The 54,292-nt window shown below is 64.8% G+C and carries 62 protein-coding genes, 1 tRNA gene and 4 pseudogenes (1 of these 67 cut by a window edge); 39 read left to right on the forward strand and 28 right to left on the reverse strand.

The genetic code is table 11. From position 1 onward, the window contains the following. Positions 1 to 764: 764 nt before the first annotated feature. The 4 genes from hisH to GJ631_RS03145 all read right to left on the reverse strand — a co-directional run bounded on the left by hisH (position 765) and on the right by GJ631_RS03145 (position 2,924). A complete protein-coding gene (gene hisH / locus GJ631_RS03130; protein ID WP_156707754.1) occupies positions 765 to 1,412 on the reverse strand; it encodes an imidazole glycerol phosphate synthase subunit HisH in 648 nt (215 codons plus the stop codon). 137 nt (positions 1,413 to 1,549) lie between these two features. After that, positions 1,550 to 2,134: a uracil-DNA glycosylase family protein gene (locus tag GJ631_RS03135; protein ID WP_156707755.1), complete on the reverse strand. Its 585-nt coding sequence runs from the start codon at positions 2,132 to 2,134 to the stop codon at positions 1,550 to 1,552. Positions 2,135 to 2,158: 24 nt separating this feature from the next. Further along, positions 2,159 to 2,749 carry a DUF99 family protein gene (locus tag GJ631_RS03140; protein ID WP_370518542.1) on the reverse strand — a complete coding sequence of 197 codons (591 nt, stop codon included), beginning with the start codon at positions 2,747 to 2,749 and terminating at the stop codon, positions 2,159 to 2,161. 1 nt (position 2,750) lies between these two features. Further along, entirely contained in the window at positions 2,751 to 2,924 is a 174-nt protein-coding gene (locus GJ631_RS03145; protein ID WP_156707756.1) for a DUF5786 family protein, read from the reverse strand. Between the two features lie 104 nt (positions 2,925 to 3,028). Between GJ631_RS03145 and GJ631_RS03150 the strand changes: the two genes are divergently transcribed. Then, a complete protein-coding gene (locus GJ631_RS03150) occupies positions 3,029 to 3,640 on the forward strand; it encodes an MBL fold metallo-hydrolase (RefSeq protein ID WP_156707757.1) in 612 nt (203 codons plus the stop codon). A 67-nt stretch (positions 3,641 to 3,707) separates the two neighbouring features. Here the strand turns inward: GJ631_RS03150 and GJ631_RS03155 are convergent, their stop codons facing one another. Then, positions 3,708 to 3,857 (reverse strand): 50S ribosomal protein L40e, encoded by a 150-nt coding sequence (locus GJ631_RS03155; RefSeq protein ID WP_156707758.1) that lies wholly within the window; start codon positions 3,855 to 3,857, stop codon positions 3,708 to 3,710. A 103-nt stretch (positions 3,858 to 3,960) separates the two neighbouring features. Here GJ631_RS03155 and GJ631_RS03160 point away from each other — a divergent pair, with 103 nt between their 5' ends. Then, entirely contained in the window at positions 3,961 to 4,998 is a 1,038-nt protein-coding gene (locus GJ631_RS03160) for a hypothetical protein (RefSeq protein WP_156707759.1), read from the forward strand. Position 4,999: 1 nt separating this feature from the next. On the opposite strand, the gene GJ631_RS03165 is transcribed toward GJ631_RS03160, so the two are convergent. Together GJ631_RS03165 and GJ631_RS19400 are read right to left on the reverse strand one after the other, a co-directional pair. Continuing rightward, positions 5,000 to 5,503, reverse strand: coding sequence for a DUF367 family protein (locus GJ631_RS03165; protein WP_370518543.1), 504 nt, complete (start codon positions 5,501 to 5,503; stop codon positions 5,000 to 5,002). Positions 5,504 to 5,542: 39 nt separating this feature from the next. Beyond that, positions 5,543 to 6,767 (reverse strand): annotated as a pseudogene (locus GJ631_RS19400) (site-2 protease family protein). 75 nt (positions 6,768 to 6,842) lie between these two features. Between GJ631_RS19400 and GJ631_RS03175 the strand changes: the two are divergent. Beyond that, entirely contained in the window at positions 6,843 to 7,223 is a 381-nt protein-coding gene (locus GJ631_RS03175; RefSeq protein WP_156707760.1) for a cupin domain-containing protein, read from the forward strand. Between the two features lie 447 nt (positions 7,224 to 7,670). Here GJ631_RS03175 and GJ631_RS03180 read toward each other — a convergent pair whose 3' ends face one another. Continuing rightward, positions 7,671 to 7,967 carry a GYD domain-containing protein gene (locus GJ631_RS03180; RefSeq protein WP_197424794.1) on the reverse strand — a complete coding sequence of 99 codons (297 nt, stop codon included), beginning with the start codon at positions 7,965 to 7,967 and terminating at the stop codon, positions 7,671 to 7,673. A 154-nt stretch (positions 7,968 to 8,121) separates the two neighbouring features. On the opposite strand from GJ631_RS03180, the pseudogene GJ631_RS03185 reads away from it, so the two are divergent. Next, positions 8,122 to 10,150, forward strand: a pseudogene (locus GJ631_RS03185) (DEAD/DEAH box helicase). On the opposite strand, the gene GJ631_RS03190 reads toward GJ631_RS03185, so the two are convergent. The 3 genes from GJ631_RS03190 to GJ631_RS03200 form a co-directional block, all read right to left on the reverse strand. Next, positions 10,151 to 10,384, reverse strand: coding sequence for a hypothetical protein (locus GJ631_RS03190; protein ID WP_156707762.1), 234 nt, complete (start codon positions 10,382 to 10,384; stop codon positions 10,151 to 10,153). Beyond that, positions 10,381 to 10,617 (reverse strand): hypothetical protein, encoded by a 237-nt coding sequence (locus GJ631_RS03195; protein WP_197424796.1) that lies wholly within the window; start codon positions 10,615 to 10,617, stop codon positions 10,381 to 10,383. The genes GJ631_RS03190 and GJ631_RS03195 overlap by 4 nt, the downstream gene beginning before the upstream one ends. Before the next feature lie 85 nt (positions 10,618 to 10,702). Beyond that, positions 10,703 to 10,978 carry a pro-sigmaK processing inhibitor BofA family protein gene (locus GJ631_RS03200; RefSeq protein ID WP_156707763.1) on the reverse strand — a complete coding sequence of 92 codons (276 nt, stop codon included), beginning with the start codon at positions 10,976 to 10,978 and terminating at the stop codon, positions 10,703 to 10,705. Between the two features lie 85 nt (positions 10,979 to 11,063). Between GJ631_RS03200 and GJ631_RS03205 the strand changes: the two genes are divergently transcribed. Beyond that, a tRNA-Pro gene (locus tag GJ631_RS03205) sits at positions 11,064 to 11,136 on the forward strand. 29 nt (positions 11,137 to 11,165) lie between these two features. Here the strand turns inward: GJ631_RS03205 and GJ631_RS03210 are convergent. Together GJ631_RS03210 and GJ631_RS03215 are read right to left on the reverse strand one after the other, a co-directional pair. Continuing rightward, the gene (locus GJ631_RS03210; protein WP_156707764.1) at positions 11,166 to 11,732 is read right to left on the reverse strand and encodes a class I SAM-dependent methyltransferase; all 567 of its coding nucleotides are present in this window, start codon (positions 11,730 to 11,732) and stop codon (positions 11,166 to 11,168) included. Next, positions 11,732 to 12,172 (reverse strand): DUF302 domain-containing protein, encoded by a 441-nt coding sequence (locus GJ631_RS03215; protein ID WP_156707765.1) that lies wholly within the window; start codon positions 12,170 to 12,172, stop codon positions 11,732 to 11,734. Before GJ631_RS03215 ends, GJ631_RS03210 begins: the two co-directional genes overlap by 1 nt. 145 nt (positions 12,173 to 12,317) lie before the next feature. Here GJ631_RS03215 and GJ631_RS03220 point away from each other — a divergent pair, with 145 nt between their 5' ends. The 7 genes and pseudogenes from GJ631_RS03220 (at position 12,318) to GJ631_RS03250 (ending at position 18,420) form a co-directional block, all read left to right on the forward strand. Continuing rightward, a complete protein-coding gene (locus GJ631_RS03220; RefSeq protein ID WP_156707766.1) occupies positions 12,318 to 13,055 on the forward strand; it encodes a thioredoxin domain-containing protein in 738 nt (245 codons plus the stop codon). Beyond that, positions 13,052 to 13,588, forward strand: coding sequence for a hypothetical protein (locus GJ631_RS03225; RefSeq protein ID WP_197424798.1), 537 nt, complete (start codon positions 13,052 to 13,054; stop codon positions 13,586 to 13,588). The genes GJ631_RS03220 and GJ631_RS03225 overlap by 4 nt, the downstream gene beginning before the upstream one ends. A gap of 93 nt (positions 13,589 to 13,681) precedes the next feature. Further along, positions 13,682 to 14,077 (forward strand): helix-turn-helix domain-containing protein, encoded by a 396-nt coding sequence (locus GJ631_RS03230; RefSeq protein WP_156707873.1) that lies wholly within the window; start codon positions 13,682 to 13,684, stop codon positions 14,075 to 14,077. A 151-nt stretch (positions 14,078 to 14,228) separates the two neighbouring features. After that, positions 14,229 to 14,588, forward strand: coding sequence for a thioredoxin (trxA, locus tag GJ631_RS03235; protein WP_156707767.1), 360 nt, complete (start codon positions 14,229 to 14,231; stop codon positions 14,586 to 14,588). Next, positions 14,589 to 15,608 carry an NAD(P)/FAD-dependent oxidoreductase gene (locus GJ631_RS03240; protein WP_156707768.1) on the forward strand — a complete coding sequence of 340 codons (1,020 nt, stop codon included), beginning with the start codon at positions 14,589 to 14,591 and terminating at the stop codon, positions 15,606 to 15,608. A 99-nt stretch (positions 15,609 to 15,707) separates the two neighbouring features. Next, positions 15,708 to 15,803 (forward strand): annotated as a pseudogene (locus GJ631_RS19405) (twin-arginine translocation signal domain-containing protein); the annotation flags it as partial. Between the two features lie 124 nt (positions 15,804 to 15,927). Next, the gene (locus GJ631_RS03250) at positions 15,928 to 18,420 is read left to right on the forward strand and encodes a M14 family zinc carboxypeptidase (RefSeq protein WP_156707769.1); all 2,493 of its coding nucleotides are present in this window, start codon (positions 15,928 to 15,930) and stop codon (positions 18,418 to 18,420) included. On the opposite strand, the gene GJ631_RS03255 is transcribed toward GJ631_RS03250, so the two are convergent. Both GJ631_RS03255 and GJ631_RS03260 read right to left on the reverse strand, forming a co-directional pair. Beyond that, the gene (locus GJ631_RS03255) at positions 18,421 to 19,155 is read right to left on the reverse strand and encodes a hypothetical protein (protein WP_156707770.1); all 735 of its coding nucleotides are present in this window, start codon (positions 19,153 to 19,155) and stop codon (positions 18,421 to 18,423) included. Between the two features lie 56 nt (positions 19,156 to 19,211). After that, positions 19,212 to 19,676 (reverse strand): hypothetical protein, encoded by a 465-nt coding sequence (locus tag GJ631_RS03260; RefSeq protein ID WP_156707771.1) that lies wholly within the window; start codon positions 19,674 to 19,676, stop codon positions 19,212 to 19,214. A gap of 139 nt (positions 19,677 to 19,815) precedes the next feature. On the opposite strand from GJ631_RS03260, the gene GJ631_RS03265 reads away from it, so the two are divergent. From GJ631_RS03265 to GJ631_RS03285, 5 genes are read left to right on the forward strand one after another with little or no spacing between them, the layout of a single operon-like run. Further along, positions 19,816 to 21,912, forward strand: coding sequence for a minichromosome maintenance protein MCM (locus GJ631_RS03265; RefSeq protein WP_156707772.1), 2,097 nt, complete (start codon positions 19,816 to 19,818; stop codon positions 21,910 to 21,912). Then, positions 21,913 to 22,167 (forward strand): hypothetical protein, encoded by a 255-nt coding sequence (locus GJ631_RS03270; RefSeq protein ID WP_156707773.1) that lies wholly within the window; start codon positions 21,913 to 21,915, stop codon positions 22,165 to 22,167. A gap of 39 nt (positions 22,168 to 22,206) precedes the next feature. Continuing rightward, positions 22,207 to 22,545, forward strand: a complete 339-nt coding sequence (locus GJ631_RS03275; protein ID WP_370518544.1) for a hypothetical protein — start codon at positions 22,207 to 22,209, stop codon at positions 22,543 to 22,545. Positions 22,546 to 22,551: 6 nt separating this feature from the next. After that, complete coding sequence (locus tag GJ631_RS03280) at positions 22,552 to 23,217, forward strand: hypothetical protein (RefSeq protein WP_156707774.1); 666 nt, start codon at positions 22,552 to 22,554, stop codon at positions 23,215 to 23,217. A 30-nt stretch (positions 23,218 to 23,247) separates the two neighbouring features. After that, the gene (locus GJ631_RS03285) at positions 23,248 to 23,796 is read left to right on the forward strand and encodes a hypothetical protein (protein WP_156707775.1); all 549 of its coding nucleotides are present in this window, start codon (positions 23,248 to 23,250) and stop codon (positions 23,794 to 23,796) included. A gap of 25 nt (positions 23,797 to 23,821) precedes the next feature. Here GJ631_RS03285 and GJ631_RS03290 read toward each other — a convergent pair whose 3' ends face one another. Further along, a complete protein-coding gene (locus GJ631_RS03290) occupies positions 23,822 to 24,685 on the reverse strand; it encodes a transcription initiation factor IIB family protein (RefSeq protein WP_156707776.1) in 864 nt (287 codons plus the stop codon). A 172-nt stretch (positions 24,686 to 24,857) separates the two neighbouring features. Here GJ631_RS03290 and GJ631_RS03295 point away from each other — a divergent pair, with 172 nt between their 5' ends. Continuing rightward, entirely contained in the window at positions 24,858 to 25,355 is a 498-nt protein-coding gene (locus GJ631_RS03295; protein ID WP_156707777.1) for a hypothetical protein, read from the forward strand. On the opposite strand, the gene GJ631_RS03300 is transcribed toward GJ631_RS03295, so the two are convergent. Next, the gene (locus GJ631_RS03300; protein ID WP_197424802.1) at positions 25,352 to 26,059 is read right to left on the reverse strand and encodes an AAA family ATPase; all 708 of its coding nucleotides are present in this window, start codon (positions 26,057 to 26,059) and stop codon (positions 25,352 to 25,354) included. The two genes, GJ631_RS03295 and GJ631_RS03300, sit on opposite strands and share 4 nt — an antisense overlap. Before the next feature lie 64 nt (positions 26,060 to 26,123). After that, positions 26,124 to 26,972, reverse strand: coding sequence for a universal stress protein (locus GJ631_RS03305; RefSeq protein WP_156707778.1), 849 nt, complete (start codon positions 26,970 to 26,972; stop codon positions 26,124 to 26,126). 129 nt (positions 26,973 to 27,101) lie between these two features. On the opposite strand from GJ631_RS03305, the gene GJ631_RS03310 reads away from it, so the two are divergent. The 8 genes from GJ631_RS03310 to GJ631_RS03340 all read left to right on the forward strand — a co-directional run bounded on the left by GJ631_RS03310 (position 27,102) and on the right by GJ631_RS03340 (position 32,481). Further along, complete coding sequence (locus tag GJ631_RS03310; RefSeq protein WP_231753876.1) at positions 27,102 to 27,683, forward strand: universal stress protein; 582 nt, start codon at positions 27,102 to 27,104, stop codon at positions 27,681 to 27,683. Continuing rightward, the gene (locus GJ631_RS18900) at positions 27,616 to 27,990 is read left to right on the forward strand and encodes a universal stress protein (protein ID WP_370518545.1); all 375 of its coding nucleotides are present in this window, start codon (positions 27,616 to 27,618) and stop codon (positions 27,988 to 27,990) included. Before GJ631_RS03310 ends, GJ631_RS18900 begins: the two co-directional genes overlap by 68 nt. A 63-nt stretch (positions 27,991 to 28,053) precedes the next feature. Next, on the forward strand, positions 28,054 to 29,532 hold the full coding sequence (locus GJ631_RS03315; protein WP_156707779.1) for an AMP phosphorylase: 1,479 nt from the start codon (positions 28,054 to 28,056) through the stop codon (positions 29,530 to 29,532). 159 nt (positions 29,533 to 29,691) lie between these two features. Beyond that, positions 29,692 to 30,222 (forward strand): hypothetical protein, encoded by a 531-nt coding sequence (locus GJ631_RS03320; RefSeq protein WP_156707780.1) that lies wholly within the window; start codon positions 29,692 to 29,694, stop codon positions 30,220 to 30,222. A 48-nt stretch (positions 30,223 to 30,270) separates the two neighbouring features. Beyond that, positions 30,271 to 30,810 (forward strand): hypothetical protein, encoded by a 540-nt coding sequence (locus GJ631_RS03325; protein ID WP_156707781.1) that lies wholly within the window; start codon positions 30,271 to 30,273, stop codon positions 30,808 to 30,810. Continuing rightward, entirely contained in the window at positions 30,810 to 31,199 is a 390-nt protein-coding gene (locus GJ631_RS03330; RefSeq protein ID WP_156707782.1) for a hypothetical protein, read from the forward strand. Before GJ631_RS03325 ends, GJ631_RS03330 begins: the two co-directional genes overlap by 1 nt. Then, positions 31,196 to 32,173, forward strand: coding sequence for a helix-hairpin-helix domain-containing protein (locus GJ631_RS03335; protein ID WP_156707783.1), 978 nt, complete (start codon positions 31,196 to 31,198; stop codon positions 32,171 to 32,173). Before GJ631_RS03330 ends, GJ631_RS03335 begins: the two co-directional genes overlap by 4 nt. Continuing rightward, entirely contained in the window at positions 32,140 to 32,481 is a 342-nt protein-coding gene (locus GJ631_RS03340) for a hypothetical protein (RefSeq protein WP_197424804.1), read from the forward strand. Before GJ631_RS03335 ends, GJ631_RS03340 begins: the two co-directional genes overlap by 34 nt. Positions 32,482 to 32,483: 2 nt before the next feature. Here the strand turns inward: GJ631_RS03340 and GJ631_RS03345 are convergent, their stop codons facing one another. After that, on the reverse strand, positions 32,484 to 32,912 hold the full coding sequence (locus tag GJ631_RS03345; RefSeq protein WP_156707784.1) for an HIT family protein: 429 nt from the start codon (positions 32,910 to 32,912) through the stop codon (positions 32,484 to 32,486). A gap of 131 nt (positions 32,913 to 33,043) precedes the next feature. Here GJ631_RS03345 and GJ631_RS03350 point away from each other — a divergent pair, with 131 nt between their 5' ends. From GJ631_RS03350 to GJ631_RS03385, 8 genes are all read left to right on the forward strand, one after another. Further along, positions 33,044 to 34,300: an ABC transporter substrate-binding protein gene (locus GJ631_RS03350; RefSeq protein ID WP_156707876.1), complete on the forward strand. Its 1,257-nt coding sequence runs from the start codon at positions 33,044 to 33,046 to the stop codon at positions 34,298 to 34,300. After that, complete coding sequence (locus GJ631_RS03355) at positions 34,300 to 35,151, forward strand: ABC transporter ATP-binding protein (RefSeq protein ID WP_156707785.1); 852 nt, start codon at positions 34,300 to 34,302, stop codon at positions 35,149 to 35,151. Before GJ631_RS03350 ends, GJ631_RS03355 begins: the two co-directional genes overlap by 1 nt. 25 nt (positions 35,152 to 35,176) lie before the next feature. Continuing rightward, positions 35,177 to 36,025, forward strand: coding sequence for an ABC transporter ATP-binding protein (locus GJ631_RS03360; RefSeq protein ID WP_156707786.1), 849 nt, complete (start codon positions 35,177 to 35,179; stop codon positions 36,023 to 36,025). Position 36,026: 1 nt separating this feature from the next. After that, positions 36,027 to 38,093 (forward strand): AMP-binding protein, encoded by a 2,067-nt coding sequence (locus GJ631_RS03365; protein WP_156707787.1) that lies wholly within the window; start codon positions 36,027 to 36,029, stop codon positions 38,091 to 38,093. After that, positions 38,086 to 39,039, forward strand: coding sequence for a branched-chain amino acid ABC transporter permease (locus GJ631_RS03370; RefSeq protein ID WP_156707788.1), 954 nt, complete (start codon positions 38,086 to 38,088; stop codon positions 39,037 to 39,039). The genes GJ631_RS03365 and GJ631_RS03370 overlap by 8 nt, the downstream gene beginning before the upstream one ends. Before the next feature lie 96 nt (positions 39,040 to 39,135). Next, on the forward strand, positions 39,136 to 40,182 hold the full coding sequence (locus GJ631_RS03375) for a hypothetical protein (RefSeq protein WP_156707789.1): 1,047 nt from the start codon (positions 39,136 to 39,138) through the stop codon (positions 40,180 to 40,182). Beyond that, complete coding sequence (locus tag GJ631_RS03380) at positions 40,182 to 40,580, forward strand: PaaI family thioesterase (RefSeq protein WP_156707790.1); 399 nt, start codon at positions 40,182 to 40,184, stop codon at positions 40,578 to 40,580. Before GJ631_RS03375 ends, GJ631_RS03380 begins: the two co-directional genes overlap by 1 nt. After that, entirely contained in the window at positions 40,577 to 41,419 is an 843-nt protein-coding gene (locus tag GJ631_RS03385; RefSeq protein ID WP_231753877.1) for an amidohydrolase family protein, read from the forward strand. Before GJ631_RS03380 ends, GJ631_RS03385 begins: the two co-directional genes overlap by 4 nt. Here GJ631_RS03385 and GJ631_RS18905 read toward each other — a convergent pair whose 3' ends face one another. After that, positions 41,420 to 41,782 carry an enoyl-CoA hydratase/isomerase family protein gene (locus GJ631_RS18905; RefSeq protein WP_231753878.1) on the reverse strand — a complete coding sequence of 121 codons (363 nt, stop codon included), beginning with the start codon at positions 41,780 to 41,782 and terminating at the stop codon, positions 41,420 to 41,422. It abuts the gene before it with no gap. A 49-nt stretch (positions 41,783 to 41,831) separates the two neighbouring features. Then, a pseudogene (locus tag GJ631_RS19410) lies at positions 41,832 to 42,260 on the reverse strand (enoyl-CoA hydratase/isomerase family protein); the annotation flags it as partial. Positions 42,261 to 42,298: 38 nt separating this feature from the next. Between GJ631_RS19410 and GJ631_RS03395 the strand changes: the two are divergent. Then, a complete protein-coding gene (locus GJ631_RS03395) occupies positions 42,299 to 43,066 on the forward strand; it encodes an SDR family NAD(P)-dependent oxidoreductase (RefSeq protein ID WP_156707792.1) in 768 nt (255 codons plus the stop codon). Positions 43,067 to 43,070: 4 nt separating this feature from the next. Here the strand turns inward: GJ631_RS03395 and GJ631_RS03400 are convergent, their stop codons facing one another. Then, positions 43,071 to 44,210, reverse strand: coding sequence for a phenylacetate--CoA ligase family protein (locus GJ631_RS03400; RefSeq protein WP_156707793.1), 1,140 nt, complete (start codon positions 44,208 to 44,210; stop codon positions 43,071 to 43,073). 57 nt (positions 44,211 to 44,267) lie between these two features. Continuing rightward, entirely contained in the window at positions 44,268 to 44,918 is a 651-nt protein-coding gene (locus GJ631_RS03405; protein ID WP_156707794.1) for a uracil-DNA glycosylase family protein, read from the reverse strand. A gap of 130 nt (positions 44,919 to 45,048) precedes the next feature. Between GJ631_RS03405 and GJ631_RS03410 the strand changes: the two genes are divergently transcribed. After that, positions 45,049 to 45,234 (forward strand): hypothetical protein, encoded by a 186-nt coding sequence (locus GJ631_RS03410; protein WP_156707795.1) that lies wholly within the window; start codon positions 45,049 to 45,051, stop codon positions 45,232 to 45,234. On the opposite strand, the gene GJ631_RS03415 is transcribed toward GJ631_RS03410, so the two are convergent. After that, on the reverse strand, positions 45,235 to 45,471 hold the full coding sequence (locus tag GJ631_RS03415) for a hypothetical protein (RefSeq protein WP_156707796.1): 237 nt from the start codon (positions 45,469 to 45,471) through the stop codon (positions 45,235 to 45,237). 88 nt (positions 45,472 to 45,559) lie between these two features. Here GJ631_RS03415 and GJ631_RS03420 point away from each other — a divergent pair, with 88 nt between their 5' ends. From GJ631_RS03420 to GJ631_RS03430, 3 genes are read left to right on the forward strand one after another with little or no spacing between them, the layout of a single operon-like run. Then, a complete protein-coding gene (locus GJ631_RS03420; RefSeq protein ID WP_156707797.1) occupies positions 45,560 to 45,787 on the forward strand; it encodes a hypothetical protein in 228 nt (75 codons plus the stop codon). Positions 45,788 to 45,840: 53 nt separating this feature from the next. Then, positions 45,841 to 49,053: an isoleucine--tRNA ligase gene (gene ileS / locus GJ631_RS03425; RefSeq protein WP_156707798.1), complete on the forward strand. Its 3,213-nt coding sequence runs from the start codon at positions 45,841 to 45,843 to the stop codon at positions 49,051 to 49,053. 8 nt (positions 49,054 to 49,061) lie between these two features. Continuing rightward, on the forward strand, positions 49,062 to 51,032 hold the full coding sequence (locus GJ631_RS03430; protein WP_156707799.1) for a CARDB domain-containing protein: 1,971 nt from the start codon (positions 49,062 to 49,064) through the stop codon (positions 51,030 to 51,032). A 15-nt stretch (positions 51,033 to 51,047) separates the two neighbouring features. On the opposite strand, the gene prs is transcribed toward GJ631_RS03430, so the two are convergent. The 4 genes from prs to GJ631_RS03450 all read right to left on the reverse strand — a co-directional run. Continuing rightward, a complete protein-coding gene (gene prs / locus GJ631_RS03435) occupies positions 51,048 to 51,881 on the reverse strand; it encodes a ribose-phosphate diphosphokinase (RefSeq protein ID WP_156707800.1) in 834 nt (277 codons plus the stop codon). A 184-nt stretch (positions 51,882 to 52,065) separates the two neighbouring features. Then, entirely contained in the window at positions 52,066 to 52,941 is an 876-nt protein-coding gene (locus GJ631_RS03440; RefSeq protein WP_156707801.1) for a polyprenyl synthetase family protein, read from the reverse strand. Between the two features lie 78 nt (positions 52,942 to 53,019). Continuing rightward, positions 53,020 to 53,988 carry an electron transfer flavoprotein subunit alpha/FixB family protein gene (locus GJ631_RS03445; protein WP_156707802.1) on the reverse strand — a complete coding sequence of 323 codons (969 nt, stop codon included), beginning with the start codon at positions 53,986 to 53,988 and terminating at the stop codon, positions 53,020 to 53,022. Further along, positions 53,985 to 54,292, reverse strand: the 3' end of a protein-coding gene (locus GJ631_RS03450) for an electron transfer flavoprotein subunit beta/FixA family protein (RefSeq protein WP_156707803.1). It continues 487 nt past the right edge of the window; 308 of the gene's 795 nt are visible here — the last part of the coding sequence; its start codon lies off the right edge, out of view; its stop codon occupies positions 53,985 to 53,987. Before GJ631_RS03450 ends, GJ631_RS03445 begins: the two co-directional genes overlap by 4 nt.

Below are 54,292 nucleotides of genomic sequence, written 5' to 3' on the forward strand. Positions count from 1 at the left end.
TCGAGACCTTCTGAAACGAACTTTTTGCGCCTCGGGTCGCGCGGAGCGCGACCCCTCGGCGCAAAAACTTCGATGAAAAAGGCGGCGACTCGCTTCGCTCGTCGCCGTGAACCGCGCGCCTGCGGCGCGCGGATGCTCCGCTCTCTGTTCTGTTGAACTAATCTGCGAGAGATATTTTGACTTCGGCTCCGGTTGGTACAGGGCAAGCAATCATCGGTTGAATCGGGTTGAAATATTATGTATGAAACATCTGAAGTGGAAATAATGCTTGACCCCGTTCTTGGCTCCGCTCTCTTAGGGATAGCCGGTGTCTCGTTCTTGGTGGGTGCGTATTCAGCGTATCAGCGCCACCAACGACAGAAGAGTTCGGGCACGGAACGGCAAACCGAAGAGTTTCGCTTGCGACAGAGTATGAGTCAAGCGAAAATTCCTGCATTACTCGTGTTTTTGCCAACCGCAATTAGCAGCGTCCTCGCCTCCTTGTTTGTCGGTCGGGCAGGTGGCCCTCCGCCAACGAGCGTATACCTGATGGAAATCGGGGGTGTGATACTTATTCTCGGGACGATTATCGGTGGGGCCACTATTATTGGAAGTATTGTCGGTGGAGTTCTTTAGCAAACGGCCTCAACGAGTGAATAGCTGACTCCCTTCCGCTCAATCCGCAGCCCTACGTAACGACTGTTTCACTGAGAACAGAGCCTCATGAATATATTTCAACAGCACCGTTCTTTCGTCCCTTCAGTACTGATGACTCGGCGATATCGTCACCGCTCGATACAGTAGTCGACGAAGTTTCGGAGGATGCGGAGGCCCGTCTCGCCGGATTTCTCGGGGTGGAACTGCGTGCCGAAGACGTTACCCGCCTCGTTTGCGACAATGGCCGGGAAGTCGATATCGTAGTCGGTCGTCGCGACGACGGCGTCGTCGCTGTCGGGGGCGGCGTAGTAGGAGTGGACGAAGTAGGCGTAGTCGCCGTCGACGCCCTCCGCGATGGGGTGTTCGCGCTGGACGGATAGTTCGTTCCAGCCCATGTGCGGAACCTTCTGGCCCTCGCTGAAGCGGACGTTGCGGCCCGGAATCAAATCGAGGCCCTCGACGTCGCCCTGTCCGACGTGGTCGGCCTCCTCGCTGGAGGTCAGAAGCATCTGCATCCCGAGACAGATGCCGAACAGCGGTTTGCCGTCGGCGGCGGCCTCGACGAGCGGTTCACGGAACGGCCCGGCGTTGTCCATGCCTTCGCTGAACGCCCCGACGCCCGGCAGGACGATGCCGTCGGCGGTCTCGAAGTCGGCTGGGTCGTCGGTCAGCGTCACCTCGGCGCCGGCGCGTTCGAGCCCCCGGGTCGCACTCCGGAGGTTCCCGAGCCCGTAGTCGACGAGGACGACCTCGGCGGTCCGTTGGGTGGTGCTCATACTCGTTGGTGGGCGGGCGGGGGCAAAGTGGGTTTCCATCCCCGGAGTCAATATCCGAGTACAGACGTGCGCGGATTGGCGCAGGCCGAACAACTCGTTCGCGTGTTCGTCAATTTTCGTCTCGGAAAACTGTATCTCTAAAAGTCTCCAAGCCGCGATTGGCCGTCGCTTCCCTCGTCGTCGACGAGGGCGAGTGCTTCGTCGAGGGCGTCGTCGAAGGTTTCCCGTTGGCTGGGGTCGTACAGCGTCGCTGCGGGGTGGACACAGACGAGCAGCCGTCGCGTCGACCCGGCGATGCGGGCGTCGTGGAGCGTGCCGGCCTCCTTCGTCACCGCGACCGACCGCTCCAGCAGATGTTCGGAGGGAACTTTCCCGAGCGTCACGACGACTGCGGGGTCGACGGCGTCGATTTCTGCTTCGAGGTACTCTCGGCAGTTCTCCCGTTCCTCGACGGTCGGGTCGCGGTTCTCCGGCGGCCGACAGCGAACGCAGTTGGTGATGCGAACGTCCCGGCGTGCCAGTCCGCGGTCCCGGAGCGCCTCGGTCAGCACGTCGCCGGAGCGACCGACGAACGGTTCGCCCTCGGCGTCCTCCTGTGCCCCCGGTGCCTCGCCGACGAACAGCAACTCGGCGTCGGTCGCCCCGACGCCGTTGACGATGCGACTCCGGGAGGCACACAACTCCTCACACCGAGTGCAGTCGTGAACTGCGATGTCGTCCATGACGGTCGGTCATTGGCCGGCGAGTTAATCCCGCCGGAACTCGTCGTCTTCCGTCCGCTCTCGGAACGCGTCCACGCGTCGAGCGGCCCGTTTTGCCACCCGAAGCGGTTCGGGCCGACGTTCGGGGGTGTAGGCGGCGACGATACTATCGGCTTCCGCGGCCTCGATGCCGACGCTCCGAACGAAGAGGTCCCGACCGTCGACCGTAACACGCCGCCGCTCCGGCAGCGCCAGATAGCTGTCGAGGCGGCGTTCGCGCTCGGCGCCCTCGAAGGCGTCTTCGATGGCTTCGGAGAGTCCCTCGCTGTCCTCGAAAGTGACGGCGACGACCGGCCGGTCGGTCGCCTCGTGGAGCACGTCGAGGTCGGGTATGTTGTACCACGCGAGCGCGACGCCGGCGAGGAACACGTACCGAACGTCCGGGCGGTCTAAGCGACGCCAGCAGTCGATAATGGCGTCGGTTGCGTCACTGCCGCCGACGGTACACGACCCGAAAACGAAGTCGTCGACGACTCGGTTAGCGCGAACCACCGCGCCACCGAGTGTGCTGCTCGCGCCGTCGTCGGTGCCTCGGTATGATTCCGCGATGCCGAGCGCGCGGCGGCCGGGTTTCACCTCACTGCCCTTTGATTTCCTCGAACGTCTCCAGGAGGTCTTCGCTGGAGGCGTCGTCGTACTCGAATTCGACCTCGCCGTCGTGAGTGGGCAGCGTCGACTGGTCGGATTCCTCGATGTCGGTATCGATTTGCTGGGACTCCTGTTCGGATTCGTCGTAGCTTCCGAACCCCATGGTCGTCCGTGGGTACGTGTTTCATGATTGTAAATGATACGCCGCTCGGAGTCGTCGCCGATGGTGCCGCCAGCATCAATACGCCGCGGCATGAGGTGGTTCGTATGGACGTAACCAACGTAACCGCGGACGCGGAGACGTTCACCTGCAACGCGTATCTCGTCGAGGGCGACCGAACGGTACTCGTCGACGCGGGTGCGATGGAGGGTGTCGTCGATGTCATCCGCGAACACACTGACGGCCTCGACGCCGTCGTGTTGACACACCAGCACGGCGACCACGTCGCTCAACTCGACGCGGTTTTGGACGCTTTCGACGCGCCGCTGTACGCCTACGCCGACCACCCGCGCCGGGCCAGCGACCTCGACGACGGCGAGCAGGTGTTCATCGGCGACGAGGCTTTCGACGTGGTGTACACGCCGGGACACGCCGACGACCACGTCTCCTTCGTCTCGGAGACGACGCTGTTCAGCGGCGACGTGGTCGTCCACGACGACGGCGCCTTCGACTACGGCAGTTTCGGCCGCACCGACATGGCCGGCCAATCGAGGGAACGGCTCATCGAGAGCATCGAGACGTTACTCGACCGGATGGGCGATGGCGTCGAACACATGTACGCCGGCCACGGCGAGGAGTTCCACGGCGACGTTCGGGACGTGGTGGAGACGGCACTCGGCCGAGCGGAGAAACGCGAACCGAAGTACCCCGAAGAGTAGCGACGGCGAGCCACAGCGACGAGCCGATGGCTACCGGACGCGATTGACGAGAGAAACGAGTGCCGGCTTAGGCCGCGCGGCGCTCCTTCGCCTTCGGACGGAGGTTCTTGTAACCGCACTTGCGGCATCGTTTCGCTCGCTTGGAGTTTCGGGCGTTACAGCGCATGCAAATCATCTTCTCGAGGGTGCGCTTTTCCGCCTCTTCGAAGTTAGCCATACGCGTTCGGAGGCGGTCGCTACCGTTTAACCTTTCCCTTCGTCGTCGCTCGCCGACCGTCCCGTTCGAGTGGATTTAGGTGGTTCCTCATCGAAGCCGGGGTATGTACGACCGACTCGCGGACCTGCCGCTCGTCGTCGACGACTACGAGCTCGACGCCGCCCAACGCGACGTTTCGAGTGGGTTCACACGTGTTTCCACGACGATTTCGCTGTCCGGCGACGGCGAGACCGGCCGCGGCGAGGACGTGGGCTACGACGCCGACGACCAGCGACTGTTTCAGGACGCTTACGCCGACGGCGGCCTCGACCTTTCGGGAGCGTACACGCTCGATTCATTCTCCGAACACCTCGATACGCTCTCGCTGTTCCCCGAACCGCCGGCGAACGAGGCCGACGCCCACTATCGGCGGTGGGGCTTCGAGAGCGCGGCGCTGGATTTGGCACTGCGGCAGGCCGACACCGACCTCGGGAGCGTCTTGGACCGGACGTACGACCCGGTCCGGTTCGTCGTCAGCACGCGACTGGAGTCGCCCGAACGCCTCGACGACATCCGGTCGGTCGCTCCCGACGCCGAGTTCAAACTCGACCCCACCGAGGAGTGGGACGAGGCGTTCTGTGCCGCAGTCGCCGAACGCGGCGGCGTCCGGACGCTGGATTTGAAGGGTCACTACGAGGGGACGACCGTCGACGGCTCCGTCGACCCCGACCTCTATCGACGGGTCGCAGAGACGTTCCCGGAGGCCGTCATCGAGGACCCCGCGGTGACCGACGAAACGCGACCTATCCTCGAATCTGTCAGCGACCGACTGTCGTGGGACGCGCCGATAACGAGCGTCGCAGACATCGAGGCGCTGCCGTTCGAACCGAACTGGCTCAACATCAAACCCTCCCGGTTCGGGACCGTCGAGTCGCTGCTCGCTGCCATCGACTACTGCGAAGACAACGGAATCTCGATGTACGGCGGCGGACAGTTCGAACTCGGCGTCGGCCGCGGACACATCCAACTGCTCGCCTCGCTGTTTTACCCCGAGACGCCGAACGACGTGGCGCCGGGTGCGTACAACGCGACTGACCTTGACGACGACCTACCGCAAAGTCCGCTCGACCCGCCGGCCGACCCCGTTGGCTTCCGGTGGTAATTCACTCCTCGCCGCGGTCGAGGTACTCCTGTTGGACGGCGACGACCTCCGCGGAATCCGCACAGTCGGCGTAGCGCCGGAGGGGTTCGTCGTTCAACTCCAGAAACGTGTGGCCCCACCGGAACTTCCCGAGCAGTTCCTCGGCGTGGTCGCGCTCGCCGAGGATACACAGCGCCGCGGCGAACGCCTCGACGGTGTTCAACTGGAACGGCGTCCCGTAGTTGACCGGATTAGCGGCGACGAGAAACGGGAGTGCCCGGTGTGGGCCGTCGAGTTTGAACGCCTCGGCCTCGGCGGTTTCCCACGAACAATCGAGGGCGACGAGGGCATCGCTTTCGTCGGCATCGGCCGGCGACAGCGCCTGCTCGGCGTGGGGGTCGAGCACGATACCGGGCGGGGTCGCCCGCGCCGAGCGATGGAGGTCGACGAAGTCGAAGCGCGCGAGTTTTCGAGCCGAGCACTTCTCGGGGTCGTCGTCGCCCTCGTATCTGACGTGGAGGTCCACACCGACTCCAGCGCGTCGGCGAAGAAAAGCCCCTCGGCGTCAGGCTCGCTCGCGGTCCAGCGCCTCGGCGGCCCGAGTGTCGCCGCCGACGGAGCGGCGACTCGGCGACCCGCCCGATTTCACGATGTCGAGGGCGGTCATCACGTCGGTTCGGGAGAGCAGGCCGACCAGCCGGCCGGACTCCTCGGCGGTTTCACCCTCGATGACGAGCAGGCGGCCGACGCCGTTCTGCTGCATCGTCTCGAAGGCGGTCATCACCGGCACGTCCGGTTCGACGGCGTGGATGTCGTGGCTCATGATGTCTTCGACGCGGTAGGCGTCGCGTTCGACTGCGTCGACCTCGCGGGCGTCGTCGAGGGTGACGACGCCGGCGACGCGGTCGCCCTCCATGACTGGGTAGCCGGTGTGGCGCTCACGGAACATCCGTTCGACCAACTCGGCGACGGTCGTCTTCGGGGTGACCACGTCGAGTCGGTCCCGGGGCGTCATCACGTCGCCGACGGTGACGCCATCGAAGGCAGCGTTCATGACCGTCCGCGTCGATTCCGAGGCGGCGGCGATGTAGATGAAGAACGCCAGCACGATGAGAAACGGATTGAAGTTCACGAGCAGGCCGAACAGCCCCAGGAGGATGGCGAACAGTTGGCCGACGCGGGCGGCCTGCTGGGTCGCCTGTGCGTGTGGTCGGTTCCGGGCCAACAGTGCCCGGAGGATGCGGCCGCCGTCCATCGGAAAGCCCGGGAGCATGTTGAACACCGCCAACACGATGTTCATGATGGCGAGATACGCGAGCGTGAACTGGGGTGGCTTCCAAGAGGAAGCCGCCGTCGGGAACCGTCCGGAACGCGAAGTAGGCGGCGACGCCGGCCAGCACCGAGACGATGGGGCCGGCGATGGCGATGTTGAACTCCTGTTTCCAGTCTTCGGGAATCTCCTGCATCTGTGCGATGCCGCCGAGCAGCCACAGCGTAATCGAGTCGATGTGGACGCCGTAGCGACGCGCCACCAGCGAGTGGCCGAACTCGTGGAGGACGACACAGAAGAACAGCCCCAACGCGGCCGCCAACCCGATACCGAAGCGGGTCCCGGTCGACGCCGCGAGCACGCTGGCGTCGAAGGCGACCGTGAACTGCGCGTTGAGGAGTTCGACGAGACTCTCTAACTGGATGCCGATGAGGTAGGCGAACACCGGCAGAATCAACAGGAACGTCAGGTCCAATTTGATGGGTATTCCGAAGGCGCTGCCGACGCGGAAGTTCTTCATGGGTGTCAGTGGGTCCGCGAACCTATTAAAAGACTGACCGACGGGTTCGTACTCCCCCGGTTCGTAGTCCCGAGTATGTCCGAACCTGAACCAGACCGACCGCTCGTCCGCCGCGACGACGACATCGAGTACGAACCAGTCTCCGCCGCCGAGGGCCTCTCGAAGGGCGTCCTCGTCGGCCCCGAACACGGAACGCCGAACCTCGCGTTGCGGCGGTTCGTCCTCGACGCGGGCGCCGAGGTGCCGAAACACACCAACGACATCGAACACGAGCAGTACGTCCTCGAGGGCGAGTACACCGTCGGACTCGGGGACGAGGAGTACACCGTCTCCGCCGGCGATTCGCTGCACATCCCCGCCGGCACGGTCCACTGGTACCGCAACGAAGGCGACGACCCGGGAGCGTTCATCTGTGCGGTGCCGAACGGCGACGACGCTATCGAGTTGCTGGAATAGCAGTAGATAGTATCGCGACTTCGTCAGTCAGAATACTCCCTGAAACCGAATCTGGTCGTCCGGTCACTACACGTGCAAACCCGACGCTCTCGGTTCGGTGCGTCTTGGGTATGGAGTAGCGGTCGCTCCTCGGTGTTAGAGTGACGGGGTAGGTCAGCCAGCGGCAATTACACGTGGAAACCACGTGAGTTGAAAGGTGGCTGTCTGACCGTGCCGTCTATCTTCTTCTCTCTGCTACCGCTACAAAACCCCTCCGGTACAACCGGGTGCGTGTCGGGGTGTTCGAGAAACCCGGTCTGAGCGCGACGGCCGCTGTACCGACCTATCGGTGACTCTCCTATACTGAACCCGAGTTCCATGAGCTGTTCTGAATAATGAAACCGATTGTCTACTACTCATAATGGAGTCTCCGGCTGTTGGGCCGTGGGATACCCGAGGTGGGTGCCGTCAGGCTATCTTTTCGACGACCTCCGCGTCCCACTCGGCTTCGGTGAATGCCGGCAGCGTCTCGACGCTCGTGTTGCCCTCACCGCGGAACGTGATGGCTGCGCGTGCGGCCGCACCGTCGTCGGGGTATTCGGCGACGGCGACCACGTCGTACCGGCCGAACGTGTAGTAGAAGTCCAGCAACTCCCCGCCGTGGTCGGCGACCATCTCCCGTGCGGCCTGCCGTCTGTCTGGACTCCGCTCCATCGTTTCGAGGCTCTCCTTGCCGAGTTCCATCAGGTGGACGTAGGTTGGCATTGGTTTCCCTCCTCGTCCTCCCGACTCCGAGCGGGAGGACAGTGTGTTAGAGTACCACACGCTCGATATTATAGGTTGGTCGCCCATTCGCCGGTTGGCATCCGTTTGCATCCGTCCCGGACGACTGAAATACCCCGATACACTACACACCCTCGTGTCACAGCAGGTCGCCGAGGTCGACACGCTGTTCCTCCACGAGGCGCGTGACGATTTCACCGTGGTAATCCGCCGCGACGGCGAGCGACTGCTACAGGGCCGTCTCGACCTCAAGGAGACGAGTGCCGGTCCCCGTCCCGGCCGCTTTCGGGTGAAAGACGGCGACGACGAGATACCGCGCCGCCCCGAGCAGTTCGTCGAGATGGCTCGACGCGCCGGCCGAATCCGCATCTCCCAGCAGACCTCCCGGGAGGGCCGCCGGGACCTCGAGGCCATGCTGGAGGGGTATCAACTCGACGCGAAACAGGTCCGGACCTGCCGCATCTGTGCGGGCAAGGGCCGATACTCGCCGCTGACCTCCGAGACGGCCATCAAATACGACAACGAACACATCTGTCTCGACTGTGCGAAACGGGAGCTCGAACGGGAGGCGAACTATCGTGGCCTTCGCTCGGGCGCGCGGGACCGCCTCGAGGACCTCCTGTTGGAGGTCGGCGACCTCGAACGCGTTGCGAACCTGCTCTCGGGGCAACTCGACCCCGAGTTGACGAAGTTCGACGAGATTTCGGCGACGACCGACGACATCGACCTCGTTCCGACGAGCGACATCGACGTACACCCGGAGTTGAAAACGCGACTCGAAGAGTTCGACACCCTGCTGCCCGTCCAGAGCCTCGCCGTCGACAACGACCTCCTGAAGGGACGGGACCAGCTCGTCGTCAGCGCCACCGCGACCGGCAAGACGCTGGTCGGCGAACTCGCCGGCATCGACCGCGCGCTGAAAGGGGAAGGGAAGATGCTGTTTCTCGTCCCCCTCGTCGCGCTGGCGAACCAGAAACACGAGGACTTCGAGGACGACTACGGCGACTTACTGGACGTGACGTTGCGGGTCGGCGCCTCCCGCATCCGGGATTCGGGCAACCGCTTCGACCCCGGAGCCGATGTCATCGTCGGCACTTACGAGGGCATCGACCACGCGCTGCGGACCGGCAAGGACCTCGGCGACATCGGCACCGTCGTCATCGACGAGGTCCATACGCTGGGCGAGGAGGAACGCGGCCACCGCCTCGACGGACTCATCTCGCGGCTCAAACACTACTCGGAGAGCAACGACTGCGACACCCAGTACGTCTATCTCTCCGCGACGGTCGGCAATCCCGGCGACCTCGCCGGGAAACTCGACGCTCAACTCATCGAGTTCGAGGAACGTCCGGTGCCCATCGAGCGCCACGTTACCTTCGCCGACGGTGGCGAGAAGTTGGACATCGAGAACAAACTCGTCCGGCGGGCCTTCGACTCGAAATCCTCGAAGGGGTATCGCGGCCAGACAATCATTTTCACGAACTCCCGGCGGCGCTGTCACGAGATATCCCGACAACTCGAGTACGATTCGGCGCCGTATCACGCGGGTCTCGATTACGGCCGCCGCAAGCAGGTCGAACGGCAGTTCGGCGAGCAGGACCTCGCGGCCGTCGTCACCACGGCGGCGCTCGCGGCGGGGGTCGACTTCCCGGCTTCACAGGTCATCTTCGACTCGCTGGCGATGGGCATCGAGTGGCTCTCGGTTCAGGAGTTCGAACAGATGCTGGGCCGCGCGGGCCGCCCGGACTACCACGACAAGGGGACCGTCTACACGCTCGTCGAACCCGACTGCTCGTATCACAGTTCGATGGAGATGACCGAAGACGAGGTGGCGTTCAAACTGTTGAAGGGGGGAGATGGAGCCGGTCGTCACGCGCTACGACGAGGCCGCCGCAATCGAGGAGACGCTCGCCAACATCACCGTCGCGGGCAAGCGGGCGAAGGCGCTCAACGACCGCATGGTCGGGGAGGTGCCGACGAAACACGCCGTCGGCAAACTCATCGAGTACGAGTTCATCGACGGCTTCCAGCCGACGCCGCTCGGGCGAGCGGTCACCGAACACTTCCTCGCGCCCGACGAGGCCTTCGCGATGCTCGATGCGATTCGGAAGGGCGTCGACCCCTACGAACTCGTCGCGGAAATCGAACTCCGCGACGAGCACTGATTACTCGGCGGGCGCGATGCGCCACGTCGTCGCGTTGGTGTAGGACCACTGCTCGATGTCGAGGGTCTCCGCCGAATCCTGCAGTCGGCCGAGCAGCACGCCAATTTGGGACGCCGAGAGGTCGAGGTCTTCCGCGAGGAACTTGCTCTTGACGTATATCTCGCCGTCGGCCGCGCGACGTTCGAGGTACTCGAGGAGGCGGCCGGCGGGGTGGGTCTGTTGGCGCATCGTCATGGCTGTGAGCGGTGCTGGTGGCCGACGACTATCGAGACGGCATTGAGCGCGACCAACGCGACCAGTTCGGTTTCGGAGACGACACCGGCGTCGTACAGCAGGACCGCGACCACGTACACCAGCGGGAAGACGGCGGCGGCCCAGAACGCCACCCCCTCGACGATACTGAGGAGCGTTCCGGTGGCCGCCCGGAGGGGTTCGAACAGTCGGCGAGGCACCGTGACGTGTCGCATACGAGAGCGAACGCACGGGGATATCAAAGGGGTACCCTAAGCTCAAACGGCCGTTTGTGCTACTCGGTCTCAAAAGACAACGGCGCTACACTAATAGCGGTGCCATCGTCCCGACGAAGGCGATGTCGAGATACGCCAACGCGATGACGAGTATCGCACCGGGGACGCCGCCGACGGCACAGACGAGCACCGCCACCGCCGTTATCTCTATCGGCACTCCCAGGAAACTGGCTACGAACAGGATTATCACGCCGACGACGGCGTTGACGATGAACGGTTTGACGGCCTTGATGACTCGATAGGCGCCGAACAGCAGCGCCAACACGAGCACGAACAGGCCGATTTCGACTGGTGTTACCATATCGACGCGATTCTCTGTGCGAAGATATAGCCCTTGGGGCCCGGAACGAAACGTTTTCACGCTCGGGGGGTCTCGGTAGGAATGCGGGACCGTGGGGTAGCTTGGTATCCTTCAGCGTTTGGGACGCTGTAACCCCGATTCAAATTCGGGCGGTCCCACTTTCTGTCGAGGTGTTTCGGCCCAGTAGCTACTCCGACGGCGCCGTCGCCGTGAGCAGGAACGTTTCCGGTCGAACGGCCTCGTGCGTGACGGTGAACCCCGCCTCCCGGAGGGCGTCGACCGCTTCCTCGGCGGTGAATCGCTCGTCGACCGGCGGACCATAGCTTCCGTCGCCCGAGGCGGCCCAGTCGACGATGGCGAGGGTTCCCTCGCTTTTCAGCACGCGAGCGATTTCTGCGAGCGCCTCGTCGCTGGCGAACTCGTGGTACGTCATCGTCGAGAACGCACCGTCGAGGCTCCCGGTGGCGAGCGGGAGGTCGCCCACGCCGCTCGTCACGAGTTCGACGTTGTCCGGAACGCCTTTCTCTCGGTAGTAGTCGTGCATCGACTCCTGAACGTCGACTGCGTGCACCGTGTCGACGTGCGGGGCAACGTCGTCGGTGAAAAACCCCGTGCCGCTCCCGAAGTCGGCGACGTGGTCGTCGTCGCTCGGCGAGAGCGCCCAGAGCAACTCCTCGGCCGAGAGGAACCGATACCGCTTGCCCGCCTCTTCGAGCTTGTCGGCACGCTCGGCGTCGAAGGTGTGAAACCCCATTATAGGTTCTCGAAGGCGTCGTCGACGAGTTCACCAGTCTCGGCCACGATGTCCGCCATCTCCTCGTCGTCGGGTGCCATGCCGATGAGCCGGGCGATGCGCATAATCGAGACGTGATAGACGCGCTGGGTGCCGGGACTCTCCTCCCAGATAACGACGTTGCAGGGCATCAGCGCGCCGAGTTTGTTGTCGGTCGCGTTGAGCGCCTTCTCGGCAACCGCCGGATTGCAGGCGCCGAGCACGTAGTAGGGGTCTCGGCCGGCGTCGACCTTCTCGTTGAGCATCTCCGAGGGCGAGAACTCGACTGGGATGCCGAACCCGGCGTCTGTGAACACCTCGCGGACGTGTTCGATGGCTTCCTCGTGGTCCATCTCCAGGGTCGCTTCGGCTTCACCGATGTCGTCGGGGCTAATCTGTGTCGGGTCAATTGGGAGCGTCATTCCTGTGGAGTATTGGGCTCTCGGGACAAACCCCTTTCGGGTTCTTCGGATGAATGGTGGCGGGAACGCACTCGGCCTTGTGAGTCACCTCCGAAGTCGCACGACCGAAACACAAATGACGTTGGATAGTGGCACTTGCACGTGAATGGATAGCAAGAGCAAGATTACGCGCAGGCGGGCGATCGCCGCCGGCGGTGCGACGGTCCTGTTCGGCGGTGGAGTCGCGTACCTCGCATCCGGCTCCGAATCCGACGAACCCGAATACGTCCCGGAGACGTTCCACACCAGCGAGGAGACGACCGGATTCGGTGTCGAACTCGCCGGGCGACCGCTCGTGGGTGACCCTGATGCGACGGTCGACGTCTACTACTGGACGGACTACCTGTGTCCGTTCTGCAAGAAATTCGAAACCGAAACCCTCCCGAAAATCGGCTCGAACTACATCGACACCGGGGACGTGCGACTCGTCGTCTTGCCGTATCCGAACATCGGCGAGTACTCGATGCCGTCGGCCGTCTGGAGTCGCTGCGTCTGGCGAACCGTCGCAAGGACCAACCCCGAAGCATTCTGGCGGTGGCACGAGGCAGCGTTCGACGCCCAATCGGAATCGGGCCACGACTGGGCCGATGAGGCGACGTTCAGGGAAATCACCGAACGGACCGACGGCGTTTCCGTCTCGGCCGTCGACAGCTGTCGGAAGTCCCGCGGCGACGCCATCCGTGACGCCATCGAGACGAACGTCGGCGTCGCCCAATCGGTCGAAATCAGGGGGACGCCCGGGTTCGTCCTCTACAACCGCGACGCCGACGCGGCGGGCAAACTCGTCGGTGCACACCCCTACGACACCTTCTCGAATGCGCTTGACCGGGTGTTGGAAGCGTGAGTATCACACGCGATTCGGCTCCGGCGTGGCTCCGAGGGCTCCCCGACGCACTCGGCTATCCGCTCACCTCCGATGGCCGACTCGTGACTGCCGGCGTCGTGACCGTCCTCGCGTATTCGGTTTTGGTGTTGAGTACGTTCCCGCAGTTCACGATTCAACTCCTGACGAGGAATCCGGCCGACCTCCTCTACGGGATTGCCGCCCTCACGCGGGAAACGTATCTGAGCGTCGGGTGGCTCGGACTCTTCTTGGTCGTGACCTACGCGCTGTTGACGGGTATCGCGACGACGCATGCGATTACCCTCTTCCGGCGGGCCCGCCGAACGAGTGCGTCGACGATGCTCGGCGTCGTTCCCGGGTTCCTCGCGGCCGGGTGTGCGAGTTGCGGTGCCGGCGTTCTCGGCGCGCTCGGCTTCGTCGGTGCGATGGCCGCACTGCCCTTCGAGGGGAACCTCCTCCGACTCGGCGGCATCCTGCTGTTGCTGTTTTTCCTCGGGCGAACGGGTAATCCACAGACGTGCTCGATTGCGTGAGTTGACGCTCTCACCGGTTCTATACTTGTGCAGAATTGCAAATTCTATACACAAGTATTTTGGTCCCGGAGCACGTAGTCGAACGTGATACCAATGGTCGACTCGATGGCTGAACAACTCCAGCAGGATATGGCGTGTGAGGGGCTCTTGGAGTGCTTTCACGGGCTCAAACGGCTCGACAGGGAGGTCTTCCAAACGCTCGTTCACACGGACGAACCGCTGACCGTCGACGCGATTGCGGAGGCGGTCGACCGCGAGCGCTCGACGGCGTACCGCGCCGTCCAGCGGCTGCTTCAGGCCGGTTTCATCCAGAAAGAGCAGGTCAACTACGACCAGGGCGGCTACTACCACGTGTACAAACCGGCCTCGAACGTCACCGACGACATGCAGCGGTTCCTCAACGACTGGTACGCGAAGATGGGCCAACTCATCGAGGAGTTCGAGAACAAATACGAACGGAACGACGCCGCGAACTCACTCGAAGATTAGTCATTCTCGGGGTTTCGAACACGGGCAATACAGCGTCGAGTCGGGTCTCTCTTTTGCCGTCGGTTACGCTCAGGTCGATAGGGTATTGCGATAGAAGTATTGTAGAAAATCCCCATAACTCTTAATTACTGCCGGTCCCTATCGAGAGGTGATGACAGTCGAAACTGCTTCCGACGCAGGAGCAACCACGCCCGATGAACCACGTCCTATCGCCGGTCAGAGCGAACTGGACCAATTCGTCGCGGACAACGACGTGGTCCTCGCGGACTTCTACGCCGACTGGTGTGGTCCCTGTCAGATGATTGCGCCCGTCGTCGAGCGACTGGCCGCGGAGACCGACGCCGCGGTCGCGAAAGTAGACGTTGACGCGAACCAACAGCTGGCGGCCGCCTACGGCGTCCGCGGGGTGCCCACGCTCGTCCTCTTCGCCGACGGCGAGCAGGTCGAGGAAATCGTCGGTGTCCAGGGCGAAGACCAACTCCGGTCGTTGATAGAGGGGTACACCGAGTAAATGAGCGAGGACATCCACGACGTGGTCGTCGCCGGGTCGGGTATCGCCGGCCTCTCGGCGGCCGTCTACGCGGCGCGTGCCGACCTCGACCCCCTCGTCCTCGAGGGCGACGAGCCCGGTGGCCAGCTGACGCTGACCACCGACGTCGAGAACTTCCTCGGGTTCCCCGACGGCGTCGGCGGCATGGAACTCGTCCAGCGGGGCAAAGAGCAAGCCGAGCGGTTCGGCGCGACGTTCCAACACGGGAGCGTCGAGTCCGCGACCCTCGACGGGCAGCCGAAAGAACTCACCCTCTCGACGGGTGAGACGATTCGAACGCGTGCGCTCGTCGTCGCCACCGGCGCCAGCGCCCGCTGGGTCGGCGCCGAAAACGAATCCGAACTGATGGGCTACGGGCTGTCGACGTGTGCGACCTGTGACGGTGCGTTCCACCGCGGGGACGACGTTCTCGTCATCGGCGGTGGCGACAGCGCGATGGAAGAGGCGCTGTTCCTCACGAAGTTCGCCGAGTCGGTCACCATCGTCCACCGACGCGAGGAGCTCCGCGCCTCCGAAATCATGGCCGAACGCGCCCGCGAGCACGAGGACATCGAGTTCCGCTGGAACACGGAGCTACAGGCCCTCCACGGCTCACAGGAAACGGGCGTGACCGGTGCGACGCTCGTCTCTCATCCCGACGGGTATCCGCGGGAGAAGGCCGATGCCGGCGTCGATGTCGACACCGAAACGGTCGACGTCGGCGGCGTGTTCTACGGCGTCGGCCACACGCCGAACACGGACTTCCTGGAGGGAACGGGCGTCGAGCGCGATGACAGCGGCTACATCGTTCCGCAGACCGACGCGGACGGTCGCCCGACTGGTCGGACGACCGTCGACGGCGTTTTCGCCGCCGGCGACGTTGCAGACCCCAACTACCGGCAGGCGATTACGTCCGCCGGAACGGGGAGCATGGCCGCACTCGATGCTGAGGAATATCTGGAGACCCTCTCGGAACGGAAGCGCCAGCGCATCGAAGCGTAGTCCCTTTCGACGGCGGGCCGTCGCCGCACGGTTCCGTTTGGACGGGTTTGTCAGAACGTTTTGTAAGGCACTCCTCGACCGGCCGGTAGAGCGACCAGCATGTCCGACAACCCGTTCACCGATTCGCCGATTTCCCGCCGGCAGTTCGTTCGACTCTCCGCCGCGACGGGCGGAGCGCTCGCGCTGCCGGGACAGGCCAGCGCCGACGCATCGGCGTCGGCGTTCGACGCCGAGTACGAGTACCTCCTGAACCACACGCCCGACGACTACGCGGTTCCGACGCTCGTGACGTTCGACGACGTGGGGGGGTCTGCGAGCGATGGAGGCGCTCGTCGCCGAGACACGAACGACGACCGACCCGCAGCCGGCCGGCTACGCGACGCTGTCGACGACACAGGCCCAGCGAGTCGCCGACCTGCCGACGGCGGAGACGCTTCACTTCTCGCCGGGGGCGAACCCGTTCTGGCAACTCGGCTACTACCCACTCGGCGTCTTCCCGGAACCCGAACGGAGCGTCGATTTCCTCGATTACGAGGAGGTGGCCGCCGGACTCGAACATCTCGCCGACGTACACGACGACCGGATGCGATTGCTGTCGGTCGGGGAAAGTGCGGGCAAGTACAACAACGTCAGCGACCGTCGCGACCCACGCGACGCATTGGTGGTCGAACTCGCCGAGAACGTCGACGACCGCGAGGCCTTCCCCGAGAAGGAGGGGGTACTGATTAACTGCACCATCCACGGCAACGAGCGGGCCGGCGGCGAGGCCGCACCGCGGTTCATCGAGGAGGTGCTGACCGGCCGTGAGCGACACATCGAAGCGCTGCTCGAGGAGTACGCCCTCGTGTTCACCTTCACGAACCCCGACGGGTGGGCGGCCCGTCGACCGCAGTACGACAGCAACGGGGTTCCGGGGGCACCGCTGCACGAACGCGGCAATCTCGGCGGCGACACCAACCGCCAATTCCCCAATCCGGGATGGGTGTCCGCAGCCCACACCATCGCCGAACCGCTCGGGAAGAGCCTCGACGGCGAGACACGGCCGCCGCAGTACGTCGAGGAGACGACGCCCGACACCCTCGCGTTCGTCGAGCACTGTCGGTCCTACGAGAACCTCGTCTGTGGTATCGACCTCCACGGGATGTTGACCTCGAAGGATTTCGTGCTCGCCCTCGATGGAGCCTCCCAGTCGTCGACGGACCAACTGCAGAACAGTTTCGACCTCATCGAAATCATCGACGACCACGTCACCGAGGCGTTGCCGGAGTGGGAGCAGGCCGGCGAGGCACTGTCGCCGCTCACCGACCAGTTCAACCCCAGCGCGGCGGGGCTGTCGGCGGTTCCCGAACAGGCGTTCAACTACGGGACGCCCGTCGAGACCATCGGCTACTCCGGGACTGGCTTCGTCGACGAGTGGATGTCGTTCCCCGAGGAGTTGGGCGGGCTCGGCATCCCGAGTCTCACCATGGAGATGGCGTACTCGAACACCGTCGGTGGGAACGTTTTCGACCCGGTCCGCGTCGGAATGCAGGCCGACGGCTATCGGGCGTCCATTCGCGGTGCCGTCGAGTTCGCCACCCGCGACGTGGAGGGTCGCTTCGAGGGCGACGGCGACATCGCCTACGTGGAGACGGATTCACTGACCGCCAGCGCCGAGGACCTACCGCACTCCGCCGACGCGCCGGACGCAGAGGAAGCGAGCGTCTCGACGACGAGTGAGACGACCGTCCCGGCCGGCGGCGCGGGGGTGACAACGACGAACGTCGCGCCCGAGACGACCGCACTCGCGGTCCATCCCCACGTTCCTCAGTCGGTCGCAAGTGCACGCCTTCGGGCCCCCGACGGCGATGTCGTTCGCGAGTTCGATGCAACCGACGGTCGAGCACTCGGTGGGGCTTGCTGTGGGCTGCCGACGTGGGAGGTGTCGAATCCGGCCGCCGGTGAGTGGACGCTCGAACTGCGTGACGAACTGGGCGAGGGAAGCGACGCGCGGGCGTCGTTCGTCCAGGCCCGCGGCGCCGGTGAGGCGCCGGACCCACGCGAGCAACTTGGCTACGAACAGCGCGACTACGAGGTGACGCCGCTGCGGTACTTCGAGGACCTCGCTGACGACTCCGACGTGGCTGTCGACGGTGTGACTGTCGAGGAGGTCGTCGAAGCACCGGCGCCCGGAAAGAGTGTCGAGAACGGCAACGCACCGTTCACCGACGGTGTCGATCTTTCGGGTTACGACCATCTCGTCGCAATCCATGACGACGGCGGGGCCGACGAGGAGTACGTCGAGTCAGTCGAGTCGTTCGTCGAGTCGGGTGGCAACCTCGTCGTCACCGACAGCGGCCTGAACCTGCTTTCGGCGTTCGAGAGCCTCGATATCGGTTCGACGGACATCTACGAGCAGACGGGCTACGTCGGCCAACTCGATTCGGTGAACGACGGTCACCCACTGGTCACCGACCGCCGTCCGATTCAGGACCACCTGTGGTACATCGCGCCGGTCGGCTACTCCGAGGACGAGGCGCCGGTGTGGAGTATCGACAGCAACACCTTCGAGGAGTCGGGTGGAACCGTCGCCGGAACGGCCGGCGGCGATGTCGTCGTCGGAACGCTGGAACTCGGTGCGGGAACGATACAGGTCGTCGGGTCGCTGCTGCCGGAGGCCAACCAATCGAACCTCCACCCCTTCGGCATGTGTGACTACGCGACGACGTACTTCGGCCATCTCGTGATGACGAACGCGCTTCGAGGCCAGCAGGTCCGGTCGGTCGACGGCCGTGAGACGGTTCGGGTCGGTCGCGGGAGCGACGGCGCGTAGTCAGGCGCCAGCGATTTCGACGACGCGGCCCTCCTCGACGGTCGCGAGGGTCCACGCCTCCGGAATGTGGTCGTCGCCGACGATTTCTTCGGGGACGAGCGGTGCGGGAATCGGACGGTAGGCGTGGTCTTTCATCGCCGTCACGGAGTTGAAGCGGCCAACCGTTCGGCCATCGTCGACCGTGCGAACGCGGAACCGCCCCTCGTCGTCCCGGTCGTAGGCGTAGGGAAAAGCCGACACTCGCGGACAGGAGAGGTTTTCGGCGGTCTCGAAGGCAGCAACGACGCTGTCGTCGGCATAACAGACGACCCGCGACCCCTCGCCGGTCACGCCGTCGGCGGCCGCCTCGCGCCAGACCGGCGATTCGTCGGCGCGACAACAGGCCCACCCCAAGTCGCCGGCCGGGAGTCTGTCGGGCCCGTTGTAGAACGTCCGTCCCGTGTCGTCCCGTGTACGGAGTCCGGGTGGCGCCGTAAGCACCTCGCGGATGGCCGCCGCGTCGACAGGGTGGGCGGCAAACAGGGCGGTCCGATTCGCCCGCCGTGCCTGTCCAACCACCTCGAGCACCGCCACCGGCTCCGGAGCGGCATCGACGACGTGTAACGGTCCCGAAACACCGACTGCGTCGGTGTCGTCGACCGGCGTCGCCACGGCGTATCCCGCACGACGGTCGAGTTCGTAGCCACGCGCGGCGAGCGTTTCACAGACGGCCCCCAGCCGTTCGGAGTCTGTCATCGATTGACATATGGGGCGGAACGACAAGAGTATCGCGGACGGCGAACCCGCCGCCGTCAGCCGAAGATGCCGAAGCCGAGGCCGCCGAGGAAGCCGACGATGACTGCAACGGGGTTGTCCTGGGTTTCGATGTCGACGGTGGCGACTTCCTCGCCGTCCTGCATGACGGCAAAGGAGTCACCGAAGCCACCGTCGCTCCGGTTTTCGAACTCGTTGTATCCCTCGTAGGTCAGCGACCCCGGTCCGAGGTACAACTCGCCGTCCTTCTCGCAGTAGCTGGCCTGCGAGTTGCTCTCGACGCAGTCCACGCGGGCGTGGCCACCAGCGACCACGCCGTCGACGACGAGCGTGCTGCCGTCGTCGGTTTCGAAGGTTATCTCGCCGGGAACGCCGTCGCCGCCGAGTTCGATATCGTTGTCACCGAGAGGGTCCTCGACTGATTGGGCGGCTACTGGCATCGTCGCGATACCGATGCCGACCAACAGCGTCAGGAGGGCCACGATTGCAGTACGGGTGACCATACCAACTATACAACAACAAATAAATTCATAGTTCTGCCGGAAGCTCCCTGCTTTTTATATCGTGGCGGGAATCACCCGTCCACTTTCACCCCGGTTGGCAAAGTTCTTATTCGGTGCCGCGCCAAGACGTGATACTCTCATGGCGCGCGCGGAGAACACCGAAGTCATCGACAAGTTCGAGCAGTTCTACCGCGACTACTACCGCAACGAAATCGGCGAACTCGCCCAGAAGTACCCGAACGAACAGCGCTCGCTGTACGTCGACTGGGACGACCTCTATCGCTTCGACCCCGACCTCGCCGACGACTTCGTCGCCCAACCCGACCAGATGCGCGACTACGCCGAGGAGGCCCTCCGCCTGTACGACCTCCCGGTCGACGTGAAACTGGGCCAGGCTCACGTCCGCGTCCAGAACCTCCAGGAGACGACGGGCATCCGCGACATCCGCGCGCGCCATCGCGGACAACTGGTCGCCGTCTCCGGCATCATCCGGAAGGCGACCGACGTACGCCCGAAAGTGACCGAGGCCGCCTTCGAGTGTCAACGCTGTGGCACGCTCACCCGCATCCCCCAGACCTCCGGTGAGTTCTACGAACCCCACGAGTGTCAGGGCTGTGAGCGGCAGGGCCCCTTCGAAATCAACTTCGACCAATCGGAGTTCGTCGACGCCCAGAAACTCCGCGTTCAGGAGTCCCCCGAGGGACTGCGCGGCGGGGAGACGCCCCAGAGCATCGACGTGAACATCGAAGACGACATCACTGGGAAGGTGACTCCCGGTGACCACGTTCGGGTCATCGGCATCATCCATCTCGACCAACAGGAGCAGAATCAGAGCAAGACACCCATCTTCGACGTGTACATGAGCGGCATCTCCGTCGAAATCGAGGACGAGGAGTTCGAGGAGATGGACATCACCGACGAGGACAAGAAGGAAATCTACGCCCTCTCCGAACAGCAGGACATCGAACAGCAGTTCATCGACTCGATGGCGCCTTCCATCCACGGCTACGAACAGGAGAAACTCGCCATCATCCTCCAGTTGTTCGCCGGCGTCACGAAGAACCTCCCCAACGACTCCCGAGTGCGTGGGGACATCCACATCCTGCTGATGGGCGACCCCGGGACCGGGAAATCCCAGTTGATTCAGTACGTCAAGAACATCGCCCCGCGGGCGGTGTCGACCTCCGGGAAGAGCAGTTCCGCGGCAGGCCTCACTGCGGCTGCGGTTCGCGACGACTTCGCCGACGGCCAGCAGTGGACCCTGGAGGCTGGCGCGCTCGTGTTGGCCGACCGCGGCGTCGCTGCCGTCGACGAACTCGACAAGATGGACTCCTCGGACCGCTCGGCGCTCCACGAGGGCCTCGAACAGCAGCAAATCAGCGTCAACAAGGCCGGCATCAACGCGACGCTGAAGAGTCGGTGTTCGCTTCTGGCGGCGGCGAACCCGAAGTACGGCCGCTTCGACCAACACGAAAAGTACAGCCAGCAAATCGACCTCGAACCGGCGCTGCTCTCGCGGTTCGACATCATGTTCATCATCACCGACGTACCGGACCAAGAGAAGGACAAGGAACTGGCCGAACACATCGTCCAGACCAACTACGCCGGTGAGGTGTACACCCACCAACAGCAGAACCCGACCTCGAACTTCTCGGAGGACGAAGTCGAGAAAGCAACTGAGGACGTCCAGTCGGCCATCGACCCCGAGTTGATGCGGAAGTACATCGCCTTCGCCAAGCGGAACGTGTTCCCGACGATGACCGAGGAGGCCAAGACGGTCATCGAGGACTTCTACGTCGACCTCCGCTCGAAGGGGCTCGACGAGGGCTCGGCAGTTCCGGTGACGGCACGGAAACTGGAGGCGCTGGTTCGGCTCTCGGAGGCCAGCGCCCGGATGCGGTTGGGCGACCACGTCGAAAAGCGGGACGCCGAGAAGGCCGTCGACATCGTCATGTCCTCGCTGAAAGACGTTGGCGTCGACCCCGAAACCGGCGAGTTCGACGCCGACATCGTCGAGACGGGCACCTCCAAGAGCCAACGCGACCGCATCAAGAACATCAAGGCGCTCATCAGCGAAATTCAAGAGGAGTACGAAGAGGGCGCCCCCATCGAAGAAGTGCTCGACCGCGCCGAGGAGATGGGTACCGAGCGCTCGACGGCCGAACACGAAATCGAAAAGCTCCGGCAGAAGGGCGAAGTGTACGAACCGCAGGGCGGGCACCTGCGGTCGGTGTAGATGGACCGTATCGCTGCTATCCGTCGAATCGAGGAGGCGTTGGCCGACTTCGAGGCCGGTGAGACGGAACTGGAAACCTGCGAGCGGCAGGTCAGAAGTGCCGTTCGAACGTTCGCCACGGAGTTCGACGGCGAGTTGTCTGCGTATCGGGCTGATACGGGAACCGTCGTCGTCGCCGAGTCCGAGCGCGAAGCGCGCAAGCGGGTCGAAGCGTTGACCGACGCGACGGCACCGACGGTTGAACGCATCGATTGATTCGTTAATTTTAGTACATGGTGGCGAATACGACCGGTCGTGCTGTTGGTCGTGACGTACTCTCAGGCGGCGAGAACGTCGCTTCGGAACGTTTGCCGAACACACGAGGACAGCGTCGTTCGTCGGTTCGGCCGGGCGGCGCTGCTCCGAGCCACGGAGTTCGGGGCGTTTCTCGCCTTGCGACTCCGGGAGAAACACCCCGACGACGTACAAGTAGAGCGCACCGAACCGTTCAACGAGTTTCGAGACGTACCCGAGTCGGTTCGGGAGGCCGCGACGGCCTACGAGTGTCGGGAGAACCCGAATACGGCGTACGCGAAGTTCGCCGTCGACGCGCCGCATCCATCGCCGTCGACGCTGAAGGAGCGAGAACTGTAACGAGCCGTGCGATTGTACGAGTACGTCCGTATCATCGCCCCGGGAATGGCCCTGGACCGGCGTGAGGCGCTCGCGGCTGCGGCACGCTCTCGCGGAGTCGAGACGAGCGTCGACGAGGAAATCGAATCGATTCGGCGCCGGCTTTCGGACCACGAAGCGTCGGTTCCCACGCTGTCGGACGCCCGTCGGCGGGTCGCCGAAACAGAGGCCGCACTCGAGGAGCGTCGCGAGCGCGTGGCGACGCTTCGCGGGCGGGTACAGGCGTCCGACGACGACGCAGTGACCGACGAGTACCGGACGGCGATTCGCGAACTCTCGGAGGCCGAAACGGAGCATCTCGCTGCGACGGAAGCTCTCGAAGACGCACGTTCGCGTGCACGGTCCGCCCGGGACGAACGTGACCGTCGTCTTCGACTGCAGGACCGACTCGAAAACCGCCGTCGGGAGGCGCGGGTGGAGCTCGTCGAATCGGTCCGCCCGGCCGCCGATGAGGCCGTCGTCTCGGCTCCGGGCGGGGACGGACGCACCTTCGCGGACGCCGATTCGGTCACCGCGGCGCTCGCCGTCGCTCGCGTCGGAACCGTTCATGCGCCGGTCGCCCTCGCCTGTCGGCGCTTCTCGGACGCGGCCGAGGCGACGGCGTGGCTGGAGGCCCCCGTCTACTGGCTGTAGTTTATCAACGAGGTGGTGACCAACGGACGTATGCCGACGCTGAGGGTCGAGTCGACGCGTGTCGATGGCGTGACGTTCGTCGAAGTCCTCGTCACTGCTGACCGCCCCCACCGGATTCGTATCGAGAGCCGTCTCGACGGCCCCGTGTTTCCGCCTCGTTCCGGGGGAACGCCGGCCGACGGGTGGGACGAACGAGGGGTAACTCGGACCGTCGATGCGGGCACCACACCGCTCGGATTCGCGACACCGGCGCGTCCCGAGCAGCCGGTCGTCGAGTTGGTAACATCGGAACCACTGACTGCCGGCGGGCCTCCCGAGGTGTTTGTGGCGTGGTTCGAGCGAATCGAACGGCGTGTCGAACGTGCCGAAGGGCTCGCTGCGGTCGAAGACCTCGAGTCGGCGACGATAGCCGTCGCGTCAGCCGGTGGATTGGACGCCGTCGAGGAACTGGCCGCGGCGCTCGCCGCGGACGAACGGGCACTCGCTCGGCTGTCGGTCGCTCCCGAAGAGCTCCAGCGACGGGTCGAATCGGTCGACCTCCCCACGGAGACGTTCGCGGGGTTGGCGCGCGAGCGGTGATGCGATGCGGTCCTTCCGGTGGCAGTCAGTCCCGTAGGTCCTGGTAAGTGCTCCGAACGGTCACCGCGGAGACATCGGCGACCGACGCAACCTCGGCCTGTGTAAGGTCGGCGTTGCCGTCCCGTGCGGCCGTGTATAGACAGGCCGCCGCGACGCCGCTCGGATTGCGTCCCGTCGCCAGGCCGGAGTCGCGGGCACGTTCGGCGAGGTCGCGGGCCTCCCGTTCGATTGCGGTCGACACGTCCAGTTTTGAGGCGAACCGTGCGAGATACTCCGCCGGATGTATCGGCCCGGTCGGCAGCCCGAGTTCGCGATTCAGGGCGTCGTAGGCGGCTTTTAGCTCGGCTTCGTCGGCCGCCGCGACCGCGATGATTTCGGCGAGCGTCCGGGAGACGGACGCGGTTCGACACACTGCATACACCGCGGCGGCGGCGAAGCCCTCTATCGACCGACCCTGCAACAGCCCGTCGTCCTGTGCGGACTCGAAGAGGACACACGCCCGCTCCTGGAGGCTGTCGGGCAGTTCGAGCCGACCCACGAGACGCCGTATCTCGGTGAAGCCGTACACCTGATTTCGCTCCTGCTTGCTGGCGATTTGGGCGCGTTTGTGCTGTCGCCGCATGCGTGCGACCCGGCGTCGCTTTCTCCCCTTCAGCCGGGTCGAGTGACCGATTTCCGTCGAGAGTCCTCGGTCGTGTCGCGAGCGCGTCAGGGGTGCGCCGGTCCGCTCGGGGTTCGTTCGGTCGTCCTCGAAGGACCGCCACTCCGGTCCGTGGTCGATGGCTGTCTCGTCGACGACGAGGCCGCACTCGTCGCACACTGTTTCGGTGTCGGTGCTCCGGAGGCGCCCCTCACATTCGGGACACGCCTGTCGCGTCGTGGCGCTCATCACATGCGAAGGTGGGTCGGGATGACACTTTAAAAACGACCGCAGGTGGGGGAAATCAACTTCGCTGGCCTGCTGGAGGGTACCGGTTATCGGTACCTTCATCGCAGCGTGAACCGCCGGTATCTTTCCGTTCTCCAACAGTTTAACAAACATCGGGGAGCCAGCCACGAGCATGGGGCTTTCGGACATCGCCGAGGGAATCGAGGTGACGACGGAGCAACGCGACCCCGGCGTCGCGAGGAGCGACCGAACGGACGCGTCGCTGACCGAGCGCCTGATGCCGTTTGCGGAGGAACTGCCCTGTTCGGCGGAGGAAGCGGCCCTCGTCGTCGAAGCCTACGCCGAAGGAGCGAGCCTCGGCCGTTCGGCCGCCGTCGCGGAGCTCCCGAAGACGACGGCGGCGAAGACGCTGTATCTCCTCGGCGAGCCCATCGACCCGCTGACGCCGACCGCCCGACGGGTGCTGGAAGACTGGCTGGCCGGGTCGATATCACGGACGGAGGCGAAGACGCTGGCCAACGTCGGCGAGGCGGCGTTCGCACTCGGTGTGTACGTCGTCACCCACGACCCGATACCGGCCGCCGAAACGGCGGTGGCCGACGCGCTGGCACTCGAGGACGCCCCCGACCCGCTTTCCGACGCCCGCAGCGGCGTCGACGACTGGCTCTAAATCGGCAACCGTTCGCGAAGGCCGTCTCCGTCTTCGACGTCGATGTCGATGCCGACTGTCTCTTCGAGCACCGCCGCGATTGCGCTCCGGGCTTCGGTGTCGACCGCGACCGCCGGATAATCAGCGTCGAACGTCGGTACCGTCGCCGCCGCGTCCGGGTGGGCCTCGGTCCGTGTCACGACCGTCGTCGAGTCGTCGACGCCGATATCGGCGAGTCGGTCCCACATCCTCGGAACGGCGTCTTCCGTTCTGGCCGCGTCACACACGACGGCGACGGCGTCGGCTGCGGTGGCTGCCGCGATGGCCTGATTGGCGCCGACCGGCGGCGTGTCGAGGAGTACGTGGTCGAAGGAACGCGTCGCTTCGTCGATTTTCCGCTCGAAGGCTTCGGCGGCCTCGGGCGTCTTCGCCCGTGCGAGGCGTTCGAACGGGGCGCGTGCCGGACAGGTCGCGAGGCGGCCGGCACCGTCGATGTCGCGGTCGACGAGCGCCGTTTCCAGCGGTGGCTCTTCGAGACAGAGTGCCGTCATGTCGGGGTCGATGCGGCCGTGCGTCCGGTCGGCCAACCCCTGGGTGGCGTAGGCCGCATCGAGTATCGCCACGTCGTGGCCCTCGCCGGCCAACAGCGTTCCACATTCGAGCGTGAGTCGCGTCGTGCCGACGCCACCGGCGGCGCCGACGAACGCGAGCGTGTCGGTGGTCACAGGATAGTTGCCCTCGTTATTTGTAAAAAATATTGCCGTTGGACGCGGAAAAACGGCGGTTCGTTCACCGGCCGCCGACCGGCGGGACGAGCAGGACGTTACAGTTCGCTCGGGCGGTCACGGACTCGGAGGTGCTCCCCAACAGCAGCCGTCGGATACGGCTTCGGCCCCGAGAACCCATGAGAACGGTCGTCGGCTGGACTTCGGCTTCGGCGGCGAGAATCTCCTCGACGGCTTCTCCCTCCCGAACCATCGTCGTCACCTCGATGCCTTTCTCGCGGAGCCGTTCGGCGAGGGCTTCGAGTTTCTCTTCGGCGTCCTCGACGCCCGGAGCGCCGCTTCGGCGCTCTGGTGGGCGGACGTGTAGCAGCGTCGCCTCTTGGGTCGCCTCCTCGAGGTACCGGAACTGCTCGAAGGCGTGTTCGGCGTTCTCAGAGAAGTCCGTCGCGTAGAGCACGCGCCGGAAGAGGTGTTCGTTGACGACCTCGTGGTGGTCGTCGTCTTCGGCGATGCGCTGAATCAAAAGCGGCCGACCCGCAGTCCTGGCGACGTTGCGCGTCGTCCCGCCGATGAAGCGCTCCCGGAGGGGACTCTTCCCGCGGGAACCGACGATAATCAGGTCGGCCTTGATTTGGTCGGCCAACCCGTTGATGCGTCGGTGTGGCGTCCCTCTGACGACGTGGGTCTCGACGTCGAAGCCCTCCTCTTCGAGCAGTCGCCGTTGCCGTTCGAGGGCGGCTTTCGTCTGTTTGCCGATGTCGCTGCCCGGCATGCCCGTCGTCACGTTCGGGCTGGTGACGTTGAGCAGGTGGATTTCGGTTATCCCGTAGCGGCCCAAACACTCGAGGCACACCCGGGAGCTCATCGCCGTCTCGATGGAATCGGAGAGGTCGGTTGCGTATACGGCTCGCATGAGTGACGGTTCGGGCTGTGTGAATATAATATTGTCCCAAATTCCCAATATTCTGGATTCGTGGGGGTGGCCGGCGAGCGTCCGTGACGGCCCCCCTTTGTTTTGGTCCTCGCTTACGATAGCCGACGTATGTACGACCGAATCCTCTTTCCGACCGACGGAAGCGACGGAGCGACGCGCGTCCTCGACCACGTCCTCGACATCGCGTCGGCCCACGGGGCGACGGTGCATCTGCTCAACGTGGCCGACACGACGCGGGATAGCCTCGTCCGGATTCGGGGTGAGGTCGTCGACGTGCTCGAACAGGAGGGCGAGGACGTCCTCGAAGACGTGACCGAGCGTGCCGGGGCGCGCGGCGTCGAGACGGTGTCGACCGTCGTACAGGGCGAACCGTACCGGACCATCGTCGAGTACGCCGACGAGTACGACATCGACCTCATCGTCATGCCGACGCACGGTCGGAGTGGCCTCGAACGGCTGCTGCTCGGGAGCACCACCGAACGGGTCGTCAGGCGGGCCGAGGTGCCCGTGCTCACGGTTCGTCCCGACGCCGACGGGCCCCTCCGGTACCCCTACCGGGGGGGTGGCCGTCCCGACCGACGGCAGCGAGGGGGCCAACGGGGCGCTCTCGGTGGCCGCCGACGTGGCCACAGAGGCGGAAGCCGCCCTGTACGTGCTGTCGGTCATCACCTACCAGTCGCTCGGCATTGACGTCCGAAGCGATATCCAAAGTGCGATGCTGGAGGAGAGCGCCGAGGACATCGTCGAGGAGGCGACAGCATTCGCCGAAGCGGCGGGCGTCGAGGACGTCCGTGGTGCCGTCGAGTACGGGTCGTCGGTCCACGAGGCCGTCCTCGAGTTCCTCGAGGAACGGGAGGTCGACCTCGTCGTCGTCGGCACCCACGGCCGGACCGGGTTCGACCGATACCTCCTCGGGAGCGTTGCGGAGTCACTGCTCCGAACGTCGCCGGTGCCCGTGTTGACGGTTCGACCGCCGGAACCCGAAGACAGCGACTGAGCGTCGGCGACAGCGCTCTCCGTCGAGGCTGACCTTCTTTGCCCCCGGTACCGATACCGAGACATGGAACTGGAGACGGAGCCGTTCGACCTCGATACGGCGACGCCGACGGTCGTCATCCACCGCGAGGACGCCGAGGCGCTGGGCGTCCACGCGATGGAGCGCGTCGAGTTATCGGACGGTACGGGAACGACGGTCGGTGTGGTGAAGGTGACTACCGAACTGATAGAGCCAGGAACCATCGGCGTGACGCGACCGCTGATGCATCTCGAAGGTTCGGTCGACGTTCGGCTGTCGCCGACCCCGCAGTCGACGCGGTACGTCCGGCGAAAACTCGAAGACATCGAACTCGACCACACCGAAATCCGCAGTATCGTCCAGGACATCTACCACGACCGCTTGACCGACATCGAGTTGACGGCCTACGTCTGTGGCCTCCAGGCCAACGGCCTCTCGCTCGAGGAGACGACCTCACTGACCGAGTGTATGGCGGACGTGGGCAGTCGAATCAGGTGGGACGACGCGGTCATCGCGGACAAACACTGTATCGGCGGCGTCCCGGGCAACCGGACGACGCCCATCATCGTCGCCATCGTCGCGGCCGCCGGCGTGAAGATTCCGAAGACCTCCTCGCGGGCGATTACCTCGCCAGCGGGGACGGCCGACACGATGGAGGTGTTCTGTAACGTCGAGTTGGGCCAGTCGGAAATCGAGGCCGTCGTTCGGAACGTCAACGGCTGTGTCGCCTGGGGCGGTGCGGTCGACCTCTCGCCGGTCGACGACCGCATCATCGAAGTCGAGACGCCGCTGTCGCTGGACCCGGAGGGGCAGGTCATCGCGTCGGTGCTCTCGAAGAAACGCAGCGCCGGCTCGACCCACGTCGTCGTCGACATACCCTACGGCGAGAGCGCGAAGGTGGTGAGTCTCGCGGAGGCCCGTCGACTCTCTCGTGGGTTCAAACGGGTCGGCGAGCACCTCGACGTTCGCATCGAGTGTGCCATCACGCGGGGTGACGGACCTATCGGTCGGGGCATCGGGCCGGCGCTGGAGGCCCGCGAGGTGCTCGCGGTCCTCGAAGGCGACGGCCCCTCCGACCTCCGCTCGAAGAGCGTCGAGTTGGCGTCGATACTGCTGGAGCGCTGTGGCGTCGACACCGACGCCGAGATGTTACTCGAATCGGGTCGCGCCCTCGAGGCGTTCCGCGACATCATCGAGGCGCAGGGCGGTGACCGGGACGTGACTCGGGAGGACATCGAAATCGGCTCACTGACCGAGACTGTCGTCGCCAAACGGGACGGCGTGGTGACGAACGCCGACAACGGGGTGTTGGCCGAACTCGGCCGCCGGGCCGGAGCGCCGAAGGACAAAGGTGCGGGCGTGGAGTTGCACGTCACTACCGGCGAGGCGGTCGACTTGGGCGACCCGCTGTTGACGATTCACGCCGAGTCGGCGGCGAAACGCGACGACGCGGCGGCGCTGGAGGCCCGCGCCGATGTCTTCCGGATTCGCCGCCCCGAGGAGATGGTCATCGAAAAACTGTAGCCGACGGACGCTCCGAGTATCGTCCGCCGGCCGGTTGATGTCCCATTACTCTCCAACGTCTGTTTGGAAATGTATCAATCAATAACCAATTATATGTTATTTCGACCTAGATAACTATTTATTATAGTTGTGAGTACGTAAAATTTGGAGGTACAAACAATGTCAGTCGGACAAGAACTACTAGACGTGCCGCTTCCCGAGATGGTTGCCAGCCTCGGTCAGGGTATCGCCGACGCACAGCATCAACTCGACATGAACTCGGTGGAGGTCGCAAAGACCCTCGCCGAAACGGAAATCGAGGTCGTGCCCGCGATAACTCGCACTATCAACGCCGACGGGAGCGTCGATTACGACTCCGCGGACGCTATCGACGTTTCCCTGCTGCAGGCCGGGATGTTCCCGACGTTCTATCAGTTCTCCGAGGCGACTATCGAGGTCGAGATGGACATCAAGACTACCACGTCGACGGAGACGCAGGTAGACGTAAGCGCCAGCGGCAAGGTCGGGTTCGGTCTCTGGAGCGCCCGCATCGACACCGACGTGAGTCACAACCGGAAGTTCGGCAAGGAGGTCCACGGCACGAGCAGGCTGGTGACGAAGATGCAGCCGGTTCCGGAACCGCCGTACCTGTTCCCGGAAGTCGAAACCGTCGACAATCGGCCGTCGGGCGACGGCGAGACCGAAGCCTGAACCACCCGAATCTCGCATTTCCCACGCTTACCACCCGAAACTGTCACCATGCCAATTCGACCGTCGGACCTACAACATCGAGGTACCGCTCACACACAGCCGGTTCGCGAAGAGCTTGACGTCCCGTTCGACGACCTGCTATACCTACTCGCGGAGGGAATCGCCAGCGCACAGACGAAACTCGACCTCTCGACGGCCGAACTGCTCGAAACCCTCGCGGAGACCGAAGTCGACGTCGTCCCGCAACTCACCCGCCGAATCGACGAACACGGCGGGGTCGAGACCGAATCGGCCGCCACCGAATCGCGGTCGCTGCTCGAACTCGGCTTTACACCGACTCGCTATCAGTTCTCGGAAGCCACCCTCGAGGTCGGTGTCGACATCCGATTCAGCGAGGAAGGCGAACGCGAAAGCGAGTCCGAAGGGCGACGTCTCGGGCTCCGCGCGGGCACCTACGAGGTGACCGAACAGCGCAAATACGACCGCGAGGTCGAGGCGAACGCACGAATCAACGCGCGACTCCAGCCGGTTCCACTCCCCGTCGAGTTGTCGCCCACCGAGACGCGTGACACTCCGGAGGGTGAGTGATGTCGACCGAGCAGTGGGCCTCCAGACCGCTGAAGGAGTTCATTCGGTCGCTGGCCGTCTCCGTCGCGGAGGGGCAAGAGGAGTTGGACCGTCGGACGATGCGGGTCCAGCGGGAACTCGAACGTGCCGCCGAGAGCGGCGAACTCGACGTCCAGATGGACGCCTCGTGGCTCCGGTTTTCAGAGGTCGAAGCCGACCTCCAAATCGCCGTCTCCATCGAGGGCGAGGAGATTCGCGACGACAGCGGGACGGTCCGTGGCTACCGCCCGAAACTCGGGGCGACGCCAGTCAACCCCCGCTCCCGGAGTCAGTTCGACATCGACGCGGAAATGACAAGCGAGGTGACCGTGCGTATGGTCCCTGTTCCCCCGGAGCGTCGACAGTCATGAGCGGTAAGAAGTTTCCGACCGACGACCGCCGATACGTGAGTGCCCGGTCGTTTCAACTCGAAGAGATTCCGCAGGTCGAAACGAAGAAACTCGAAACCATCGAGCGGGCGGCCATCGAACGCGCTGTCAGCGAACGCGAAGCCATCATCCAGAACCTCCAGACGGACGTTCTGGAGATTCGTGGCGAGCGAAACGCCCTCGAAAGTCAACTCTCTCGTCTGGAGTCCGAGCGCGACGACCTCCGAGACCGCATCCAGCAACTCGAAGTCGAGCGCCCGAAACTCGAACCGAAGACGGTGTTTTCGAACCTCGGGTCGGCCGTCGGGGACGTACGGACGGAACTCGATGCGGCCAACTACACCATAGACGACGTGGCGTTTTCGCTCAAAGCCAACGTGATACAGGACAACGACGGGATTCGGCTGCACTTGCCGTCGCTCGACGAGCGGTTCGCAAGCGAGAACCTGAGTGAAATCTCCTTCCGGGTCCGTGCGGGCGACTCAGAGCCGGAGGGCCCGGAAGCCGACTACAGCGAGGTGCCGGACCTCCTGGGAACCGACTTGGAGACGGCGAGAGGGCGACTGAACCGGGCCGGACTCTCCGTCGGGGAGGTCACGACGGTGGAAGACGCCACGTCGCCGCCGAACGCCGTCGTCGACCAGTTCCCCGAACCGTACGCCCTCGCACCACCGGAGGCCCCGGTCGATTTGACGGTCGCCGACGAACGCCACGTCGAGGACGCCGACTCGGATGCCGACTCCGAACCGACGGAACCAACCGAGAAACAGCCGTCGGAATCGCTTGAGGCCATCGACGGCATCGGGCCGACGTACGCAGAGCGCCTGCGCGATGCGGGCGTCGCCGGCGTCGCGGCGCTGGCGGAGATGGACCCCAAAGCGGTCGCCGAAATCGCTAACACCTCCAACAGTCGGGCCGAGTCGTGGGTCGAACAGGCGCGGTCGATGCTGACGTGACGATGGATATGGCAGAGCGGTTCGGCGCCGACATCACCGTCGAGGGGCCGGCGTCGGATGTCGTCGGAACGTTCCTCGTGAAACGCCCCGAAAACGTCGACCACGACCAGTTCATGGTCGGATTGCTCGGTGCCATCGGTTCTCCCGACCGACTCGTGATGCACCACCGTTCGGGGTTTGCGGTCGTCGTGCTACTATATGGCCGAGCCCAGCGGCTGAAAGCGTATCCGTGGGTGGAAACGGTCGGTGGCATCCGATTCGACCCAGAGCGCTTTGCGGCGGTGACTGGGACCTCCGCCCCGCTTTGAGGTCATTCCGCGGCGTCGCCGATGTCGGCGGCGATGGTGTCCAACTCCTCGTCGGAGAGTTCCGGTAGCGTTCGGACGATTGAGTGGACGGCGCCGCCGCCGTCGCCGTCGAATCGCGGGACGAGATGGCCGTGGACGTGGGGGACCTCCTGGCCGGCGGCGTCACCGTCGTTCATGCCGACCGTGACGCCGTCGGCGTCGACGGCCGCCTCGACGGCCGAGGTGAGTCGGCCGAGCGTCTCGAAGACGGCATCCCTGTCGGCCGCCGGCAAATCGGAGACGCGTTCGTGGTGGTTCTTAGGAATAACCAACGTGTGTCCGCGTGCGAGCGGATTGGCGTCGAGAAACGCCAGTACGTCGTCGTCCTCGTAGACGGTTCGCGCCGGAATTTCGCCGTCGATGATGCGACAGAAAATACAGTCGTCGGTCATGTTCCCGGTTTCTTCGAGGAGCGTCATCAATCTTGGCTCCAGTTACTTTTGTACTTTTATACGGGCATATTAGGTTGTTTATAGGGGTAAAGAATAAACCGCATTCCTACGAACGGTTGTTTCGTAACGCCATGGGACACGATTACAACGCACACAACCGGCGGACGTTCATGAAGGCGACGGCTGGAACGATGGCGGTCGGCGCCCTGGCCGGTTGTCTCGGCGGTAACGGCAACGGCAACGGTAACGGGAACGGTGGGGACAGTATTACTGTTCCAGGTCTGTACGACGAAAGCGGCGGAACCTCCGACGTGGGACGGCCGACCGCAATCGGGTCGCGGGACGCCATCACGTATTTCAACGAGAACGACCTCATTCCGCAGGAAATCAATCACCCGAACAACGACTACGCCTACGAGGTGCCGCAGGCCCAGCAGTACTACGACGAGTACACCTCGGGGTCGGAGCCACCGATGATTATCGGCTGGGGGACTGCCGACACCGAGGCGCTGTCGGGAACGGTTGCCGAAGACGAAATCGTCTACGTCTCGGCGTCGTACTCGGCGAACCTCCTGACCGAGGAAGCCCCCTACAACTTCTTCGGCAACCTCGACTACACGAGTCAGGCGCGGGCCCACCTCAAGTGGATTGCCGACAACGACGCGGAGGCGACCATCGCCTTCATCTTCTCGAACAACCCCTTCGGACAGGCGCCCGTCGAGGGTGGCAAGCAGTACGCCGAGGAGCTGGGGCTGAACGTCGCCGAGGACATCAACCTCCCGCTGGACGCCAACTCCGCGACGACGCAACTGCGGCAGGCGCGGGACGCCGACGTGGATTACCTCATTCACCAGAACACGGCCGCGCCGATGCAGGTGTTGCTCTCCGACAGGGAGGACATCTACCCCGACGTGACCGTCTGTGGACTGACCTACACCGTCGACGAACCACGCATCCAGGAGTCCCCGGAGAACTTCGAGGGCGTCCGCTACGTCAGTGCCTTCCGGACCTTCCAGGGGGCACTCGATTCGGGCGGCGACGGCACGTCCATGATCGAGGAGAACTTCGAACGCGAGGGGCGGGACATGGACGACCCGTCGGTCGCGAACCTCAACTACGTCCGCGGGTGCATCCACGGGCTGCTCGTGTTGAAGGGGCTGCAGAACGCCATCGACGCCGACCGCGACCCCACGAGCGGGTCGGACGTCCGTCAGTCGATGTTCGACATCGAGGACGACACCATGTGGGACCTCGCCGAGCCGTTCACCTACACGGAGGAGGACCGCCGGCCGACGATGACCGGCCGTCTGTTCGAGGTTTCCGACGGGTCCTTCGAATTCGACACGACGGTCGAACTGCCCCGGCGTGACGACTGGATTGGGCTCTGATGACCGCGAGCGAACGCGAGGCGGTTTCGGCGGACGCCAGCGCCGAGGACGAGGAGACGCCCGTCGTCGAACTCGACAACGTCGAAATCGTCTACGACCGCCACTTCCTGGCGGTACAGGGCGTCTCGATGTCCGTCGATGAGGGCGACATCGTCGCGCTGTTGGGTCCCAACGGTGCCGGCAAGTCGACCATCCTCAAGATGATAAGCGGTATCGGCCGCAGCGAGCGCGGTGAGGTCTCCCGCGGGCGCGTGTTCTACGACGGCGAGGACGTGACCAACAACGGGGCCAACGAGATGGTCGACCGCGGCGTCACTCACATCCTCGAGGGTCGGCGCGTGTTCGAGGACCTCACCGTCGAGGAGAACCTCCGTTGTGGGCTGTACCGCGGCGGCCGACGCTTCCGGTTCGAGGAGGACGACTACGAAATCGCCTTCGAGTACTTCCCGCAACTGGAGGAAATCCTCGATTTGAAAGCCGGCTACGCCAGCGGCGGCCAACAGCAGATGCTCGTCATCGCGCGGGCGCTCATCCACCGGCCGCGACTGCTGCTGTTGGACGAACCCTCCCTCGGCTTGGCGCCGAAACTCGTCGAGGACATCTTCGAGACGCTCGTCGAAATCAACCGACAGGAGGACATCACGATGATTATCGCCGACCAGAACGCCCAGCGAACGCTCGATATCGCCGACTACGGCTACGTGATGGAGAACGGTCAAATCGAGCTGAACGACCCGGCCGACGTGTTGTTGAACCGCGAGGAAATCAAGGAGTTCTACCTCGGCACCTCCGGCGACGGCTCTCGATACACCGACATCCGTCACTACAAAATCCGCAAGAGGTGGACCTGATGTCTCGGATTGGGAGGTGGCCACGGTGAGCGTCGACGACGCTAACGTGGGGTCCGATACCGATGCCGCCGCAGCATCGCTCCGGTCGGGCCCGGCGATTCCCCCCGAAGACGCGGTTATCGGCTGTCGAGACGTGACCAAGACGTTCGGCACCGTCACCGCCGTCGACGACGTGAGTATCGGCATCGAACCCGGCGAGTGGGTGTCCATCGTCGGGCCGAACGGCGCCGGCAAGACGACGCTTCTGAACATCCTCAACGGCTTCTACACGCCCGACCCCGGCGGGACGGTGTATCTCTCCGGGGAGGACGTGACAGGCACGCCCGAACACTACCGCGCCCGCAACGGACTGGGGCGGACCTTCCAGGGGCTCGAACTGTTCGAAGACGAGGACGTCATCGAGAACGTGATGACGGTGCGGGCGGTCAAGAACCGACCGAACCTGCTGTCGGCGATGCTGTTCTACGGCGCCGGCCGGAAGACCGAAGCCGAGAACATGCGCCGCGTCGAGGAGATACTCGACTACCTCGAGTTGTGGGAACACCGCCACTCGAAAATCGCGACGCTGCCGCTCGGCGTCCGCCGCCGCGTCGACCTCGCACGGTCGCTGGCGCTGGAACCGGACGTCCTCCTTCTGGACGAGGCGATGAGCGGTCTCACCTTCGACGAGAAGTACGACATGATTCGGTTCCTGACCGACCTCCACGAACAGGAGGACCTCGCGCTCGTGATGATCGAACACGACCTCGAGGTCGTTACGTCCGTCTCCGACCGGATGATCGTGATGCAGAAGGGCGGCGTCATCGCTCGCGGCCCGCCCGAAGCGGTCACCGAAGACCCCGAGGTCGCTCGCGTGTACACGGGGGTGGACTGAGATGGCGACCGAAGACGGAGTGACCGGCGATACCGACAGCAGCCTCGCGGTCGACCGGGTGCTGTCCGCCCCCGAGGGGGAGGACGTGCCCATCGTCTCCGACCAGGCACTGCCGGAAATCCTCTTCGACCACGTCGAGGAACACGGCGACGACATCGCCTTGCGGTGGAAGCGATACGGCGTCTGGCAGGAGTTCACCTGGGAGGAGTACTACGAGCGCGTCGAACACTTCGCGCTCGGACTCGAAACGTACGGCTTCGAGGCCGGAGACGTCCTCTTCACCATCGGCTACAACCGGCCCCACCAGCTGTGGGCCTGGATGGCCGCCCAGTCGCTGGGCGGGATGGCCGCGCCGAACTACGAGGACATGCTCCCGGACGACATCCGCAAACAGCTCCAACTGCTGGAGCCGTCGGTCGTCTACGCCGAAGACCAGGAGATGGTCGACAAACTCCTGTTGGTCGCCGACGACGTGCCGTCGCTGGACACCATCATCTACCGCGACGAGAAGGGGATGTTCCGCTACGAGAACGGCGAAAAGACGGACCCCGGCGACCCCGAAATCGTCTCCTACGAACACGTCGAGGAACTGGGCGCCGAGCGGCTCGAAACCGGTGAGGTGGCCGACGACTACCTCTACGAGCGCGTGAAAGCCATCGACCCCGACACCCCGGCGATGTTGCCGCCGACCTCCGGGACGACCGGCATGCCAAAGCGGGTGAAGTTGAGTCACTTCAACTTCCTGAACCTCGCGAACGCGGCCATCGAAATCGACCCGCTGCCGAAGGAGTCCGATTACTTCTCGTATCTCCCGATGGCGTGGGTCGGCGAGCAGATGATACTCATCGCGGCGGCGTTCGTCGGCGGTTGGACCGCCAACTTCCCCGAACAGCCCGAAACCGAGGCCGAGGACCTCCGTGAAATCGGCCCGGAAATCATCTTCTCGTCGCCGAACCGCTACGAGGCGTGGGTCGCCGACATCAAGGCGAAAATCGAGAACACCACGCGACTGAAGCGGTTCGTCTACGAGAAGGCGATGTCTATCGGCCGGAAGTACGCCGAGTACATCAGCGGCGACAAAAGCGACGAGGAGCCGCCGGCGACCCTTCGGGCCGCCCACTGGCTGTCGTACTGGGTCGCCTACCGGCCCATCCTCGACAAAATCGGGCTGAAACGCGCGAAGAACGTTTACACGGGCGGTGGCCCCCTCGGCGAGGACCACTTCTCGTACTATCACGCCCTCGGTGTGCCCCTGAAACAGATTTGGGGCCAGTCCGAGGTGTGTGGGTTCGTGACGATGCACCGCGACGACGACATTCAGGTCGACACCGTCGGCGAGGTGTTCCCGAACGTCGAGGTCGGCATCACCCCCGGCGGGGAGTTGCTCGTCCGCGGCCCGGTCGTCACCTCGGGGTACTACGGCATGCCCGAGAAGACCGAATCCGCGATGGAAGACGGCTGGCTCCACACCGACGACTTCGGGGCGCTCACCGACGACGGTCAGGTCAAAATCTTCGACCGGATGGACGACGTACTGGAGTTGAACGACGGCACCGCGGTCGCGCCCATCAGCGTCGAGACGAAACTGAAGTTCAACCCCTACGTGAAGGAGGCGCTGGTCGTCGGTGACGGCCGAGACTCGCTCGCTGCGGTGTTGAACCTCCGGTTCGACAACGTCGCCGAGTGGGCCGACCAACGCGACATCCAGTACGCCGGCTACAAGGACCTGACCCAGAAGCCGCCCGTGTTGGAGTTGATGCGACAGGTCGTCGCCGAAACCAACGAGGACCTCGAACACCCCATCGAGCGGTTCCTCATCCTGTTCAAGGAGTTCGACGCCGACGACGGCGAACTCACTCGGACGGGGAAGATACGTCGGGAGGTCGTCGTCGACCGCTACGGGAAACTCGTCGACGGACTGTACGGCGACCAGGAGGACGTCGAGATGGACATAACGATAACGTATCAGGACGGACGCGAATCGGAAGAACACGGCACGATGGCTATCGTCGATGTCGAGGAACCGGTCGAGGCCGACGACGGCGAGGAGGTGATGCTCGATGGTTGATTTCGTCACGTTCCTCGACATCACCATCTCGGGAATCGGCCTCGGGGCGCTGTACGCCCTGGTCGCGATGGGCTTTGCGCTCATCTACAAGGTCACGGGCGTGTTGAACTTCGCCCAGGGAGAACTCGCCTTGGTCGGCGCCTACGGCGTCGTCATCCTCGGCACGTCGTCGCTGATTTCGACTCCGTTGCCGGCGGTGGCGGCCGTCGGAGCGACGATTCTGTTCGGCATCATCCTCGGTATCTTCCTCGAACGGGTCATCTTCCGGCAGTTCATCGGCGAACCGGTGCTGTCGGTCATCATCGTCACGTTGGCGCTCGGTGGCATTTTCAGCGGGTTCATCCGGTTCCTGCTCGGGCCGAACTACCGGTCGTATCCCGAGGCGCTGACGTTCGGATTCAGTATCGACCTCCCGCTGGGAACGTCCATCTCGGCGGCGTACGCGCTGGCGGTGGCGCTGGCGCTCGTCGTCGTCGTCGCGCTGATGTTGTTCTTCCGGTACACCGTCACCGGCAGCATCCTGCGGGCGGCCGCCAGCGACGAACAGGCGGCGATGGTACTCGGCGTGAGCATCGAGCGCACCATCGCACTCGCGTGGGCGCTCTCCATCGGCATCACCGCCATCGGCGGAGTGCTGTTGGCGATGTCCTCCGGGGGTGCTGGCTTCTCCATCGTGGCGACCGGCATCATCATCTTCGCCGCCGTTGTCTTCGGCGGCCTCGACTCCATCCCCGGAGCGTTCCTCGGGGCCATCATCGTCGGGCTGTTACAGGAGTTGGGGTCGTTCTACCTCGAGGGCGGGTCGGCCGTCGTCCTCCCAGTGGTGGACGTGCAACTGAACTTCGGTGCCGGCTTCGGCGAGATACTGCCGCTGATATTCCTGCTCGTCGTCATCGTCGTAAAACCGTACGGCCTGTTCGGCACCGAACGCATCGAGAGGCTCTAACATGTTCGAGACACACACCTTCGAGAGGCGACCCGACCGCGTGCAGTCGGCCACGGTGGCCGCGAGTGACCGACCGACTACGGAGGTGCCGTAGCCGTGCCCTGCGGTGAGTACTTCACGAGCTACGAGTCCCGAATGGGGCTGTTCCGCTGGCGCATCCAGCGGGTCGCACTCGTCCTCGCGTTACCCATCCCGTTCATCCTGCCGTTGCTCGGGTTGGGCGGAGGGAACGTCTCGCTGCTGTCGCAGATGTTCATCTTCGCCATCGCGGTCCTCGGATTGAACGTCATTCTGGGGTACGCCGGCGAAATCGTCCTCGCACAGGGGGCGTTCATGGCCATCGGCGCGTACACGACCAGTCGGATGCTCACGACCGGCGCCGGTTTGTTGCCTTCGATGGCCGTCGGCGGCCTGATGGCGGCACTCGTCGCCGTCGCCTTCGGTCTCCCGTCGTTCCGCGTCAAGGGGTTCTACATCGCCATCTCGACGCTGGCGCTGCAGTTCATCGCCGAGTGGTTCTTCAACAACAGCCGCGCCGAGTGGATTCACGGCGGTGCCCAACAGCAGATACCCTCGGATATCGGCCTCATCGGTCCATTCGGTGGTCTGGGCGGCGACCTCAGCATCTACTACCTCTCGCTCGTAGCGATGCTGTTCTTCGCCATCCTGTCGCTGAACCTCTCGCGGACCGGCATCGGCCGGACGTTCCGGGCGGTCCACGAGAACGACCTCGCGGCGGCGGTGCTCGGGGTCAACGTCTTCAAGAACAAACTGCTGGCGTTCGCCATCGGCGGGTTCATGATTGGCGTCTCCGGCGGGCTGTACGCCGTCTACATCGGATTCATCAGCCCCGATTACTTCACGCTCGCGCTCACCCTCGAACACTACGTGATGCTGCTGTTCGGCGGGTTGGGTCGGGTGTGGGGTGCGCTGCTCGGCGTCGGCGTCGTCACGATACTGCAGGACATCCTACAGAGCATCCTGCAGTCGATTTCGGCGGCCACCGGACTGAACGCGACGTCGCTGGTCTCGGTGTTCTTCGGCATGGTTATCATCATCGTGCTGGCCGTCGAACCGAAGGGCGTCCTCGCGGCGCTCGGACAGCTCAAGGAGTACTTGCGGAAGTGGCCTTACGCCTACTGATGGGCGACGCCACCGAGACCGCACGGGAGTTGCTCGACCTCCCGTTTCACCGCGCCAACGGCATCGAAATCGTCTCGGCGTCCGCCGACGGGGCCCACACGCGGTGGCCCTTCGACGAGTCGCTGCTCGGCAACCCCGAGGTGCCGGCGATTCACGGCGGCGTCATCTCCGCGCTCGCGGACCTCACCGGCGCCGCGCCGTTCGTCGGCGGGTTGGGCCGGTACACGCCGACGGTCGACCTCCGGGTCGACTATCTGACCCACGCCGGCGAGGCCGACCTCGAAGGCCACGCCGAGGTGCGACGACACGGTGACACCGTCGGCGTCGCCGACGTGGTCGTCGAGTCGGGCGGGGACCGATGTGCGGAAGCCCGTGGGGTGTACAAGTTGGGACGATGACCGACGAGACGCTTTCGGGCGCGACGGACGTGCACGTCCATCTCATGCCCGACCGGCTGATGGCAGCGATACGCGGCGCGCTCAACGAGGACGCCGGCTGGGAGTTCCCGCACCCGACCGACCGCGAGGCTATCGAGGCGGAACTCCGCGAAAACGGCGTCGAGCGTTACTGTGCGCTCCCCTATGCCCACAAGCCCGACATCGCCGCCGACCTCAACGAGTGGGTGCTCGACCGCGCTTCGGAATCCGATATGTGCGTTCCCTTCGCGACGGTCCACGGTGACGACGACGTTCGACCCATCGTCCGTGAGGCCTTCGAGGCGGGCGCACGCGGGCTGAAGTTCCAGTGTCCCGTCCAGGGAGTCGGCCCCGACGACCCGCGTCTCGACCCGGCCTTCGAGTTGGCCGCCGAGTACGACCGGCCGATTCTGTTCCACGCCGGTACCGCGCCGATGTTCCGGGATTCGCCGCACGTCGGCGTCGAATCGTTCCGGTCGTTCCTCCAGTCGTATCCGGAGGTCCGGGCCTGTGCGGCCCACATGGGCGCCTTCGAGACGGCGGCGTTCATCGAGACGGCGCGCAACCACGACAACGCGTTCCTCGACACCTGTTTTGCGATGTCGACGGCCGTCGGAAACTACATGGATTTCGACCCCAGCGACATCGACGATTCGGTGTTCGAGGAGCTGTCGGGGCGGGTCATGTACGGCTCGGATTACCCCAACATCCCACACCCGTATCGGGCGGAGTACGAGGGATTGCTACAGCGAGACCTCTCGGATGAGGCCTTCGAGGCGCTGTTCTCGGGAGCAGCAGAGCGGTTCCTCGGCGAACGGTAGCTACTCCACGTCTTCGGGGTCACGCGGCCGCGTCCCGTGGAACCGTCGCGGTTTCTGTTCTTCGCGTGCGAGGAACGCCTCGGCGCGCTCCTGGAACTCCGGGGAGTCCCACACTCGGGCGGTGAGGTCTCGGGCCATCTCCTGGCCGGTCAACCCGAGGTTCGTCCACTGTTTCATGACGGCCTTGATGGTTCGGTAGGCCTGTGGACTCTTCTCGTCGGCGATGGTCGTGAGAATCTCCGCGGCCTTCGCCTCGGCGTCGCCGTCGTCGACGACGCGGTTGATGAGGCCGATAGATTTCGCCTCCTCGGCCTCCAGCAGTCGCCCCGTCAACAGCAGGTCCCGGGCGCGTTTTTTCGCCAATCATCAGCGGGAGCAACTGCACGCCGCCGCCGGCGGCCGTCGAGCCGACGCCGACCTCCGGTTGGCCGAAGCGGGTCGACTCGCCGGCGACGATGAGGTCACACGCCGAGGCGAGTTCGTTGCCGCCGGCGACGCAGGTCCCCTCGGCGGCGGCGACCACGGGCTTGCCCGTATCGCGCAGCAAATCCAGCGTCTCGAAGTACGCCGTCATCCAGCGGGCGCCCTCCTCCCACTGTAGTTCGGTCAACTCCGCGAGCGAGGCCCCCGAACAGAAGGGCGGTTCGGTCGACCCGAGGAGGATGCCGCGGACGTCGTCGTCGCGGTCGGCGTCGGTAATCGCGACGGTCAACTCGTCGAGGACACGGGAATCGAGGACGTTGTTGCGGTCGGCGCGGTCGAACCGAATCCGTGCGATACGGTCGTCCTCGGGATGGCGGTCGACGGCGATGGTTTCGTACGACATGTGTCGTGTGGTCATCCCACAGGGATATAACACCGGGGGACGACGGGTTGGTCATGCGTGGTTTAGACACCAAGACGGCACTGGTGACAGGGGCGGGCGGTGGCATCGGGAGCGCCATCGCTGGGCGGTTGGCCGAGGAAGGTGCGACCGTCGCGGTCAACGATATCGACGAGGAACGGGCCGAAGCCACCGTCGAGGCAATCGAGGAAGCCGGCGGCGAGGCGTTCCCGGTCGTCGCCGACGTGACCGACCTCGAATCGGTTCGTGAGATGGTCGAGACGGTCGTCGACCGCGCCGGGCTCGATGTGCTCGTCAACAACGCCGGCTGGGACCGCATCGAGTGGTTCCTCGAACAGGACCCCGACCGCTGGGACCGCATCATCGACGTGAACCTCCGCGGGCAAATCAACTGTGCGCGCGCGGCCGGCGAGGTCTTCGCCGACCGAGACGACGGCGGCACCGTCGTCGCCATCGCGTCGGACGCCGGTCGGGTCGGCTCGTCGGGGGAGGCAGTGTATGCCGGGACGAAGGGCGGTGTCATCGCCTTCACGAAGACACTCGCCCGGGAGTTGGCACGGGAGGGCGTCACCTGCAACGTCGTCTGTCCCGGTCCCGCGGACACGCCGCTCACGCGGGCGATGCGCGAGGAGTCGGAACTGGCCGAAGGTATCCTCGGGAGCATCGAATCTCAGACGCCGCTGGGTCGGATGACCGAACCCGACGACGTGGCGGGTGCGGTCGCCTACCTCGCCAGCGACGACGCCGCCTTCGTGACGGGGCAGGTACTCAGCGTCTCCGGCGGCCTGACGATGGTCGGATAGCGGGTCAGTACCGCTCGTCGACGACGCCGGTCTCGTCGATGTCGTCGACCAACTCGACCTCGTTGGGCGCGACGAGCAGGCGGTCTTTGACCGCCGCCGCGAGTTCGTCGATGTCGGCATCTCCTTCGACGACGAGCCGTATCTGGTCGGTCGACTCCGGTCGTGAGACCTCCAGTCGGAACTCGCCGGTCAGTCCATCGAAGCCGGCCAGCACGGTGCCGAGCGATTCGGGGTACAGTTTGACACCCTTGACCTTCAAGCGGCCGTCGGTCCGGCCGATGACGCCGTCGGGGAGGACGATTTCGCCGTCGCGTTGCTCCCACTCGGCGAGGTCGCCGGTGCGATAGCGGACGAGCGGACAGCCCTCCTTCTTGAGGTGGGTGACGACGAGTTCTCCGCGCTCGCCGAACGGGAGCAACTCGCCGGTGTCGGGGTCGACGACCTCGACGAGCGCGTAGTCGTCTAGGAGATAGAGGCCATCCTCGTTTTCGGTCTCGGCGGCGACCGGAAGGATTTGTCTGGTGCCGAAGTAGTCGACGGCGGTGTCGGCGCCGAGGGCGTCTTTGACCTGCTCGCGCATGCCCGGAATCGAGGTGAACGGTTCGCCGGCGCCGACGAAGGTGTCGACGCTCGCGCCGGCGTCGCCGACTTTCAGCGCGAAGGAGGGGTTGCCGACGAGGGCGTCGACGTCGAACTCCGAGACGGTCGCGGCGGCCTGTTCGGACTCGCCCGGGCCGGCCGGGATGACCTCCGCGCCGAGGGCTTCGAGGCCGCGCTGGACGATGATACCCGTCCCGAAGGTGTGGTACCCGAAAGTGTTGAGCACGCGGTCGCCCGCTTCGATGCCGGCGCGCTCGAAGGCGCGGGCGTTGGCCTCGGCCTGCCACTCGAGGTCCGCCGTCGTGTCGAAGACGGGTGCGAGGTCGTCGCCGAGGGGCGTGAAGCACATCATCGCCGCGCCGTCGTACAGCGACCCCTCGGGTGCGTGGTCGTCGTAGTCGGCCTTCAGGTCCTTCCCCGTGAGAAACGGCAACTCGCGGAACGCCTCCCAGGAGTCGACTGGGCCGAGGTCGTCGTACAGTTCGTAGTCACCGACGCGTTCGAGTTGTTCGTTGACCGCAGCGAGGGTCTCCTCGTCGTCCATGCTTCGAGAATCCGGCGGAAACGACAAAAAACCGTAGGCCGGTTGACCGCCGCTCGGTCAGCGGGGGCCGGCGCCGACGCGTTCCAGCGCCGCCGAGATGGCCGATTCGTACTCCTCGGGCTCGTAGTCGAGTCGCGGAATCCAGACGTCCTCGTAGGAGGGGTGCAGTATCGGGACCAGCGGCGGCAGTGTGTCGGTTTCGATGGTCGTCAGGACGGTTTCGAGGAAGCCATCGAGGCTCCGGTCGACGGCGGCCAGCAGCGATTCCGTGGCGTGGCGGCCGGTCGGAACGACACACGCCGGTTGGACGTCCGCCAGTTCCGAACGCAGGTACGGCCGACAGTTGGCGCGCTCTGCGGCCGTCGGTTCGCGGTTCGAGGAATCGGGGGCTTCGGGGTTTTCGGCGGGAAAACACTTCACGGCGTTCGTGAAGTACAGTTCCTCCTCGTCGTAGCCGAGTGCTTCGAAGCGTTCGCGGATGCGGCGGCCGCTGTGGCGTGCCGTGTAGGCCATCCCGGTGTGGTTGCCGCCCCGCCAGGGGTCGGCGTCGGGGTCGCCGGCACCTGGGGCCTCGCCGACGACGACGAGCGTCGCATCGAGCGAGCCGACGCCCCAGGAGATGCAGTTCCGGCTCTCGACGAGTCGGGGACAGCGCCGGCAGTCCGACGCGAGGGGGGTTCGGTTCTCCGAGTCGGGAAACGTCGCCATCGACGGGACGTGGGTCGGCGGATAAGTCAGTGTTCGCTTCGCGTGTTTTAGGGACATATTACAGCATATAAGTATGGATTCGATATCGACAGAACGCTTAACACCGTCTACCGCTTCCGCTCACTTGCGAATGAGTGACACACCCTCCGACTCGGACGAGTTGCCCGAACCGATGACCGAAGCACCGCCACACTCCGCTCGCGACGACGAGCGGTACGCACACCTCTCGCTCGGCGACGGGGAAGTCGTCATCTACGACCGGGAGGACCCCGAAACGTGGCTCCAGTCGGATTTCGCCGTCGAAATCGGCGCCTGATTACTCGATTAGCGGGAGCACTGCGCCGAAGACGATTGGTGTAACGAGGCCGACGACCACACCGAGCGTTTCCATGCCGAAAAAGACCGTGTCCAGCGTCGCCGGCACCGTCGAGAGGAAGGCATGACCGCCGATTTCACCGACGGCGCCGACGGCGAACAGGCCGACGCCGAACAGGAATCCCAGTTTCGCCAACCGCGCGTGGTCCAGGCTTCGACCCCCTGTTTGATGGCTCATAGTCGCCGTTTTCCACTCGGTAGCGAAAGCGTTTCGATTCCTTCGTTCAGCCGAAAAGCCTATTTTCCGCACTCGCCGAGTAGGGCCAATGCGAGAACTCCTCGTGGCCGCGGTTGAACTCGCTGGGTATCTCCTCGGAACGGTCGCCCTCGCGGGCGCCGGCGTCTTCGCCGAACTGACCAGCCTGACGTATCTCGATGCCGGAAACACCATGTTCGCGGCCTGGCTCGCGGTGATGGGGTTCGTCGCCCTGTACGGTGCGTTCTCGATCGGTAACGACCACCTTCTGCCGCGACTCCGCGAGCGACGCGCGTAGAGCCCTTCGCACAGTACCGATTCTCCTTTAACAGCGGGGCCGGATTACCAGGTATGAGCAGGTTCGCCGAGGTCGACGACCAGTACGACCCCGACGCGGTCGAAGCACGGGTGTTCGACCACTGGGACGACGTCGACGCCTACGACCAGACCAAGGAGCGCTTCGCGGACGAAGAGCCGCTGTTCTTCGTCGACGGCCCGCCGTACACCTCCGGGGCCGCCCACATGGGGACGACGTGGAACAAGACGCTGAAGGACGCCTACATCCGGCATCTCCGAATGCGTGGCCACCACGTCACCGACCGACCGGGCTACGACATGCACGGCCTCCCCATCGAGACGAAAGTCGAGGAGAAACTCGGCTTCGACAACAAAAAGGACATCGAGGAGTTCGGCATGGAGAACTTCATCGAGGAGTGTAAGACCTTCGCCGACTCCCAACTCGAAGGGCTACAGGACGACTTCAAGTCCTTCGGCGTCTGGATGGACTGGGAGAACCCCTACAAGACCGTCTCCCCGGAGTACATGGAGGCGGCGTGGTGGGGCTTCGAGCAGGCCCACGAGCGCGGCCTCGTCACGCAGGGGAAACGCTCCATCACGCAGTGTCCCCGCTGTGAGACGGCCATCGCGAAGAACGAAGTCGAGTACCACACTGCCGAGGCGCCGTCTATCTACGTGAAGTTCCCCCTCCGGAACCGCGAGGGCAATCTGGTCATCTGGACGACGACGCCGTGGACCATCCCCGCGAACACCTTCGTCGCCGTCGACGAGGACGTGACTTACGCGGAAGTCGAGTACGACGACGAGATTCTGTATCTCGCGAGCGACGTGGTCGACGACGTGATGGGACGGGTCGGTGCTGAACCCGAAGATTACACCGTTCTCGAGGAACTCCCGGGGTCGGACCTCATCGGCTGGGAGTACGACCACCCGCTGGCCGAGGAAGTCCCCGACCACGCTCAGGCCGAGGGCTCCCAGCAGGTGTATCACGCCGACTATGTCGAGGTCGACCGCACCGGGATGGTCCACTCCGCGCCCGGCCACGGTGAGGAGGACTTCGAGCGCGGCCAGGAACTCAACCTCGAAATCTTCTGTCCGGTCGCCTCCGACGGCGTCTACACCGCCGAAGCCGGCGATTACGAGGGCGAGTTCGTCCGCGACGCAAACGACGACATCGTCGCCGACCTTCGCTCGAACGGCCACCTCCTGCTTTCGGAGTCGGGTCACACCATCGACGAGGGGCAGTGTTGGCGCTGTGACACCGACATCGTCCGCATCGTCACCGACCAGTGGTTCATCACGGTCACCGACATCAAAGACGAACTCCTCTCGAACATCGAGGATTCGGAGTGGCACCCACAGGAGGCCCGCGAGGGCCGCTTCCGGAAGTTCGTCGAGAACTCGCCGGACTGGAACGTCTCCCGACAGCGCTACTGGGGTATCCCCATCCCCATCTGGACGCCCGAGGACTGGGACGGCCACATGGGCGACGCCATCGTCGTCGGCACCCGCGAGAAACTCGCCGACCTCGCAGACCAGGACATCGACCCCGAGGAGATAGACCTCCATCGGCCGACCGTCGACGACATCACCATCACGGACGGCGACACCACCTACACTCGCGTGCCGGACGTTTTCGACGTGTGGCTGGATTCGTCGGTCGCCTCGTGGGGGACGCTCGATTTCCCGTCGAACGAAGACGACTTCGAGGAGTTGTGGCCCGCCGACCTCATCATGGAGGCCCACGACCAGACCCGCGGGTGGTTCTGGTCGCAACTCGGGATGGGAACCGCCGCCCTCGGCGAGGTGCCGTACAACGACGTGCTGATGCACGGGTGGGCACTCGCTGAGGACGGCCGGAAGATGTCGAAATCCATCGGCAATATCGTCGCGCCACAGGAGGCCATCGACCGCCACGGTGCCGACCCGATGCGGGTGTTCCTGCTGAGCCAGAACCCACAGGGCGACGACATGCGCTTCTCGTGGGACGAGATGGCCAACCGCCAGCGGGACCTCAACATCCTCTGGAACGTGTTCCGATTCCCGCTGCCGTACATGCGGATGGACGACTTCGAACCCAGCGTTGCGACGGAGTCGCAACGAGGCGGAGGCGGCGCAGCCGCCGGAGCGCTCGAGGACGCCGAACTGGAGACGGTCGACGAGTGGGTGCTCTCCCGCCTGCAGTCGGTCACCGCCGAGATGACCGACCAGTGGGACGACTACCGACAGGACAAGGCACTGGACGCGCTGCTGGAGTTCATCGTCGAGGACGTCTCGCGGTTCTACATCCAGGTCGTCCGCGAGCGGATGTGGGAGGAGGAGCAATCGGAAAGCAAGCAGGCCGCCTACGCGACGCTGTATCACGTCCTCGTGGAGACGACGAAACTCCTGGCGCCCTACGCGCCGTTCGTCGCCGACGACATCTACGGGACGCTCACCGGCGAGGACGGTTTCGACACCGTCCACATGTGTGAGTGGCCCGAGGTCGACGAGTTCTTCCACGACACCCAACTCGAAACCGACGTCGAAATCGTCGCGGCCGTCGAGGAGGCGGGCTCCAACGCCCGCCAGCAGGCCGAGCGGAAACTGCGCTGGCCCGTCACGCGCGTCGTCGTCGCTGCCGACGACGAGGCTGCCGCCGAGGCCGTCGACCGACACCGCGACCTGCTCCGTGACCGCCTCAACTCACGCGAAATCGAACTCGTCGAACCCGGCGCCGACTGGGAGGAACTGCAGTACAGCGCCCGTGCGGACATGTCGGTGCTCGGCCCCGCATTCGGCGACGAGGCCGGCGAGGTGATGAACGCGCTCAACGCCGTCACCGTCACCGAACAGTCGCTCAACGTGCTGTCGAGCGCCGTCGCCGAGGAACTCGGCCGCGAGGTCGAATTGACCGAGGAGATGGTGTCGTTCAACACCGACACGCCCGAGGGCGTCGAGGGAACCGCCTTCGACGTCGACGGCGACGACCGGGGCGTCGTCTACGTCGACACGACGCTTACCGAGGACATCGAGTCGGAGGGGTACGCCCGCGAGGTCATTCGCCGGATTCAGGAGATGCGCAAGGACCTCGACCTCGAAATCGACGCCGAGATTCGGGTCGACCTCGATGTCGCCGACGACCGCATCGCGGGCCTCGTCCGCGAACACGAGGACCTCATCGCCGGTGAGGTCCGTGCGAGTGGCTTCGGCGGCGTCGACGACGGTTACGAACAGGACTGGACCGTCGAAGACACCGACATGCGGATAACTATCGAGGCTGTATAGCGGCGTAGATGTCACGGGCGCGGGCGATTGCGCTTTCGGTGCTGTTGACGTGTTGGTTGCTCGCGGGCAGCGTCGCGTTCGCGATGCCCGCGGCCGCAGCGACCATCGAGGTCGACAACACGCTCTCCCAGACCGACACGAAAGGCGAAGTCGACGTGCAAACGCAGGTGACCGTTCCCGACGGAGTAACGTCGCTGGAGATAACGATTCCCGAGGACACCGACGTGTACGAAACCGAGGGGTTCAGCCAGTCGGGAACCGACGGCCGAACCTACGAGTGGACCGGCGGGACCGACCGACCGTTCGTCCGGTACGATTTGGCCGGCAACCGTACCATCGACCGAGGCAGCGGTGAGCAGTTCCTCTATGCCGTCACCGACGAGTGGGCAGTCGTCCGGTCGCCGAGCATCAGCGTTCGGGCGACGGGCATCGACTTGCGTATCAATTGCTCGAACCACGTCGACGGCGAGGGTGTCGCCGGACGACACATCACCTATCTCGGTGGGTTCGAGGAACATACCCGCGAGGCGGCCGGACAGCGCTTCCGACTTATCGAGTCCGAACACGGTGATATGCGCGAAAACCCGGAGGACGTTCTCGACTCGCTTGCCCACGCCGCCAACCACTTCGAGACGGGCGCTCGCGACGACAGCGTCCTCGTCATCGCCGTCCCGTCGAACGTCGACTGGGCCGCCACCGGCGTCCAGCGCGGTGATTCCGACATGTGGGTCCGCGACGACGAACGCCTCGACACCGCTCGGAACACCTGGATTCACGAGTACATCCACACCAGACAGGACTACGACCGGACCGAGGCGACCCGGTGGACCATCGAGGGGATGGCGGACTACTACGCCGCGTTACTCACCTACGAACAGGGGCGAATCGACTTCGAGACGTTCCAGGCACAGATGGATGACGGGACGCGCGACCGATACAGCGACGTACAGCTATCCGACCCCGCAACGTGGGAGAACACTCGCGGCAACTACGAGAAGGGCGCGCTCGTCTTCGGCCACCTCGACCGGCGGCTTCGAGCGGACGCCGACACGACGCTCGCGGCCGCAATCGCCGAGTTCAACGACCCCGGGACGGAGTTGACACAACGGCGATTCCTCGACGCCATCGAAACCACTGGAAATGCCGACATCCGCGACGACGCCGAGCGGTACACCGAGACGACCGAGACGCCGCCGGTCTGGAGCCGCCAGCAGCACCTCGACGCCTTCGGCGGCGCCGACATCCGATACGAGTTCGAGGAGTTCGCGGTGTCCGGACCCTACCGTGAGGCCACAATCGATTCGCCGCGTGTCGTCACCGGCGAGACGCTCGAACCGACCGTTCGAATCCGCAACGTCGGCACCGACGCCGGCGAGTACACCGCCGAGCTTCGCGTCGACGGCGAGACGGTCGGAGAGCGAACCGGCACCCTCGACGCCGACGAGGCGGCGACGGTGACGTTCCAGCGACGCTTCGACGCCGCCGGCGAGTACGACCTTTCGATTGGCACGACCACCACCACGGCCGTCGTCGAGGAACCGGCCGACGTGGCGGTCACCGACCTCACCGCCGCTCCGGCAGACCCGACGCTCGGTGAGTCGGTGACGCTCCGGGCGACCGTCGAGTCGTCGGCGGACCGACCGGCCGACGGCGACGTGACTTTCGCCGTCGACGGCGAGTCGGTCGCGACCGAGCGGGTTCAACTGAACGACGGGTCGGTGACCGTCGAGACGACGACGACTTTCGAGGAGTCCGGCGAGTACACCGTCACCGCTGGCGACCGTTCGACGACGGTGTCGGTCAGGTCCGAGACGGCGACGCCCGGCGGAACGGAATCGGGGATGCCGCAGTCGACGGAACAACCGACCGACGGCCCCGACCGGCCAACGACGCCGACGGAAGGTGCCGGCTCCGGGTTCGGTGTCAGTGCTGCGGCCCTCGCGGCTCTCGCGGCGGTCGTGCTGTTCGGCCGTCGATAGTCGACGCGCCGCTCCTCAGAGGTATTCTGCGAGTGCGGGTGCGACGCTGACCGTCGACACCGCACGCTCGATGGTGTCCGTTCCGAACACACCGTCGACGCCGGCGCGGGCCAGTTTCGTCCGGGCACTGGCGGCGAGCATCGGGTGGACGCAGGTGACGAACACGCGGTCCGGCCCGTTCAACTGCGCGATGGCGGTGCTCATCGTCGACCCCGTGGCGACGATGTCGTCGACCAACACCACGTCGCGACCGGCCGTGTCGGCGTCGCTCGGCTGCATCTCGACCTCCGTATCCGAGAGGCGGTGTTTCTCGAAGTAGTCGAGTTCGCCGTCACCCGCGGCGTCGCGGACGGTCCTCGCGAGGTCGATGGCACCCTCGTCTGGCGAGAGGAAAAGCGGGTCAGAAAGCGCCGGGAGGGCGTCGGCGAGCACCCCGGAGGCGTCGACGGCTCGACACGGCACGTCGAAGAAATCGCACACTGCATTCTCGTGAGGATTGACCGTCAGCACGCGGTCGGTTCCCGTCGAGATGGCTCGGGCCATCGCACGCGCGGAGACGGGTTCGCCCTCGGCGAACGCCTCGTCCTGTCGCGCATACCCCATGTACGGCAGGACGGTGATGACCTCCTCAGCCTGCTGGCGGGCGGCGTCCTGCAACTGGAGCAACTCGATGTGGGCGCCGTCGGAGACCGTCGAGGCGACGACGACCGCGCGGTCGTCGGTGTCCGGAACGCGGACGACCCGTTCCCCGTCGGCGAACTGTTCGTACTCGACGGCCGCAAGCGGCTCTCCCAGCACGGCCGAGAGTGTGGCCGCGAGGTCCTGTGAGGCGGAGCCCGGAACTATCATGCGCGAGGCTCCGCGTTCCGGGGGTAAACGCGTTTTCCTTCGACCTTTTTCCCGCTCGGGTGCGCCTCCGGCGCACCACTCGCGGCAAAAACGTCGATGAAAAAGGCGCGAACGCGCCGTCGGCGCGTTCGCGTGAACCGCGCTCGCTGCGCTCGCGCGGATGCTGGACTAATTACAACACAAGTTACCGCTCTCGAACCACGACGAACTCCGCGAGGTCTTCGAGATACCCGACGGCCTCCGAGCCGACGGAGTCGGCGGCTTCGAGTGCCGCCAGTGCCGCGTCGGATTCCTCGCGAGCGCGTTGGTTCGCCTCTTCAGGCGTCATCTCCGTAATCTGTACCAGTGAGGGGCGGGCCATCTCCTCGTCTTGGCCGGTCGGCTTGCCGAGTTCCTCGGCGTCGGCCGTCGCGTCGAGAACGTCGTCGCGAATCTGGAAGGCTATACCGACCCGCTCGGCGTATTGGCCGAAGGCCTCGACGGTGTAGGCGTTGGCATCGGCGGCGACCGCGCCCAACTCCGCGGCGGCCCGGAACAGCGCACCCGTCTTCCGGCGGGCGAGTTCCATGTACTCGGTTTCGTTCGTCGGTTGGGCGACGAGTTCGGTCGCTTCGCCCTCACCGAGTTCGACCATCGACTCGCTGACGACCTGCATGGCGCGTTCGTCGGCCGAAAACAGCGCAAAGGCCTCCCCGAGCAAGCCGTCACTGGCGACGATGGCGGGGCCGTGGCCGAACGCCGCCCACGCGCTGTCGACGCTTCGGCGCAGTTCGGACTCGTCGATGATGTCGTCGACGACCAAGGAGGCGTTGTGGACCAACTCGATGCCGACCGCGAAGTCGACGGCGTTTCGGGACGGCTTCGAGCCGCGGCCGTCCTCGCCGGACAGCTCGCCGCCGGCAGCCTCGAAGGCCAGAAGCGTCACCGTCGGGCGGACGCGTTTGCCCCCCGACAGCGAGACGTGTTCGAGGCGGTCGGTCATCGCCTCGGGGTCGGTCGAATCGAGGACGGCCTCGAGCCGGTCCTCGACGAACGACCGACGCCGCTCCAGATACTCCATAAAAGTGGTAGGTTCGTTCCTCGGAAGTACGTGTCGGATACGGACGAAAAATGTGGATATCGAGGGGCGAAAACCGGCCTACAGGTCAGGCGCTTCGCCGCCGAACTCCTCGATGAGTTCGGGAACGACCTCGAAGAGGTCGTCGACGATACCGTAGTCGGCGATGTCGTAGATGGGTGCGTTGGGGTCGGTGTTGATGGCGACGATGGTGTCGGCGCCCTTCATGCCGGCGACGTGCTGGACCGCCCCGGAGATGCCGATGGCGATGTACACGTCGGGCGTGACGACCTTCCCGGACTGGCCGACCTGTCGGTTCTTCGGCAGCCAGCCGTTGTCGACGATGGGTCGCGACGAGGACAGCGTCGCGCCGAGGGTGTCGGCGAGTTCCTCGACGAGCGGGAGGTTCTCCTCCTCGTCGATACCGCGGCCGATGGAGACGAGCACGTCTGCCTCGGTGATGTCGACGTCGCCGCCGCCGACTTCCTCGAAGCCGTTGACGGTCGTCCCGAGGGCGCCCTCGTCGATGTCGGCGTCGAAGGCCTCGACGGCAGCGTCGCCGGCCGCTTCGGCCTTCGGCCACTCCGCCGGCCGGATGGTCAGCGCGTAGTCGTCGGCGTCGATGTCGTAGGTCGTCTCGACCTTGCCACCGTACTGTTCGCGGGTGACTTCGAGGTTGCCGTTCGTCTCGAAGTCGACGACGTCGGTGACGAGCGGCAGGTCGAGTCCCTCGGCGACCGCCGGTGCGTAGTCGAGGCCGTTAACCGAGTTCGGCATCAGAAGCGCCGTCGGCTCGACCTCTGCGGCCAACTGCTCGATGGCCTGGGTGTAGACGCCGTGGTTGAATTCCTCGCCCTCGTCGACGGTGTAGATGGTGTCGACGCCGTCGCGGTTTACGTCCTCGGCGAAGCCCTCGACGTCGCCGCCGATGACGGCGAGTTCGAGGTCAGTGCCGAGGTCGTCTGCCAGTTCGCGGCCGGCCGTGACGAGTTCGTAGGACACGTCACGAACATCGCCGCGGCGGTGTTCGGTGATTGCGAGAACGGTCATCCTTCAACAACCCCCTTGTCGCGGAGGAACGTAGCCAGTTCTCCTGCGGTCTCCTCTGCACTACCCTCCCAGAGCGTGGCGTCGCCCTCGGATTCGGGTTCGTACATCGACGTGCGCTCGACCGGCGACTCGACGACGCTGTCGTCGAGGCCGAGGTCATCGAGCGTGTGAACGTCCAGCGGCTTGCGCTGTGCTTGTCGGATGCCACGGAGGCTCGCGTAGCGCGGTTCGTTGATACCGGTCTGGATGGTCAACACGGACGGGAGTTCGACGTCGGTGAGTTCCTCGATACCGCCTTCGAGTT

The organism is Natronomonas sp. CBA1123, from assembly GCF_009741925.1.
Lineage (GTDB): Archaea > Halobacteriota > Halobacteria > Halobacteriales > Haloarculaceae > Natronomonas.

Coding starts and splice junctions, on each gene's coding strand:
- GJ631_RS03385 (WP_231753877.1), top strand. CDS start 40,577: ATGACCGACGAGACGCTTTCGGGCGCGACGGACGTGCACGTCCATCTC.
- GJ631_RS03215 (WP_156707765.1), bottom strand. CDS start 12,172: ATGACGCTCCCAATTGACCCGACACAGATTAGCCCCGACGACATCGGT.
- GJ631_RS03400 (WP_156707793.1), bottom strand. CDS start 44,210: ATGGACGACGAGGAGACCCTCGCTGCGGTCAACGAACAACTCGAACGC.
- GJ631_RS03420 (WP_156707797.1), top strand. CDS start 45,560: ATGCGAGAACTCCTCGTGGCCGCGGTTGAACTCGCTGGGTATCTCCTC.
- GJ631_RS03355 (WP_156707785.1), top strand. CDS start 34,300: ATGACCGCGAGCGAACGCGAGGCGGTTTCGGCGGACGCCAGCGCCGAG.
- GJ631_RS03430 (WP_156707799.1), top strand. CDS start 49,062: ATGTCACGGGCGCGGGCGATTGCGCTTTCGGTGCTGTTGACGTGTTGG.
- GJ631_RS03320 (WP_156707780.1), top strand. CDS start 29,692: ATGTCAGTCGGACAAGAACTACTAGACGTGCCGCTTCCCGAGATGGTT.
- GJ631_RS03410 (WP_156707795.1), top strand. CDS start 45,049: ATGAGTGACACACCCTCCGACTCGGACGAGTTGCCCGAACCGATGACC.
- GJ631_RS03200 (WP_156707763.1), bottom strand. CDS start 10,978: ATGGTAACACCAGTCGAAATCGGCCTGTTCGTGCTCGTGTTGGCGCTG.
- GJ631_RS03380 (WP_156707790.1), top strand. CDS start 40,182: ATGGGCGACGCCACCGAGACCGCACGGGAGTTGCTCGACCTCCCGTTT.
- GJ631_RS03270 (WP_156707773.1), top strand. CDS start 21,913: ATGGACCGTATCGCTGCTATCCGTCGAATCGAGGAGGCGTTGGCCGAC.
- GJ631_RS03180 (WP_197424794.1), bottom strand. CDS start 7,967: ATGCCAACCTACGTCCACCTGATGGAACTCGGCAAGGAGAGCCTCGAA.
- GJ631_RS03175 (WP_156707760.1), top strand. CDS start 6,843: ATGTCCGAACCTGAACCAGACCGACCGCTCGTCCGCCGCGACGACGAC.
- GJ631_RS03415 (WP_156707796.1), bottom strand. CDS start 45,471: ATGAGCCATCAAACAGGGGGTCGAAGCCTGGACCACGCGCGGTTGGCG.
- GJ631_RS03155 (WP_156707758.1), bottom strand. CDS start 3,857: ATGGCTAACTTCGAAGAGGCGGAAAAGCGCACCCTCGAGAAGATGATT.
- GJ631_RS03210 (WP_156707764.1), bottom strand. CDS start 11,732: ATGGGGTTTCACACCTTCGACGCCGAGCGTGCCGACAAGCTCGAAGAG.
- GJ631_RS03350 (WP_156707876.1), top strand. CDS start 33,044: ATGGGACACGATTACAACGCACACAACCGGCGGACGTTCATGAAGGCG.
- GJ631_RS03150 (WP_156707757.1), top strand. CDS start 3,029: ATGGACGTAACCAACGTAACCGCGGACGCGGAGACGTTCACCTGCAAC.
- GJ631_RS03345 (WP_156707784.1), bottom strand. CDS start 32,912: ATGACCGACGACTGTATTTTCTGTCGCATCATCGACGGCGAAATTCCG.
- GJ631_RS03370 (WP_156707788.1), top strand. CDS start 38,086: ATGGTTGATTTCGTCACGTTCCTCGACATCACCATCTCGGGAATCGGC.
- GJ631_RS03145 (WP_156707756.1), bottom strand. CDS start 2,924: ATGGGGTTCGGAAGCTACGACGAATCCGAACAGGAGTCCCAGCAAATC.
- GJ631_RS03255 (WP_156707770.1), bottom strand. CDS start 19,155: ATGACAGACTCCGAACGGCTGGGGGCCGTCTGTGAAACGCTCGCCGCG.
- GJ631_RS03445 (WP_156707802.1), bottom strand. CDS start 53,988: ATGACCGTTCTCGCAATCACCGAACACCGCCGCGGCGATGTTCGTGAC.
- GJ631_RS03395 (WP_156707792.1), top strand. CDS start 42,299: ATGCGTGGTTTAGACACCAAGACGGCACTGGTGACAGGGGCGGGCGGT.
- GJ631_RS03250 (WP_156707769.1), top strand. CDS start 15,928: ATGGAGGCGCTCGTCGCCGAGACACGAACGACGACCGACCCGCAGCCG.
- GJ631_RS03310 (WP_231753876.1), top strand. CDS start 27,102: ATGTACGACCGAATCCTCTTTCCGACCGACGGAAGCGACGGAGCGACG.
- GJ631_RS03325 (WP_156707781.1), top strand. CDS start 30,271: ATGCCAATTCGACCGTCGGACCTACAACATCGAGGTACCGCTCACACA.
- GJ631_RS03405 (WP_156707794.1), bottom strand. CDS start 44,918: ATGGCGACGTTTCCCGACTCGGAGAACCGAACCCCCCTCGCGTCGGAC.
- GJ631_RS03285 (WP_156707775.1), top strand. CDS start 23,248: ATGCCGACGCTGAGGGTCGAGTCGACGCGTGTCGATGGCGTGACGTTC.
- GJ631_RS03135 (WP_156707755.1), bottom strand. CDS start 2,134: ATGGACGACATCGCAGTTCACGACTGCACTCGGTGTGAGGAGTTGTGT.
- GJ631_RS03240 (WP_156707768.1), top strand. CDS start 14,589: ATGAGCGAGGACATCCACGACGTGGTCGTCGCCGGGTCGGGTATCGCC.
- ileS (WP_156707798.1), top strand. CDS start 45,841: ATGAGCAGGTTCGCCGAGGTCGACGACCAGTACGACCCCGACGCGGTC.
- GJ631_RS03330 (WP_156707782.1), top strand. CDS start 30,810: ATGTCGACCGAGCAGTGGGCCTCCAGACCGCTGAAGGAGTTCATTCGG.
- GJ631_RS03160 (WP_156707759.1), top strand. CDS start 3,961: ATGTACGACCGACTCGCGGACCTGCCGCTCGTCGTCGACGACTACGAG.
- GJ631_RS03305 (WP_156707778.1), bottom strand. CDS start 26,972: ATGCGAGCCGTATACGCAACCGACCTCTCCGATTCCATCGAGACGGCG.
- GJ631_RS03440 (WP_156707801.1), bottom strand. CDS start 52,941: ATGGAGTATCTGGAGCGGCGTCGGTCGTTCGTCGAGGACCGGCTCGAG.
- GJ631_RS03260 (WP_156707771.1), bottom strand. CDS start 19,676: ATGGTCACCCGTACTGCAATCGTGGCCCTCCTGACGCTGTTGGTCGGC.
- GJ631_RS03315 (WP_156707779.1), top strand. CDS start 28,054: ATGGAACTGGAGACGGAGCCGTTCGACCTCGATACGGCGACGCCGACG.
- prs (WP_156707800.1), bottom strand. CDS start 51,881: ATGATAGTTCCGGGCTCCGCCTCACAGGACCTCGCGGCCACACTCTCG.
- GJ631_RS03365 (WP_156707787.1), top strand. CDS start 36,027: ATGGCGACCGAAGACGGAGTGACCGGCGATACCGACAGCAGCCTCGCG.
- GJ631_RS03220 (WP_156707766.1), top strand. CDS start 12,318: ATGGATAGCAAGAGCAAGATTACGCGCAGGCGGGCGATCGCCGCCGGC.
- GJ631_RS03195 (WP_197424796.1), bottom strand. CDS start 10,617: ATGCGACACGTCACGGTGCCTCGCCGACTGTTCGAACCCCTCCGGGCG.
- hisH (WP_156707754.1), bottom strand. CDS start 1,412: ATGAGCACCACCCAACGGACCGCCGAGGTCGTCCTCGTCGACTACGGG.
- GJ631_RS03335 (WP_156707783.1), top strand. CDS start 31,196: ATGAGCGGTAAGAAGTTTCCGACCGACGACCGCCGATACGTGAGTGCC.
- GJ631_RS03295 (WP_156707777.1), top strand. CDS start 24,858: ATGGGGCTTTCGGACATCGCCGAGGGAATCGAGGTGACGACGGAGCAA.
- GJ631_RS03190 (WP_156707762.1), bottom strand. CDS start 10,384: ATGACGATGCGCCAACAGACCCACCCCGCCGGCCGCCTCCTCGAGTAC.
- GJ631_RS03265 (WP_156707772.1), top strand. CDS start 19,816: ATGGCGCGCGCGGAGAACACCGAAGTCATCGACAAGTTCGAGCAGTTC.
- GJ631_RS03290 (WP_156707776.1), bottom strand. CDS start 24,685: ATGAGCGCCACGACGCGACAGGCGTGTCCCGAATGTGAGGGGCGCCTC.
- GJ631_RS03230 (WP_156707873.1), top strand. CDS start 13,682: ATGGTCGACTCGATGGCTGAACAACTCCAGCAGGATATGGCGTGTGAG.
- trxA (WP_156707767.1), top strand. CDS start 14,229: ATGACAGTCGAAACTGCTTCCGACGCAGGAGCAACCACGCCCGATGAA.